This is a genomic window from Pseudomonas sp. H3(2019), assembly GCF_007713465.1.
Lineage (GTDB): Bacteria > Pseudomonadota > Gammaproteobacteria > Pseudomonadales > Pseudomonadaceae > Aquipseudomonas.
Map to the genome: position 1 here is coordinate 1 of NZ_VMSG01000003.1, position 57,671 is coordinate 57,671.

At 59.0% G+C, this 57,671-nt stretch carries 50 protein-coding genes and 2 pseudogenes (1 of these 52 running past the window's edge); 17 read left to right on the top strand and 35 right to left on the bottom strand.

Annotation, left to right across the window (positions count from 1 at the left end):
* Positions 1-423 precede the first annotated feature (423 nt).
* A complete protein-coding gene (locus FPT12_RS04125) occupies positions 424-1,182 on the top strand; it encodes a hypothetical protein (RefSeq protein ID WP_178098605.1) in 759 nt (252 codons plus the stop codon).
* Between the two features lie 78 nt (positions 1,183-1,260).
* On the opposite strand, the gene FPT12_RS28265 is transcribed toward FPT12_RS04125, so the two are convergent.
* Together FPT12_RS28265 and FPT12_RS28270 are read right to left on the bottom strand one after the other, a co-directional pair.
* Positions 1,261-2,142: a methyl-accepting chemotaxis protein gene (locus tag FPT12_RS28265; protein ID WP_371922496.1), complete on the bottom strand. Its 882-nt coding sequence runs from the start codon at positions 2,140-2,142 to the stop codon at positions 1,261-1,263.
* A pseudogene (locus FPT12_RS28270) lies at positions 2,122-3,270 on the bottom strand (HAMP domain-containing protein); the annotation flags it as partial. The pseudogene FPT12_RS28270 and the gene FPT12_RS28265, both read right to left, overlap by 21 nt.
* 27 nt (positions 3,271-3,297) lie before the next feature.
* Between FPT12_RS28270 and FPT12_RS28275 the strand changes: the two are divergent.
* Positions 3,298-3,399: a hypothetical protein gene (locus tag FPT12_RS28275; protein ID WP_371922497.1), complete on the top strand. Its 102-nt coding sequence runs from the start codon at positions 3,298-3,300 to the stop codon at positions 3,397-3,399.
* Here the strand turns inward: FPT12_RS28275 and FPT12_RS04135 are convergent.
* Both FPT12_RS04135 and FPT12_RS04140 read right to left on the bottom strand, forming a co-directional pair.
* Entirely contained in the window at positions 3,360-4,766 is a 1,407-nt protein-coding gene (locus tag FPT12_RS04135; protein ID WP_145014777.1) for a PLP-dependent aminotransferase family protein, read from the bottom strand. The two genes, FPT12_RS28275 and FPT12_RS04135, sit on opposite strands and share 40 nt — an antisense overlap.
* A gap of 123 nt (positions 4,767-4,889) precedes the next feature.
* Positions 4,890-5,651, bottom strand: coding sequence for an SDR family oxidoreductase (locus tag FPT12_RS04140; protein ID WP_145014778.1), 762 nt, complete (start codon positions 5,649-5,651; stop codon positions 4,890-4,892).
* 232 nt (positions 5,652-5,883) lie between these two features.
* Here FPT12_RS04140 and FPT12_RS04145 point away from each other — a divergent pair, with 232 nt between their 5' ends.
* Positions 5,884-6,888 carry an NADP-dependent oxidoreductase gene (locus FPT12_RS04145; RefSeq protein ID WP_145014779.1) on the top strand — a complete coding sequence of 335 codons (1,005 nt, stop codon included), beginning with the start codon at positions 5,884-5,886 and terminating at the stop codon, positions 6,886-6,888.
* A gap of 136 nt (positions 6,889-7,024) precedes the next feature.
* Here the strand turns inward: FPT12_RS04145 and pyrF are convergent, their stop codons facing one another.
* Positions 7,025-7,723 (bottom strand): orotidine-5'-phosphate decarboxylase, encoded by a 699-nt coding sequence (gene pyrF / locus FPT12_RS04150; protein ID WP_162491267.1) that lies wholly within the window; start codon positions 7,721-7,723, stop codon positions 7,025-7,027.
* A gap of 305 nt (positions 7,724-8,028) precedes the next feature.
* Between pyrF and FPT12_RS04155 the strand changes: the two genes are divergently transcribed.
* The 3 genes from FPT12_RS04155 to xopAW all read left to right on the top strand — a co-directional run bounded on the left by FPT12_RS04155 (position 8,029) and on the right by xopAW (position 10,784).
* Positions 8,029-8,793: a response regulator gene (locus tag FPT12_RS04155; RefSeq protein ID WP_145014780.1), complete on the top strand. Its 765-nt coding sequence runs from the start codon at positions 8,029-8,031 to the stop codon at positions 8,791-8,793.
* Positions 8,793-9,833: a HAMP domain-containing sensor histidine kinase gene (locus FPT12_RS04160; protein ID WP_145014781.1), complete on the top strand. Its 1,041-nt coding sequence runs from the start codon at positions 8,793-8,795 to the stop codon at positions 9,831-9,833. Before FPT12_RS04155 ends, FPT12_RS04160 begins: the two co-directional genes overlap by 1 nt.
* A gap of 111 nt (positions 9,834-9,944) precedes the next feature.
* Positions 9,945-10,784, top strand: a complete 840-nt coding sequence (gene xopAW, locus FPT12_RS04165) for a XopAW family type III secretion system calcium-binding effector (RefSeq protein WP_145014782.1) — start codon at positions 9,945-9,947, stop codon at positions 10,782-10,784.
* A gap of 91 nt (positions 10,785-10,875) precedes the next feature.
* Here xopAW and FPT12_RS04170 read toward each other — a convergent pair whose 3' ends face one another.
* The 5 genes from FPT12_RS04170 to FPT12_RS04190 all read right to left on the bottom strand — a co-directional run bounded on the left by FPT12_RS04170 (position 10,876) and on the right by FPT12_RS04190 (position 15,194).
* Positions 10,876-11,928 (bottom strand): AI-2E family transporter, encoded by a 1,053-nt coding sequence (locus FPT12_RS04170; RefSeq protein ID WP_145014783.1) that lies wholly within the window; start codon positions 11,926-11,928, stop codon positions 10,876-10,878.
* Positions 11,929-11,999: 71 nt separating this feature from the next.
* Positions 12,000-12,806, bottom strand: a complete 807-nt coding sequence (locus FPT12_RS04175) for a DUF4892 domain-containing protein (protein WP_145014784.1) — start codon at positions 12,804-12,806, stop codon at positions 12,000-12,002.
* A gap of 23 nt (positions 12,807-12,829) precedes the next feature.
* Positions 12,830-13,489 carry a glutathione S-transferase family protein gene (locus FPT12_RS04180; protein ID WP_145014785.1) on the bottom strand — a complete coding sequence of 220 codons (660 nt, stop codon included), beginning with the start codon at positions 13,487-13,489 and terminating at the stop codon, positions 12,830-12,832.
* 50 nt (positions 13,490-13,539) lie between these two features.
* Positions 13,540-14,391 carry an alpha/beta hydrolase gene (locus FPT12_RS04185; RefSeq protein ID WP_145014786.1) on the bottom strand — a complete coding sequence of 284 codons (852 nt, stop codon included), beginning with the start codon at positions 14,389-14,391 and terminating at the stop codon, positions 13,540-13,542.
* On the bottom strand, positions 14,388-15,194 hold the full coding sequence (locus FPT12_RS04190; RefSeq protein WP_145014787.1) for an alpha/beta fold hydrolase: 807 nt from the start codon (positions 15,192-15,194) through the stop codon (positions 14,388-14,390). Before FPT12_RS04190 ends, FPT12_RS04185 begins: the two co-directional genes overlap by 4 nt.
* A 191-nt stretch (positions 15,195-15,385) precedes the next feature.
* Between FPT12_RS04190 and FPT12_RS04195 the strand changes: the two genes are divergently transcribed.
* Complete coding sequence (locus FPT12_RS04195) at positions 15,386-18,367, top strand: RHS repeat-associated core domain-containing protein (RefSeq protein WP_145014788.1); 2,982 nt, start codon at positions 15,386-15,388, stop codon at positions 18,365-18,367.
* Between the two features lie 30 nt (positions 18,368-18,397).
* Here FPT12_RS04195 and FPT12_RS04200 read toward each other — a convergent pair whose 3' ends face one another.
* From FPT12_RS04200 to FPT12_RS04220, 5 genes and pseudogenes are all read right to left on the bottom strand, one after another.
* Positions 18,398-18,841, bottom strand: coding sequence for a hotdog fold thioesterase (locus FPT12_RS04200; protein WP_145014789.1), 444 nt, complete (start codon positions 18,839-18,841; stop codon positions 18,398-18,400).
* Between the two features lie 133 nt (positions 18,842-18,974).
* A pseudogene (locus FPT12_RS28280) lies at positions 18,975-19,127 on the bottom strand (hypothetical protein); the annotation flags it as partial.
* Positions 19,128-19,182: 55 nt separating this feature from the next.
* Positions 19,183-19,632, bottom strand: coding sequence for a phosphohistidine phosphatase SixA (gene sixA / locus FPT12_RS04210; RefSeq protein ID WP_145014791.1), 450 nt, complete (start codon positions 19,630-19,632; stop codon positions 19,183-19,185).
* The gene (locus FPT12_RS04215; RefSeq protein ID WP_145014792.1) at positions 19,629-19,976 is read right to left on the bottom strand and encodes a DUF4389 domain-containing protein; all 348 of its coding nucleotides are present in this window, start codon (positions 19,974-19,976) and stop codon (positions 19,629-19,631) included. The genes sixA and FPT12_RS04215 overlap by 4 nt, the downstream gene beginning before the upstream one ends.
* 31 nt (positions 19,977-20,007) lie before the next feature.
* The gene (locus tag FPT12_RS04220; RefSeq protein ID WP_145014793.1) at positions 20,008-21,033 is read right to left on the bottom strand and encodes an NAD(P)H-dependent glycerol-3-phosphate dehydrogenase; all 1,026 of its coding nucleotides are present in this window, start codon (positions 21,031-21,033) and stop codon (positions 20,008-20,010) included.
* A 196-nt stretch (positions 21,034-21,229) separates the two neighbouring features.
* On the opposite strand from FPT12_RS04220, the gene FPT12_RS04225 reads away from it, so the two are divergent.
* The 7 genes from FPT12_RS04225 to FPT12_RS04255 all read left to right on the top strand — a co-directional run bounded on the left by FPT12_RS04225 (position 21,230) and on the right by FPT12_RS04255 (position 29,699).
* The gene (locus FPT12_RS04225) at positions 21,230-23,353 is read left to right on the top strand and encodes a TonB-dependent siderophore receptor (RefSeq protein ID WP_145014794.1); all 2,124 of its coding nucleotides are present in this window, start codon (positions 21,230-21,232) and stop codon (positions 23,351-23,353) included.
* 1 nt (position 23,354) lies between these two features.
* Positions 23,355-24,284, top strand: coding sequence for an ABC transporter substrate-binding protein (locus FPT12_RS04230; RefSeq protein WP_145014795.1), 930 nt, complete (start codon positions 23,355-23,357; stop codon positions 24,282-24,284).
* Positions 24,281-26,179, top strand: a complete 1,899-nt coding sequence (locus FPT12_RS04235) for an ATP-binding protein (RefSeq protein WP_145014796.1) — start codon at positions 24,281-24,283, stop codon at positions 26,177-26,179. Before FPT12_RS04230 ends, FPT12_RS04235 begins: the two co-directional genes overlap by 4 nt.
* A gap of 246 nt (positions 26,180-26,425) precedes the next feature.
* The gene (gene fabA, locus FPT12_RS04240; RefSeq protein WP_010211704.1) at positions 26,426-26,941 is read left to right on the top strand and encodes a 3-hydroxyacyl-[acyl-carrier-protein] dehydratase FabA; all 516 of its coding nucleotides are present in this window, start codon (positions 26,426-26,428) and stop codon (positions 26,939-26,941) included.
* Between the two features lie 11 nt (positions 26,942-26,952).
* Positions 26,953-28,173 (top strand): beta-ketoacyl-ACP synthase I, encoded by a 1,221-nt coding sequence (fabB, locus tag FPT12_RS04245; RefSeq protein WP_145014797.1) that lies wholly within the window; start codon positions 26,953-26,955, stop codon positions 28,171-28,173.
* A gap of 159 nt (positions 28,174-28,332) precedes the next feature.
* Entirely contained in the window at positions 28,333-28,749 is a 417-nt protein-coding gene (locus FPT12_RS04250) for an OsmC family protein (RefSeq protein WP_145014798.1), read from the top strand.
* A gap of 62 nt (positions 28,750-28,811) precedes the next feature.
* Entirely contained in the window at positions 28,812-29,699 is an 888-nt protein-coding gene (locus tag FPT12_RS04255; protein WP_145014799.1) for a pirin family protein, read from the top strand.
* Between the two features lie 58 nt (positions 29,700-29,757).
* Here the strand turns inward: FPT12_RS04255 and FPT12_RS04260 are convergent, their stop codons facing one another.
* The 4 genes from FPT12_RS04260 to FPT12_RS04275 all read right to left on the bottom strand — a co-directional run bounded on the left by FPT12_RS04260 (position 29,758) and on the right by FPT12_RS04275 (position 33,472).
* The gene (locus FPT12_RS04260; protein WP_145014800.1) at positions 29,758-30,486 is read right to left on the bottom strand and encodes a dienelactone hydrolase family protein; all 729 of its coding nucleotides are present in this window, start codon (positions 30,484-30,486) and stop codon (positions 29,758-29,760) included.
* Positions 30,487-30,552: 66 nt separating this feature from the next.
* Positions 30,553-32,457, bottom strand: a complete 1,905-nt coding sequence (gene htpG, locus FPT12_RS04265) for a molecular chaperone HtpG (RefSeq protein WP_145014801.1) — start codon at positions 32,455-32,457, stop codon at positions 30,553-30,555.
* Positions 32,458-32,546: 89 nt separating this feature from the next.
* Positions 32,547-32,999 carry a PaaI family thioesterase gene (locus FPT12_RS04270; protein WP_145014802.1) on the bottom strand — a complete coding sequence of 151 codons (453 nt, stop codon included), beginning with the start codon at positions 32,997-32,999 and terminating at the stop codon, positions 32,547-32,549.
* Positions 32,996-33,472, bottom strand: a complete 477-nt coding sequence (locus FPT12_RS04275; protein WP_145014803.1) for a PaaI family thioesterase — start codon at positions 33,470-33,472, stop codon at positions 32,996-32,998. The genes FPT12_RS04270 and FPT12_RS04275 overlap by 4 nt, the downstream gene beginning before the upstream one ends.
* A gap of 160 nt (positions 33,473-33,632) precedes the next feature.
* On the opposite strand from FPT12_RS04275, the gene FPT12_RS04280 reads away from it, so the two are divergent.
* Positions 33,633-33,872: a hypothetical protein gene (locus FPT12_RS04280; protein WP_145015001.1), complete on the top strand. Its 240-nt coding sequence runs from the start codon at positions 33,633-33,635 to the stop codon at positions 33,870-33,872.
* A gap of 67 nt (positions 33,873-33,939) precedes the next feature.
* On the opposite strand, the gene FPT12_RS04285 is transcribed toward FPT12_RS04280, so the two are convergent.
* The 12 genes from FPT12_RS04285 to sdhC form a co-directional block, all read right to left on the bottom strand.
* Positions 33,940-34,341, bottom strand: coding sequence for an MAPEG family protein (locus FPT12_RS04285; RefSeq protein ID WP_145014804.1), 402 nt, complete (start codon positions 34,339-34,341; stop codon positions 33,940-33,942).
* Positions 34,341-35,078, bottom strand: a complete 738-nt coding sequence (locus tag FPT12_RS04290; protein ID WP_145014805.1) for a DUF599 domain-containing protein — start codon at positions 35,076-35,078, stop codon at positions 34,341-34,343. Before FPT12_RS04290 ends, FPT12_RS04285 begins: the two co-directional genes overlap by 1 nt.
* Before the next feature lie 254 nt (positions 35,079-35,332).
* The gene (gene brnQ / locus FPT12_RS04295) at positions 35,333-36,646 is read right to left on the bottom strand and encodes a branched-chain amino acid transport system II carrier protein (RefSeq protein WP_145014806.1); all 1,314 of its coding nucleotides are present in this window, start codon (positions 36,644-36,646) and stop codon (positions 35,333-35,335) included.
* Positions 36,647-37,063: 417 nt separating this feature from the next.
* Positions 37,064-37,945, bottom strand: coding sequence for a succinate--CoA ligase subunit alpha (gene sucD, locus FPT12_RS04300; protein WP_019692317.1), 882 nt, complete (start codon positions 37,943-37,945; stop codon positions 37,064-37,066).
* Positions 37,945-39,111 (bottom strand): ADP-forming succinate--CoA ligase subunit beta, encoded by a 1,167-nt coding sequence (gene sucC / locus FPT12_RS04305; RefSeq protein WP_007919879.1) that lies wholly within the window; start codon positions 39,109-39,111, stop codon positions 37,945-37,947. Before sucC ends, sucD begins: the two co-directional genes overlap by 1 nt.
* Before the next feature lie 196 nt (positions 39,112-39,307).
* Positions 39,308-40,744 carry a dihydrolipoyl dehydrogenase gene (gene lpdA / locus FPT12_RS04310; protein ID WP_145014807.1) on the bottom strand — a complete coding sequence of 479 codons (1,437 nt, stop codon included), beginning with the start codon at positions 40,742-40,744 and terminating at the stop codon, positions 39,308-39,310.
* 111 nt (positions 40,745-40,855) lie between these two features.
* A complete protein-coding gene (odhB, locus tag FPT12_RS04315; RefSeq protein ID WP_123585364.1) occupies positions 40,856-42,073 on the bottom strand; it encodes a 2-oxoglutarate dehydrogenase complex dihydrolipoyllysine-residue succinyltransferase in 1,218 nt (405 codons plus the stop codon).
* A gap of 42 nt (positions 42,074-42,115) precedes the next feature.
* The gene (locus FPT12_RS04320; RefSeq protein ID WP_145014808.1) at positions 42,116-44,947 is read right to left on the bottom strand and encodes a 2-oxoglutarate dehydrogenase E1 component; all 2,832 of its coding nucleotides are present in this window, start codon (positions 44,945-44,947) and stop codon (positions 42,116-42,118) included.
* Positions 44,948-45,209: 262 nt separating this feature from the next.
* Positions 45,210-45,914 carry a succinate dehydrogenase iron-sulfur subunit gene (locus tag FPT12_RS04325; RefSeq protein WP_145014809.1) on the bottom strand — a complete coding sequence of 235 codons (705 nt, stop codon included), beginning with the start codon at positions 45,912-45,914 and terminating at the stop codon, positions 45,210-45,212.
* Positions 45,915-45,925: 11 nt separating this feature from the next.
* Positions 45,926-47,701: a succinate dehydrogenase flavoprotein subunit gene (gene sdhA / locus FPT12_RS04330; protein ID WP_054593425.1), complete on the bottom strand. Its 1,776-nt coding sequence runs from the start codon at positions 47,699-47,701 to the stop codon at positions 45,926-45,928.
* Positions 47,702-47,704: 3 nt separating this feature from the next.
* Positions 47,705-48,073, bottom strand: a complete 369-nt coding sequence (sdhD, locus tag FPT12_RS04335) for a succinate dehydrogenase, hydrophobic membrane anchor protein (RefSeq protein WP_019692323.1) — start codon at positions 48,071-48,073, stop codon at positions 47,705-47,707.
* Positions 48,067-48,441 (bottom strand): succinate dehydrogenase, cytochrome b556 subunit, encoded by a 375-nt coding sequence (sdhC, locus tag FPT12_RS04340; protein ID WP_081013689.1) that lies wholly within the window; start codon positions 48,439-48,441, stop codon positions 48,067-48,069. Before sdhC ends, sdhD begins: the two co-directional genes overlap by 7 nt.
* Positions 48,442-48,804: 363 nt before the next feature.
* Between sdhC and gltA the strand changes: the two genes are divergently transcribed.
* A complete protein-coding gene (gene gltA / locus FPT12_RS04345) occupies positions 48,805-50,094 on the top strand; it encodes a citrate synthase (RefSeq protein WP_145014810.1) in 1,290 nt (429 codons plus the stop codon).
* A 273-nt stretch (positions 50,095-50,367) separates the two neighbouring features.
* Here gltA and FPT12_RS04350 read toward each other — a convergent pair whose 3' ends face one another.
* The 4 genes from FPT12_RS04350 to FPT12_RS04365 all read right to left on the bottom strand — a co-directional run bounded on the left by FPT12_RS04350 (position 50,368) and on the right by FPT12_RS04365 (position 55,793).
* Positions 50,368-52,494 (bottom strand): TonB-dependent siderophore receptor, encoded by a 2,127-nt coding sequence (locus FPT12_RS04350; RefSeq protein WP_145014811.1) that lies wholly within the window; start codon positions 52,492-52,494, stop codon positions 50,368-50,370.
* Between the two features lie 253 nt (positions 52,495-52,747).
* Positions 52,748-54,406 (bottom strand): cation acetate symporter, encoded by a 1,659-nt coding sequence (locus FPT12_RS04355; protein ID WP_145014812.1) that lies wholly within the window; start codon positions 54,404-54,406, stop codon positions 52,748-52,750.
* The gene (locus FPT12_RS04360) at positions 54,403-54,714 is read right to left on the bottom strand and encodes a DUF485 domain-containing protein (RefSeq protein WP_123585369.1); all 312 of its coding nucleotides are present in this window, start codon (positions 54,712-54,714) and stop codon (positions 54,403-54,405) included. Before FPT12_RS04360 ends, FPT12_RS04355 begins: the two co-directional genes overlap by 4 nt.
* A 227-nt stretch (positions 54,715-54,941) precedes the next feature.
* Positions 54,942-55,793 carry a glycine betaine ABC transporter substrate-binding protein gene (locus FPT12_RS04365; protein WP_145014813.1) on the bottom strand — a complete coding sequence of 284 codons (852 nt, stop codon included), beginning with the start codon at positions 55,791-55,793 and terminating at the stop codon, positions 54,942-54,944.
* A 302-nt stretch (positions 55,794-56,095) separates the two neighbouring features.
* On the opposite strand from FPT12_RS04365, the gene FPT12_RS04375 reads away from it, so the two are divergent.
* On the top strand, positions 56,096-57,671 hold the 5' portion of the coding sequence (locus FPT12_RS04375) for a beta (1-6) glucans synthase (protein ID WP_145014814.1). 20 nt of this gene lie beyond the right edge of the window; 1,576 of the gene's 1,596 nt are visible here — the first part of the coding sequence; its start codon is at positions 56,096-56,098; its stop codon lies beyond the right edge, outside the window.

A 57,671-nucleotide genomic window follows, 5' to 3' on the forward strand; every position in this document is an offset into this window, starting at 1 on the left:
CCCCTGTTACCGCCGTGAAAGGGCGGTGTCCTAGGCCACTAGACGAAGGGGACACACGTACAACATTCACTCCCTACCGCGTTTCGCTGTGTGCTTTCCGCTGTAAGTGGCGCGCATTCTATGGATGGATTGAGGGGTCGTCAACCCCCAACTATAAATTTATTTAAATCAATGACTTCGCCCCCCTTTGAGGGGCAATTCCGGGTTTTCGTCCGACCGGGGTTTGACGCCTATATTCTGTCACTCGCCAAGGCGCTATAGTCCTCTCCAGCAGATGATGGCAATGTGCACTCATCCACACATTGCCTATATAGACAGCGCAAAGGCTCGATTCAACTCGTCGCGCCACCCTATGCGCCCCCAAGCTTAGCCACTACACTCGCACGCAAACCCTATAAAGAGGTCTTCACGGTGACACCACTCATGATCACCCTGCTAGTAATAGTCGGGATCGCAATATTGATCGCCATTGGCTACATGAACCATGTGGTGGAAAACAATAAACTGGAAAAGGCCCGCACCAAGGTCGAACTCAATGATCGATTGCGCCGCTGTGGCGAAATCACCGAGACCTTCCCTGGCCAGCTGATGACTCCGGCGCTCAAGCTGCTGCTGACGCGACTGGAACTCAACGTCTGCCAACGCCTGCTCAATCTGGATAAAACCAATTCAAAGGTCAAAGCCCGCATCGAGGAACTGAGTGCACTGGTCGCACGAGGTGAATCGATTCCGGTCAACAACCCGCCGGCACCGATCCAGACTGAAGCCAAGGCCAAGGACGTACGCTTTTTGCTTGAAGCCTTGCATGGCCAGATCACTCGTGCGGCACAGGACGGTTTCCTGCCAGCCAACGAAGCCAAGCGCTGGATTCGTGAAGTTCGCCACATCCTGGTATTGCTGCACATCGAGTTCTTCAACAACCTAGGCCAACATGCACTGCAACAGGAACAACCCGGGCAAGCCCGCCTGGCGTTCGAGCGTGGCGTGCAGTACTTGCGCAAACAGCAAGACCCGCAGGTTTACAGCGAGCAGTTGCAGTACATGGAAAAGCTCCTGGCACGCGCCAACTCCATGGTGCTGACCAACATTGCACCGGTGGAAGGCGAAGTTAACCAGTTGACCGAAGGCCTCAAGGACGTGGAAGCCGAAGCTGACTGGAAGAAGAAGGTTATCTACGACTGATAGGGGTGGTGCGCAACAGGCGCAACACCTGTGGCGAGGGAGCGACTCCCTCGCCACCTATTCTGCGCGATCTCACGCTTACAACCTGAAATGCCCAACCATCCCCTTCAGCTCAGCCCCCAATTGCGCCAGTTCGATACTCGACGTGGCATTGCCTTGCATGGCCACCGAGGATTGATCGGCACTGGCACGGATGCTGGTCACGCTGCGATTGATCTCTTCGGCAACCGAACTCTGTTGTTCGGCCGCTGCAGCGATCTGCTGGTTCATCTGCTGAATCAGCGAGACCGCCGCAGCGATACTGCCCAGCGCACTCTCGGTCTGTAACGCATCACTGACGGCGAGCTTGACCAGCTCACCGCTGCTCTGTATTTGCTGCACCGACGCCTGCGCAGCTGAACGCAAGGCACTCACCAGACGTTCGATTTCTTCTGTGGATTGCTGGGTACGCTTGGCCAGGGCCCGGACTTCATCGGCAACCACGGCAAAGCCCCTGCCCTGCTCACCCGCTCGCGCGGCCTCGATGGCCGCATTGAGTGCCAGCAGGTTGGTCTGCTCGGCGACGCTCTTGATCACGCTGAGGACAGTGCCAATGTTCTGGATTTCCGCACTGAGGCTTTCGATGCTGGAGCTGGCCGACGTCGCCGAGTCAGCCAGTTGCTCGATGCGCTGCATGCTCTGACGCACGACCTGCTGACCGGTTTCGACCTTGCCGTCTGCCGTCTGCGCCGCCAGTGCAGCTTCCTCGGCATTGCGCGCAACGTCATGCACAGTCGCGGTCATCTGATTCATCGCGGTGGCGACTTGCTCGGTTTCTTCCTTCTGGCTGCTGACTTCGAGATTGGTTTGCTCGGTCACCGCCGAGAGCGATTGCGCGGAATTCGCAAGCTGCTCGATACCCGCCTGCAAGCCGCTGACAATACTGCTCAACCCCGCGCCCATTTGCTGCATGGCCTGCATCAACTGGCCGATTTCATCACGCCGTGTCACCTGCACGGTCGCGCTCAGATCGCCCGCCGCAATTTGCTGGGCGACGAGAATCACACTGCGCAGTGGCGCAACGATCAAGCGGGTAATCACCCACGCGGCAATCAGCCCGACCAGCAGCGCAAGCGCCGAGGACGCAATGATCAGCGCCGAATTCTTCTTCAGCTCTTCCTGCATCGACCGGTCCTCGGCCGCGTAAGCCTGGTCGACCCGCTGCACCACTTCGGCGGCGCGCTCATGCAACTGCTGATAGACCTTTTTCTCCTGACTCAGCAGCCCCGTGTACTCGGCAAGTTTTTCGCTGAAACTGGCGATATGCCCGGCCACTTCGTTGAGCACAGTCTGGTAGCCCGCGTCCTTGACCGTGCTCTTCAATGCCTCAGCCTGGGTCAATGCCTGGTCGGCCTGTTCAATCTTGCCTTGCCCGGCGCTTTCGTCGCTGGCCTTGCGGCTTTGATCCAGGCGCACTCGCGCCTCATTCATGGCCTGCAACATCAGCCTCGATACCTGACTGACCTGGTTGGCCTGCTCGATAAACTCCGCGCCCTCCTTGCCTTGCGTATCCTTGAGCGCATAAGCGCCATCGTCGGCGAGGCCAGCCTGCAGCACATCGAGGTTATTGGCCACGCTGGACACCGACCAACTGGCCATTTCCAGCGCCAGTTCCTTGGACTGGGTCAGCTCGACGAATTCATCGAAGGCCTTGCGGTACGCCCCCAGCGACTGCTCGACATCATTCATCACCGGAACGTTAGCCGCCGACTGAGCCTTGAGTTGCGTTGCGAGAGCGACCAACGCGTCAACCCCCTTGTGCAAGGCATCGACGGTTTTCGGATCACTGTGCAAGGCGTATTCCTGCTCAAGCAAACGCACCTTGAGCAGGCCACTGTTGAGCGACGACATCTGCTTGAGCCCGTCGAAGCGCTGGCTGATGGTTTGCAAGGACCAGACGCCGATAGCGGCCACCACGGCCGTCAACATCAGGACCAGAATAAAACCGACACCCAGTTTTTTTGCCATACCGAGGTTGGCAAAACGTCCTTGCACGACCGAAATCATTGCTCGTAACCCCCTTCCCATACTCAATGGCAACACGACCATTTTCTGTTGTTGCAGATTCGCAATGGGGTGCACCCAAGCACAAGTCTTTGGCGCCGCAATAATGGCAAAAAGCTACGCGTGAGTCGTTTTCAGAACGGTCGAAGTCGATCCGGTAATGCGCAGGCCTGAAAAAATGCCTGCGCCCGAGGATCGCTGGCATACGCCACATTGATGCGCAGCCAATCGATGGTTTCGCCGCTGGGGCTGAAGGCCGTTCTGGAGGACAGCACGATACCGAATGAGTGAGCCAGCGTGCGCACCCGTGCCGATTCGTGCTCTCGTGGTCGGGCCCAAATGTACAACCCACCCGCAGGCTTGCCGAACACCTCCCAGTCAGCGTCTTCAAGCACCAGCAATGTCGCCGCCATATCTCGCTTCAAACGCTGACGCTGGCGCTGTACCAGTTTGCGATAAGCGCCATTGGCCAACAGACTGCTCACCACCGACTCGCAAAACCGCGAAGCCCCCAGACTGGTAATCATCTTCATGTCTGCCAGACGCGCAATGATTGCGGCACTGGCCACGACATAACCGACCCGCAGCGAACTGCTGAGGGTTTTCGAAAAGCTGCCGACGTAGACCACATTCTGACCCGCATCCATGGCCGCCAGACGGCTGCCGGCACTGCCCTGAAAGTCAGCGTAGACATCATCCTCGACGATGATTAACTCATGACGCTTGGCCAATTGAAGAATCCGTTGCGCAACGGCGGGTGCCAGGCTACTGCCGGTCGGATTGTGGAACAGGCTATTGATGAACAACGCACGGGGATTGTTCGCGCTCAACAGGGCCTCAAGTACTTCAATGTCCGGGCCACGAGAGGTCCGCGGTACTTCCAGCAATCTGACGCCATGCAGCCTGAGCAGCTTGAACAGATTCGAATACCCCGGACGTTCGACCACCACGCAATCACCCGGCTTGAGCAGCGCCCGTATGATCAGATCAAGCCCGTGAGTGGCCCCCGCCGTGGTGAGAACCTGACTCTCATCGACGGCAATACTCATCTGTTGCAGGCGCTTGAGGATTTGTCGGCGCAAGACCGGCAACCCGTATGAAGGGCTGTAGTTGAACAATCCGGCCATGTCGGTACGCGCAACCTGGCGAATGGCATAACTGAGATCGTCGCTCTCGCGCCAGCTTTCGGGCATACCACCATGCCCCAGCGGCAACATGCCCAACGGGTCGTCGACCACCCCGACACTGGTTGTGTCAGCCGCCGCGGGGCCCGATTGGTCAGCGCAACGATGTGTCGCGCCCAAAGGCCCGGCAACGAAAAACCGCGAACCATGACGCGATGCCAGCACACCTTGGGCGACCATGCGCTCATACGCCTCGATGACACTGGACTGACTGAGCAGGTTTTCCCGGGCCAGCTGTCGAATGGACGGCAAACGCGTTCCAGGTTCGATGGCACTTTGGCGAATCCAGCCAGCGAGGGCGTCAACAATTTGCTGCACGACGGGCACCAGCGCCTGTCGATCAATTCTCAATTCCATGAGAAACCCACTCCAACTGTTTTTATGGCGTCAGTTAAGCACAGGCGCTCCCATGAAGATGTGCGACAACGCCGCTAAAACGCCCTCATCTAACCCCTTGAAACACAATGCCCGAGGCTACCATCAGAACGCCGTCACCCCGCCATCCACCGCCAGCGAATGACCGGTCGTGAACGCTGCCCCATCACTGCACAGATAAAGTACCGCACTGGCAATTTCCTCGACCTTGCCGATCCGCCCTACCGGGTGCATGGCGGCGGCAAAATCGGCTTTTTTCGGATCGGCTTCATAGGCACGGCGGAACATGTCCGTATCGATAACCGCCGGACAGACTGCATTCACGCGGATTTTCTTCTTCGCATATTCAATGGCTGCCGATTTCGTCAGGCCGATGACCGCGTGCTTGGACGCCGCGTAGATGCTCATCTTCGGCGCCGCGCCAAGCCCGGCCACCGAAGCAGTATTGACGATGGCGCCGCCACCTTGCGCCAGCATCAGCGGCAGTTGGTACTTCATGCACAACCAGACGCCTTTGACGTTGACGCCCATGATCGCGTCGAACTCATCGAGTGTGCCTTCGGCGAGCCTGCCCTTTTCGATTTCGATCCCGGCATTGTTGAAGGCGTAGTCGACGCGACCATAAGTGCTCACCGCCTTCGCCATCAGATTCTGTACATCGCTCTCCAGGGTCACGTTGCACCGCACGAAAACCGCTTCGCCACCGGCCGCCCGAATCAGCTCGACGGTGCCTTCGCCGCCGGCCACATCAAGGTCCGCGACCACCACTTTCAACCCTTCGGCGGCAAACGCCTGGGCGGTCGCGCGGCCAATACCGGCCGCAGCCCCTGTCACCAACGCAACCTGGCCGGAAAACGTCATGCTCATTGTTATGTCCTCGAAAGATGTGGGTGATCTCGTTCTCGCAGTCTAGGCACCCTGCCCCGTCACGCGGCAGCACTATCAGAGGACCGGTTGATTACTTATGAGTTGCGGTGATGAAGATCCCCGCCCGACTATCACTCGTTTGGATCGGACTGTATTCGCTGCGTCAGCAAACCTTGCGACAACCGTCATGAAGGTCTATCAATCAGACTTCATTCAACCTTGAGTGCCCGCCATGACTGCCCAGATCAACCGTCAATTCCTGCTCGCCAAACGCCCGGTGGGAGCTGCGAACCGCGAGACCTTCACCTATCAGCAAGTCCCTGTCGGCGAACCGGCGGCGGGCCAGATCCTGGTCAAGAACGAATACCTGTCGCTGGACCCGGCCATGCGTGGCTGGATGAACGAAGGCAAGTCCTACATCCCGCCTGTGGGCATCGGCGAAGTCATGCGCGCACTCGGAGTGGGCAAGGTGATTGCCTCGAACAACCCGGGCTTTGCCGCGGGCGATTACGTCAACGGTGCGCTGGGCGTGCAGGATTATTTCCTTGGGGAGCCACGAGGTTTCTACAAGGTCGATCCGAAACTGGCGCCATTGCCGCGTTATTTGTCAGCGCTGGGTATGACCGGCATGACCGCTTACTTCGCGCTGCTCGACGTCGGCGCACCGAAGGCCGGGGAGACCGTGGTGCTGTCGGGTGCAGCCGGCGCGGTAGGCAGCATTGCCGGGCAGATTGCCAAGATCAAAGGCTGTCGCGTAGTGGGCATCGCCGGCGGCGCAGACAAGTGCAGGTTCCTGATTGACGAACTGGGCTTCGACGGTGCCATCGACTACAAGCACGAAGACGTGGTTGCCGGCCTCAAGCGCGAATGCCCGAAAGGCGTAGACGTGTATTTCGATAACGTCGGCGGGGATATTCTCGACGCCGTGCTCAGCCGCCTGAACATGAAGGCCCGCGTGGTGATCTGCGGCGCTATCAGCCAGTACAACAACAAGGAAGCGGTCAGAGGCCCGGCCAACTATCTATCGCTACTGGTCAACCGTGCGCGGATGGAAGGCTTTGTGGTGATGGATTACGCCGCGCAGTTCGCCGCCGCCGGGCAGGAAATGGCCGGGTGGATGGCCAAGGGGCAGCTCAAGAGCAAGGAAGACATCGTCGAAGGACTGGAGACATTCCCGGAAACGCTGATGAAGCTGTTCAGCGGTGAGAACTTTGGGAAGCTGGTGTTGAAGGTTTAACGAAGTATCTGACTACATCAAAACACTGTGGGAGCGAGCCTGCTCGCGATGCCGGACTTACATTCAACATCAATGCTGACTGTTATGGCCCCATCGCGAGCAGGCTCGCTCCCACATTTGAATCTTCAGTGTTTGATCAGGCCAGTTCGGCCACGACGTCGGCCAAGGCCTTGGCCGGATCGGCCGCCTGGCTGATCGGACGCCCAATCACCAGATAGTCGGATCCGGCATCCAGGGCCTGGCGCGGTGTCAGGATGCGACGCTGATCGTCCTGGGCGCTGCCTGCCGGACGGATCCCCGGGGTCACCAGTTGCAGCGACGGATGCGCCGCTTTCAACGCCGAGGCCTCCAGCGCCGAGCACACCAGGCCATCCATCCCGGCTTTTTCTGCCAGTGCCGCCAGACGCAATACCTGCTCCTGTGGCTCGATATCCAGGCCAATCCCGGCCAGATCCTCACGCTCCATGCTGGTCAGCACGGTCACGCCGATCAACAGTGGTTTTGGACCGCTGCGCTGGTCGAGCACCTCGCGACAGGCCGCCATCATGCGCAGGCCGCCGGAGCAATGCACGTTGACCATCCATACGCCCATTTCCGCAGCCGCCTTGACGGCCATCGCGGTGGTGTTCGGAATGTCATGGAATTTAAGGTCGAGAAACACCTCGAAGCCCTTGTCACGCAAGGTCCCGACGATTTCCGAAGCGCAGCTGGTAAACAGTTCCTTACCGACTTTGACCCGGCACAGTTTCGGGTCCAACTGGTCGGCCAGCTTCAGTGCGGCGTCACGGGTAGGGAAATCCAGGGCGACGATGATAGGAGTCTGGCAGGCGGACATGAGTGGGCTCTCAGGCAAGTCGAAATCGGCGCGCATTGTAGCGGAACGCGAGCCCGTCCGGGACCCGATGATCGGTAAATCATCTTCAATAGTGCCGGTTGCCGGATGATAAACCCCGCACGCCCGGCAATTGTGTCCAATCCGATACACTCACGACACGCCCTCAACACCGCCAAAGGCTACCCTCGCCAACCGCAAGACTTCCTACAGCACTTCCCGCCTCACGGCCGGACGCCTATGCTGAAGCCACAACCTCGCAGCCCATCTTTTGTGGTTGGCAGCCTCTCTGGCAGATGAACGTACGCATGCATAATAGCCCCGCTCCTCTGAACGACGATCAAAAAGCCCCCGCAGCCGGCGAAGACAAACGCTGGAACACCCGCGCGCTGATCGTTGACGATGACGTTCCGATCCGCGAACTGCTGATCGACTACCTGGCCCGCTTCAACATCCACGCCAGCGGCGTTACCGACGGCGCCGCCATGCGCCTGGCGCTGCAAGCGGAGCATTACGACGTGGTGGTGCTGGACCTGATGCTGCCCGGCGAAGACGGTCTGTCGCTGTGCCGCTGGCTGCGCGCCGAATCGGACATCCCGATCCTGATGCTCACCGCCCGCTGCGAACCCACCGACCGCATCATCGGCCTGGAACTGGGGGCCGACGATTACATGGCCAAGCCGTTCGAGCCACGAGAGCTGGTCGCACGGATTCAAACCATCCTGCGCCGCGTGCGCGATGACCGTACCGAACAACGCGCCAACATTCGCTTCGACAACTGGCGCCTCAACAGCGTGCTCCGCCAGTTGATCTCCGTCGACGGCCTGGTGGTTCCGCTGTCGAATGCCGAATTCCGCTTGCTCTGGGTATTCATCGAACGCCCGCGACGGGTGCTCAGCCGCGAGCAATTACTGGACGCCGCCCGTGGACGCTCGATCGAAGCGTTCGATCGCAGTATCGATCTGCTGGTCTCGCGCCTGCGGCAAAAGCTCGGTGACGACCCCAAATCGCCTCAGTTGATCAAAACCGTGCGCGGCGAAGGTTACCTGTTCGACGCCCGAGACATCGGCTGATGCGTGCGCGCTTCGATACGCTGTTCGGCCGCCTGTTTGGCGTGCTGTTGCTGGCGATTATCCTGGCGCACCTTCTGGCGTTCTTCTGGTTCCACCATTACGGCCATCCCCCGCCCCCTCCACCGCCGGAGTTTTCCGCCGGGTTCAACGGACAACCACCGCCGCCCTTCAAACACAGACCACCGCGGCCCTGGTTTGGCGGCCCGATCGTACCGCTGACCTTTCAGCTTATCTCGCTGGTGATTGCCGCCTGGTACGGCGCAAAACTGCTGTCCCGGCCGATTCAACGCTTGAGCGCGGCCGCCGAGAGCCTCAGTGAAAACCTCGACAGTCCACCGCTAGATGAGTCCGGCCCCCGAGAATCACGGCAGGCGGCGCACACCTTCAACCTGATGCAAAAGCGTATCCGTGAGCAGGTGCAGCAGCGCTCGCGGATGCTCGGCGCCGTTTCCCATGACCTGCGTACGCCACTGTCGCGGCTCAAGTTGCGCCTGGAGCAGATCGACGACATCAAGCTGCAAGGGCAGATGCGGCAGGACCTCGACGACATGATTCGCATGCTCGATGCGACCCTCAGCTACCTGCACGAACAACGTACCAGCGAAGCCCTGCAGTGGATGGACGTGCAGGCGCTGATCGAATCGCTCTGCGAAAACGCCCAGGACCAGGGCGCTGACGTGCAGGCCAGTGGGCACTGCGCACCGTTGCAGGTTCAACCGATGGCCCTGCGGTCGTGCATCAACAACTTGCTGGACAATGCCTTGCGGTACGCCGGCCAGGCACTGATCAACCTTGAAGACAGCCGCGAACAGCTGATCATTCGAGTGATCGACCATGGCCCCGGCATCGCCGCCGACAAACGCGAAGCCGTGTTCGAGCCGTTCTTTCGCCTGGAAGGTTCACGCAATCGCAACTCTGGCGGCATTGGACTGGGTATGACCATCGCCCGCGAAGCCGCTCAACGGCTGGGCGGAGCATTAAGCCTGGAAGAAACCCCGGGCGGCGGCCTGACTGCCGTGGTCTGCCTGCCACGGGTCTGAACAGACTCTGTGTGCTGATTCGTACAAATTCCACATACCCACGACAACTGCTCCCCCGAGGCTGCATGGGCCGGTGCCTTCACCGGTTTTATCCATCCAGGGAGTGAGCCCATGATCGGCAGCGTCAGCAGTAACTCCAGCTATACCAGCGCCACCAGCGCGGCCTATGCCGCCCGCCTCCAGCAGCGTCAGAAAGAGTTGTTCGCCAAGCTCGACACCAATGGCGACGGAACCGTTTCCAAGGATGAACTGAACAGCGCCCTGGCGAAGAAAAGCGACAGCCGCGTACTGAACAGCCTGAGCCAGCAATTCAGCAGCCTGGACAGCGATAACAGTGGAGGTCTGAGCAGCCAGGAAATGGCCGCCATGACGCCATCGTCCTGCCAAGCCCATAATGATCAGCCACCCAGCACGGAACTGGCCGACACCATGCTCAGCCTCCTGGACAGCAACGGTGACGGCAGCCTCAGCAGCGATGAGCTGAGCAATGGCCTGACGAAAGCCGGCAGCACCGCCGACAGCAAGAGCCTGTTTGCAGCGCTGGACACGAACAACGACGGGAGCGTGAGCAAGGACGAGCTGGTTGCCGCCCTCACGCCGCCTCAGCCGCCACAACAACTGTCCAGCCAGTCCCTGTTTGGCCAGCTCGACACCAATGGTGATGGCAGCATCAGCAGCAGCGAACTGAGCAGCGCCCTGGCCGCGACCTCGTCCACCAGCAGCACCGACAATGGTGCGGCCCTGCTCAAGATGCTCGACACGGACAACAGCGGCGGTGTCAGCAGCAACGAATTGAAAGCGGCGCTGCAAACGGGCAGCAGCCAGAACAGCGGGACCATCGATCAAGGCGCAGTGGCCGAGGCGCTGAGCAAATTGATCGTCAGCATGAATCAGCAGTACTCGCAGGCAAATACCCTGAGTTCAAGCAAAAACCTGAGCGCGGCAGCCTGATACAAAAAAGATCGCAGCCTGCGGCAGCTCCTGCGGTAAATACGAATACCGCGTAGGAGCTGCCGCAGGCTGCGATCTTTTCACTGGCGACTCAACTCTTGTTGTCAACCCGCGCCTGACTGTTACTCCAGTCGATCAACAGGCTGTACGCCACGGCCAACAAGGTCGGACCGATAAACAAGCCGATAAAGCCAAAGGCGATCAACCCGCCAAACACCCCAAGCAGCACGATCACCAACGGCAAGTTGCCGCCACGGCTGATCAGATAGGGCTTGAGCACGTTGTCGACGCCGCTGATGATGAACGTGCCCCAAATGCCGAGGAACACCGCCAGACCGTACTCGCCCTTCCAGGCCAGCCAGGCAGTCGCCGGAATCCACACCAGTGGCGGCCCCATGGGGATCAGGCTGAGCAGGAACGTGACGATACTCAGCACCAGTGCGCCCGGAATACCGGCAATCAGGAAGCCGATCAACGCCAGGATCGCCTGGGCGGCGGCAGTGCCGATGACGCCGTTGACCACCCGCTGCACCGTTCCGGCGACCAGTTCGATGTAATAACCGGCACGCTCGCCGATCAGCCGTTCCAGCAGACGGTGAGCAAACATCGCCAACCGTGGGCCGTCCCGATAGAAAAAGAACACGAAAACGATGCTCAAGGTCAGCTCGAGAATCCCTCCGCCGATCTGCGCACTGCGCGCCAGCAACCAGTTACCGACCTGTCCCAGATAGGGTTTGACCGCCAACAACAGCGCCGCACCTTGCTGATCAAGGCTGTTCCAGAGCCCAACCAGCCGTTCGCCAACCAGGGGTATCCCGGCCAGCCACACCGGTGCCGCCGGCAAGCCGTCAACCTGAACGTCCTTGAGAAACACCGTGGCATCGCGCACATGATCGGCCAGGTTAAAACCGAGCCACACCAACGGCACCGCCACCAGCACCATCCAGCCGAGCGTCAGTAACGCCGCCGCGAGGGATTCGTGACCATTGAGCCAGCGAGTCAGCAAGCGCATCAGCGGCCAACTGGCGAACGCCAGCACCGCGCCCCAGAACAGCGCCGACCAAAAGGGCGCCATCACCCAGAAGCTGGCACCGAACAACACCAGAAGCAGGATCTGCACCAACAGGCGATCGTTATTGATCATGAAAAATCTCGAGCAAGGTCAATCAACAAAAAGTAGGCGAACGGCCAATGGCACGTTCACCGAGGGAAAAACTATCGCAGGAACTCGATGTGCAGGCCGGTTGCTGGCACGTTGCCGAGTTCCATCCGCGCCGCACGTACGCCCTGCCCGACCAGCGCCTGACGCCAGGCTTCGGCGCTGGCTCCGGAAACACTGACGCGCAAAGTCGTATCGAGGTTCAATCCGCGCGACAGCAACGTCAGCCAAACCGGTTGCGGATCGCCCGTCAACCGCGGCAGGTCCAGCACGCCGGTGTCCTTGAGCTGACGCAGCAGGGTCGCCGAGGTCGGCAACAACTCACCCAATGGCGTAGTGGCGTCGAACTGTTCGACGTGCAGATAGGCTTTTCGATTGCCGCGAGTGATGCCGTAAAGCGCCAACAACGAGTTGTCCTGTGGTGCCGCGAGTCGCAGCAGCAAATAAGCCTGTTGATCGTCGGCGCCATAGAGTTTGGCGTTGCCGAACACTTCATTGGCCCACAGGCTGCTTTCGCCGCAATCGCGGGCCTGGCACCAGAACAACAGTTCGGCGCCCTGCTTCTGCAAGGCTTCGCGAGCGGCGGTGAAGGCCTCGGTGGACGAATGTTCCGGCGGCAACTCGTAGGTCACCGAGGTCGCTTTTCCGCGGGCACTGACCTGGCCATCAAAACGCAGCTGGCCGCTGATTTTGCGGATTGAGCCCATGGGGTAGATCCGTTCAAGCTCGGCAGCCGGGCGATAGTCGACGATCTGCGCATCGGCCAGACGTGGCACCAGCGGCAAATCGTGACTTCCCGGTACATCGGCGGCAAACACCAGCGAACTGAAACACCCCAGCCCCAACAAACAGATCAAGCGCATGCTGTTCAACCTTGAAGGTACTCTCATCGGATCAGCATGGCCTGAGCGCCTTTGACGACATTCGCGTCGTCGTTACGCGGTGGAATCTGCAAGCCACGCTGCACCGCCGGGCGAGCTTCCATCGCCGCCATCCAGCGTTGCAAGGCGGGTAAACCGTCCACCGAAACGCCCGACCATTCATGGCCACGGACCCACGGATAAGTGGCGATGTCAGCAATGCTGTAGTCATCGGCCAGGTACTCGACCGTTTCCAGGCGCGTGTTCAGCACTTCATACAAACGCCGGGTTTCATGCTGATAACGGTCGATGGCGCCCTGAAGCTTTTCCGGGAAGTAACGGAAAAATACGTTGGCCTGGCCCTGCATCGGACCAATGCCGCCCATCTGAAACATCAGCCACTGGATCGCCACCGATCGCCCTTTCGGGTCTTTGGGCAGCAGTTTCCCACTTAGTTCAGCCAAGTAGATGAGAATCGCGCCAGACTCGAACACGGCGAAATCACCGTTGTCCCGATCGACAATCGCCGGAATCCGGCCATTGGGATTGATCTTGAGAAACGCTGGAGCCTTTTGTTCCTTTTTGTCGAAACTCAAGACATGCACCGTGTAGGGCATGCCGAGCTCCTCGAGCACGATAGAGACCTTGTGGCCATTCGGAGTTGCAGCGGTGTAGAGATCTATCATGGTTGTCTCCCATTTCAACCCGCCCAGCCTCGACAGTTGCCCGCTGCAAGTCAAGGAACGGCGAAGAACCGATTGAAACAGTCTGCAACAAGGGCGGCGCCGGGCTCGTCATTCAGATGCAAATGATGGCCGCCGGGCAGCTGTTCACGGCTAAAGGGTAGACGCTCCAGCAATTCCGGATGTTTGGCGAGCATGCCGTCAGCAGCGACCACCAATTGTGCAGGACAACTGATGCGCTGAACGAAGGACATCGCCTGTTCATCGGTCAGGCGCAGTGGCGACGCCAGCGTCAGGCGACTGTCGGTGCGCCAGGTGTAGCCGCCCGGCACGGGCATCAAACCCCGCTGAGCGAGTAATTCGGCGGCTTCACGACTGACCGCGACCAGGCCTTTCATGCGCGCGTCGATGGCTCGATCCAGGGTGTTGTAGACCGGTTTGCGCTTTTCTTGCAGATCCAGTTGCGCTTGCAGGGCCATGCCCATGCGTTCAGCGGCGTTGTCGTGAGCGGCGGTGGGCGGAATCACCCCGTCGATCAGCGCCAGGTGCGTCACGCGCTCGGGCAAGGCACCGGCGAGCACCACCGAAACGATTGCGCCCAAGGAATGGCCGAGCAGCGCAAAACGCTTCCAGCCCATCTGCTGCGCGACTTGCAGCACATCGTGAGCATAATCCCACAGCGCATAACCGGCGCCCAATGGCCGATGCCCGGAATGCCCATGGCCGGCCATGTCCAGCGCGACAATGCGCAGACCTTCAAGCTTCGGCGCCAGTCGCGCAAAGCTGTTGGCGTTATCGAGCCAACCGTGCAAGGCAATCACCGGCAGGCCGTCTTCGGGGCCGAACAGGTGCGCGGCCAACTCGATGTGCGGCAGGCTCAGGCGGACTTCTTCGACGCTGCTCATGCGCAACTCCGCTCGCTACGCCCGTCCCAACGGTTGAACAGGTTTTTCAGCAACATCGCGGTGTCTTGCGGGCGCTCGAGGGGAAACATGTGGCCGCCGGGCATCGTCAGCGACTCGCCTTGCGGCATACGCCCGACGAAGCTTGCGTGATGGCGCATGACCACCCGGCTCTGCCGGCCACGAACCACCGCCAGCGGTACTTTCAACTGGCGAGGACGGCCTGGACTTATGTGCGGAACGCCACGGTAGATGCTGATCTCGGTGGCCGGATCAAAGCGCAGGCGCAGGCGATCACCGACCTGGTGCAGGCCGTGTTGCAAGTACGCATCGAGGCAGTCCGGATCGAAACTGCGAAACAGGGTTTTACCGGCGAAATAGCGGCGCGCCGATTCCAGATCGGCAAATTCCTCGCGACGCCCCAAGGTGCGGCCGGCCGGGGTCAAACGGTCGATAAAGCCAAAACGCTTGGCCGCGCGAATGACCCACTGATCGGGGCGCGTCAACACCGGCGAATCGAGCATCACCACACCGCGATACAGCTCAGGACAACGCAGGGCCGCGTGCAGGTGCAAGACGCCACCAAAGGAATGACCAACGCCCCACACCGGTTCGGCTTGTTGTTCCAGGTGATGGATCAGTTCATCCACCAGGTTGAGCCAGTTATCGTCGGCCGGGAACCGCGGGTCATGGGCGTGCTGCTGCAGGTGCGCAACCTGGTACTCCGGCGCCAGCGCGGCAAACAACTTGCCGTAAGTGCCTGAAGGAAAGCCATTGGCATGGGCGAAAAAAATCTGCTGCGACATAACGGCGCGTCCATAAACGAAATCAGGTGTTGATTGTCCGTAAGACGCAAGCTCACAGCAATGACCGTAACTGCCAGGAATGATGACAGTCAGGCCAAGGCTATGGGCTACCTGTTACTTCTGACAGTTGACAGTGGGCCTGTTCAGGTCGAAAAGGACCTGTCCCCAAACGTCGTTGATCCGGGTAGTCCATGACACACGCCAACACACCGACCCTTGCAGTGATCGACCCTCGCGGGCTAGCAGTGCGGGCGGTGGCCTATCATCGACGCAAGGCGGGCGAAACGGCGGAGTCACACATTACTCAGCAGGTCTACGATACAGCTGGGCGCGCCGTCCACAGCCGTGACCCACGTCTGTTTCAGTTGCTTGAAGGCGGCTCAGGCGAGGCAGTCAACCAGTCCACGGTATTCAGCCTCTCGGGCGCGGCACTGCTGTCCGACAACAGCGACGCCGGATGGCGGCTGGGGTTGCTTGGTGCGGCCGGGCAACGGCTGCAAGGCTGGGACCAAAAACGCAACCACAGCCGCGCGATCCATGACGATTTGCTACGGCCGAGTGCCGTTTTCGAGCAGGCTCTCGGTGAACCGGAACGCTGTACCGGACGTTTTTCCTACGCCGACGCCACAGAAGAAGCCGCCGTCCACAACCGCTGCGGTCGGTTGATCCGCCATGACGATACGACCGGCACCCAACACTTCACGGAATTCAGTCTTGCGGGCGCGCCCCTTGAGCAGTCTCGACAATTCATCGCTGACCCACAGTGGTCGGTGAATTGGCCCGAACTCGAAACCGAACGCGACGCCTTGCTGGAACTCGAACCCGCGACTACTCGTTTGCGCTACAACGCCATTGGCGAACCGTGCGAACAGACCGACGCCGAAGGTAACCGGCAAACTTTCAGTCAGACCCGCGCCGGGGAACTGCGAGAGGTACGTCTGAAACTGGGGAATGCTGCCGAAGAGAAGACGCTGGTCAGTGCCATCCACTACAACGCCTTCGGCCAGATTGAACAGCAACGTGCCGGCAATGGGGTGGTGTCCTGCGCGACCTATTCAGCCGAGGACGGCCGGCTACTCCAGCTCAAGGCGCAGGCCCAGGGAAAAGCAGCGCGGCAGGACCTGACCTACGACTACGATCCCGCGGGCAATATCCGCAGCATCAGCGACGCTAGCCAGTCGATTCGCTACTTCCGCAATCAGCGCGTGGCTGCGATCAATACCTACGAGTACGACAGCCTCTATCGATTGATCTTTGCCTGCGGCCGGCAAATTCGTAATGTTTCGAGCGGCCCGCACTTGCCGGCCTTTCAGTCACCCGCCGACCCCGGCCAGCTTGAAAACTTCCAGCAGACCTACCACTACGACCCCGCAGGCAACCTCGAACTGCTGCAACACACTGCCGACAGTGGCAGCCGCACAGAACACACTGCTGTCGCCGCACTCAACAACCGCAGTCTGCCATACAGCGCTGACGGTAAACGCCCTGGCGAAGACGATATTCGCGCCGCTTACGACCGCAATGGCAATCTGAACACGTTACAACCCGGCCAACCCCTGCTCTGGGACCCGCGCAACCAGTTGCGTCAGGTCGATCAGGTGGTGCGTGACGATGAGCCCAACGATGCCGAATACTACCTTTACGACGACAGCGGCCAACGCCAGCGAAAAATCCGTACGGCTTACACCGGTAAACTGACCCGTACCCACGAAACCCGCTATCTGCCGGGGCTGGAAATTCGTACAACCCCCGAGGAAACCCTGCACGTCATCACGGTGCAGGCCGGACGCTGCTCGGTGCAGGTGCTGCACTGGAAAAACGGCCAGCGCGCGGACATTCCCGAGAATCAGCATCGCTACACGTTCAGCGATCACCTGGGCTCCAGCACACTGGAGCTCGATGAGCAGGCCGAACTCATCAGCCAGGAATGTTATTACCCCTATGGCGCAACGTGCTGGTGGGCCGGACGGGACAAGGTCGAAGCGAGCTACAAGACCCTTCGCTACTCAGGCAAGGAGCGGGATGCAACGGGGTTGTATTACTACGGCCACCGGTACTACCTAGCTTGGCGTCAGCGCTGGTTGAGCGCCGACCCGGCGGGGCCAACGGATGGGTTGAATCTGTATGCAATGGTTCACGGAAATCCGGTGGGTCATGTGGACATAGCCGGGCTGGCAGATGATCACGCACAAGCCGTACGAACCGGACAACTTCGCGATGCGTCTTCATCAGCCTTTGTCCGTGACTTCATTTCCAGAGGTATGGGGGGGCTGGCGCAAATGTCGACCGTTGCAGCACTCAACACCTTGAGGCCCAGTCATGCCAGCAACACTGCGCTGGAAATAACCGCCGGTGCGCTTGAGGGAATTGCCGTCGGGATTGTCGGGGGAGGCTTGGCTGCCCGACTTCATCGTCATGCTGTGGCAGTCGGCGCCGTAGCTGGATTGCTGATAGGTGTTTCACCAGCAGCATGGAGTCATGACGGTGGATCAACGGACGAATCAGAAATAGAACTTAACCAGGTTGCTATCAACCGAATAGGCGCGGCAGTCGGTGCAATCACTCGAGAAATTTCACAGCAAATACTCAGGGGGCATGGTGCAAACTTTCCCTGGGGGAGCGTCAGTTTGCGGCAACGGCTGCCGACCTTCCATCGCACGGCAGCAGCCTATGCAATAACCAATGTGCTCAACGGAGCATTCGGTCGACTCGTACCGGAATCAATCCGCAGCTGGATCAGCCCTTTGATGGAGGGGACAGACGGGTTTGTCGGTACATGGCTACGGGGGCGTCATCCAGAAACAACGTACGCTGCGGGCACCACCGCGCTGCAGACACCGCCATTCGTCGATACCGCGTTTGGAGCGGCTGGCAGGATTACCTCCAGCCAGTTCGCTTTCGGCGTGATTACGGCGGTTGAAGCCGTGACTGCCCACATCACCGGTTTACCCGTCTCAGAACGCGGGGAGTCGGTGAACATGATAAGTGGCGCCATCAGCGGCGGCTTCTTGTCGCTCACGGACTATCGCGCTGGCGTCATGCAAGTCGCTCAAGATGGCTATCGTGGATTTCGGCCGCAAGTCGTAGACAGCATGAATTCGGATGTGCAGACAACGACGGCCAGATTCCCCGGCAGACAGATCCAGCGACGCCATAGCTACACAAATGCTTGAATCCAACGACGGAGGAACCGTCCAATACGATTATTTGCTTGGCGGCGTTTCACCCAGCGGCACCACCGCCATGGTCAACCGTGACACACAGCTGGCCTTGCCTTCATCGCTGCTCAAGCGAATATCCCAGACGTGCGTGGTGCGGCCGATGTGGATCGGTTTGGCCACCGCCGTTACCCGGCCGCTACGCAGGCCGCGCAAGTGGTTGGCGTTGATTTCCAGGCCCACGCAATAGAATTTGCTGGTGTCGATGCACAGGAAGCTGGCCATGGAGCCGACGGTTTCGGCCAGTACCACCGAGGCGCCGCCATGCAGTAAACCGTAGGGCTGATGGGTGCGATGGTCGACGACCATGCTGGCGGTCAACGACTCGTCATCAAACGCCTCGAAGCGTATATCCAGCACTTCGCCGATGGTGTTTTTCTGAATCGAGTTCAACTGTTCAATGTTGGGAGCGGTACGCCACAGAGTCATCACTGCATCCTTCGTTGGTTTTATTTCAGGTCAATCCTGCCACAGCACGGCTTCGCTGCGCGCACTCCATTCCACTCCATTCTTCAAACCGCGCGCCATACACGGCCTCGATCACATTGCGCTTGATCTTAAGGTGAGCGGCGCACCGCGCCTGATGGCCGACGTCGGCCCAGGTCAGCGTCTCGACCTGACCACCGCCCATCGGCTGGATCAGAAAACGCTGACGAGGATGGCGAGCTTCACGCTCGTAGAACACTTGCAACGGCAAACGAAAAGCGGCGGACATGCGAGGCGCTCCTTTTTGTTCGATGTGGCGGCAAGCTCCTACAAAAGCGATAGGCCTAGGGGTTCTTGACGCTATTGAGCGTCATGCCCCCGGCCAACGGCAAATCAGCTTCAAGCTCGGCCAGGCTGGCAGTGCTCATTGGCTGCGGCGCGCGCAAATGGCCGTGTTGCAAGTAGCCGATCAAGCTCCCCACCAGCGGGTTATGACTGACCAGCAGGATGTTTTCCGCCGAGTCGAGCTGATCGGCGACGGTCAGTGGATTACTTTCCGGCCTCAGCCATGCCTCGGTGCGGATTTCCGGCTCAAAACCCAGCACCTCACGCACCAGCTGCGCGGTTTGCTGCGCCCGTACATACGGGCTGGCGATGATCGCCTGAATCGGCTGGCCGATCAGTTGCGCGGCACTGCGCAGCACTTCTTCGCGGCCATGTGCAGTCAACTCCCGCTCAGCATCGCTACGGGCGTGAGACTCGGCTTCACCGTGACGCAACACCCAGAGTTTCATAGTTTTGGCTCCTCATCACGGGCCGGATGCGGCGCTGGCTGTACAGCGTGCGGGGCCTCGCCTTCCGGTGCACGCGGGGCTGGCCAATCGGCGAATGGCCAAGGTTTCTGGTCGCTGTGAAAACTGCCGAAGCGACCGATCTGCGCCAGGAACTGGCTGAGGCTGTCACCGAAGTTCATCAGGCCGGCGTTCGGTGCCCCGTAGATCAACCGATAGATGAGTTGCACCAGCACCACGGCGCCGAGGATAAGTTGCGCGACTTGCCAGACCAGCACATACACCAGCATCCACAGCACGCGCAGCAGGATGGATTCGTACCTGGCTGCTACTTTTGGATCGTTCATGTCTCGCTCCCTGCCCCTGTAAATTGAGTTCTCAGTTGAAACCGCTGGTGGAGATGAAATCGACATCGGTTTTCGGCTCGCCGCGCATCAACAGCTCAATAACCTGATTAAGCGTGCGCCCTTCAAACAGGATCGCATGCAAACCGGCGACCAACGGCATATAAACCCCGACGTCCTGGGCCTTGGCCTTGAGTACCTTGAGGGTGTTGACGCCTTCGGCGACTTCACCAAGGCTGGTCACCGCCTCTTCCAGACTCATGCCCTGGCCAAGGGCAAAACCCACCTGATAGTTGCGGCTTTTCGGTGACGAACAGGTAACGATCAGATCGCCCACCCCGGCCAGCCCCAGGAACGTCATCGGGTTGGCCCCCTGATTCACCGCAAAGCGGGTCATTTCCGCCAATGCCCGGGTGATCAGCATGCTCTTGGTGTTTTCGCCCATGCCCAACGCCACCGCCATGCCGGCGATGATCGCGTAGACGTTTTTCAGTGCCCCGCCCAGTTCCACACCATAACGGTCGGCACTGGCGTACACGCGAAAGGTCCGACCGTGCAATGCCGCCTGAACCCGCTGACAGAGCTCTTCATCTTCACTGGCGACCACTGTGGCGGTCAGCGCGTGTTCGGCCACTTCACGGGCCAGGTTTGGCCCGGACAGCACGCCGATGCGCGCTTGTGGGGCGATTTCCTGAAGAATTTCGCTCATCAGCTTGAAGGTCTGGGCCTCGATGCCTTTGGTCAGGCTCACCAGCAACTTGCCGCTCAGGCGCTCGGCATAGGGTGCGAGCACCGAACGCAGGGCGTTGGAAGGCAGTGCGACGAAACACAGGTCGCACTCATTGAGGGTAGCAAGCAAATCGGTGACCGGCTCCACCGCAGGGTGAACCTTGATGCCCTTGAGGTAGCGTGGATTCTCGCGGTTGACCCGAATGGCCTCGGCCTGTTCAGGGTCGCGCATCCACTGCCGGACCTGATGACCGTTCTCGGCCAACAAATTAGCCACGGCGGTACCAAAACTTCCGCCTCCCAGGACCGCAATCGGGCGCTGTTCAGTCATATGCAATCCGTTAATCCATACCAGTGGCAATAGCCGCATTATACGGGTCGGTCCAGCGTCGGCCAGCCCCTCTGTCAATTAGCGGCACTTGTAGGAAGCAGACCTGCAAAACCTGGGAAAATGCCGGCATCGTGACTGGAAAACTCGAACAGCTCGGTTAACATGCGCGGCAATCAACTGCGATCAAGGCTGTACCGTGTCTGCTGGCCCTCCTCACCTTCGCTCCTCGCTGGTTCTGGCGCTGATGCTCAGCGACCCGTTATTGGCTGATGACCTGTTTCTCGACAGCACCGCGCTGCCCCAGGTATTGACCGCCACCCGACTCAAACAGTCGCCGGCCGCCGTCCCCGGGAGCATGACGGTAATCGACAGCGAACTGATCAAGGCCAGCGGCGCCCGCGACATCAGCGAATTGCTGCGGCTGGTGCCGGGGATGATGGTCGGTAACGTCAGCGGCAACCAGGCCGCGGTGAACTATCACGGCACCAACGCCAGCGAAGCACGACGCATGCAAGTGTTGATCGACGGCCGCTCGGTGTACCGCGCCGGTCTGGCGACCGTGGACTGGAGTGACATTCCGGTAGCCATGGAAGACATCGAGCGCATCGAGGTGTTCCGTGGCCCGAACACTGTCAGCTATGGCGCCAACGCGCTGATGGCGGTCGTCAACATCATCACCCGCGCACCGGCCAACAGCCACGGCACGCGGCTGAAAGTCACTCGCGGTGAACGTGGGATAAACGACTGGTACGCCAGCCAGGGCACCGGTTGGGAGACCGGCGACCTGCGCCTGTCGCTGTCCGGCCAGGAAGACCACGGTTTCGACTCGAACCGCCTGGGAGCGGACTACCGCGACAGTCGCCGCTTGAACCGTGTCAACCTGGCCGTCAGCCAGACGCTCAACGAGCAGCAAAGCATCGATTGGCAACTGAATGCCAAAGACGGTACCAACCAACGACCTTATACCTACCGCCCGGTGTTTTCCGGGATTACCTCGGCTGGCGACAACTCTGACGTGATCGCCAAGGATTACGCCGGTTCGTTGCGCTGGAACCTGGAGATCAACCCGGATCACAGCCTCTACGTCCAGGGTTCGGCGCAGTACTGGGATCGTCAGCAGGTCTGGCGCGCCTGCGACGCCGAAGTGTCGTTCAGCCCGCAACTCTCCCAACTCTGGCAGCTCAACCCCAACTACGCCGAGCGCCTGGCGCGGCACATGGAAAGCTATACCGGCACCGGTGCACCGCAGGGCACGCCGGCCGAGCAGGCACTGGCCAACCAGGTGCTCGATCAATGGAAAGGTGGCGCCAAACGCACCGTCTGCGGTGACATCGACCAGAGCGCCCGCGAGTCGCGCTACGACCTTGAACTGCAGGACACCCTGAGTCTCTCCGACAGCCTGCGACTGGTCAGCGGCATGAACTATCGATACGACCGGGCCGACTCCGAAACGTACTTCAATGGCACTATCGACGATTCTATCTGGCGATTGTTCGGCCAACTGGAGTGGCGTGCCAGCGAGCACTGGCTGTTGCAAGGCGGTGCGATGTACGAAAAAACCGAATTGGTCGGCGACTCGCTCACCCCGCGCGTGGCAATCAACTACCTGATCAACCCGCGCCACGGCCTGCGTGCGGTGTATTCGGAAGCCATTCGCTCACCCGACATGTTCGAGAACAACGTCAACTGGAGCTATCAGGTGACCAATCTCAGCCCCGGTGCCTACGGTCAGTCCAGTGCCCGTTACGTCGTCAAGACCCGAGGTCCCGGCAATCTCGCTCAAGAGCACATGCGCTCGCGCGAACTGGGGTATAACGGCTTCTTCGCCGACGTCGGGTTGAACGTCGACGTGAAACTGTTCTACGACGAAATCACTGACATGATCAGCGAGCCGCTGCGCAACAACCAGTACATTGCCAGCAACAGCAATGCCTCGCGCTTCAGCGGCACTGAAACCCAGCTTGACTGGCGAGTCAGCGCCGCCGACCGGCTGCGCCTGACCTACGCCTATGTCGATGCCACGGCCAGTAACCCCCTGGACGAACAATTCAGCGCACGCAACAGTGGTTCCGCCGGTTGGCTGCACGACTGGGGCAATGGCTGGAACAGCGCACTCTTCTACTATGGCGACGACGCACTGAATGGCTACCGCTTCGAACGTGTCGACACACGCATCGCCAAACGCATCGCGCTGGGCAAGGCCAACCTCGAACTGGCCGGCATCCTGCAACAACGCCTCGACAACCAGCCGACCACCTTCGTCGACAACAACTATGACTCGCGCCATGTGCTCTACTTCAGCGCCGAGTTAGAGTTCTGACATGGGCCTCATCCAGACACGTACCCGCGCCCCCCGAAGCCGCCGGCCTTGGGTTTGGGGACTGTTGCTTGTCTGCCTGGGCAGTCTGCCCGTGCGCGCTGCCGACGTGTTGCTGACCGGCGCCGAAGACAGCCCCGGCGTGCAGGCCTTTACCCGCGCCCTGGCCGAGCAGCGCCCTGAAGACACGGTGCGCTTCGCACGCCTTGCCGACCTCCCCGCGCCGTCCCGGCTGCCCGACGCGACCCGACTGATCCTGCTTGACCTGCCGAGCCTCGACTGGCGCCTGCAAGACAGCGAGGGGCCGGCAACGTTGGTGCTGCGCATCAGCCGCCTGCAAGCCAATCAGCGCTTGGGTAATGCCCTGCCCCTGCACCTGAGCCTGCTGTGGAGTGATCCACCGCTAAGCCGCCAGCTTCGCCTGATCCAGGCCCTGTTGCCGCAAGTCCGACAGATTGGCGTGCTGTACGGGATGAACAGCGAATTTCTGCTCAAGGAACTGCACCACGCCGCTCACCGGCTAGGGCTGGAGATCGTCGCCGAACGCTGGGACAACACCAATGACAGCCGGCCTTTGCAGGCGCTGCTGAAGAACAGTGACGTACTGCTGGGACTCGACGACCCTGACGTGTACAACCCCAAAACCGCCAAGAATCTGCTGCTCAGCAGCTATGCCCGACAGCTTGCGTTGATCGGCCCCAACGCGGGGTTCGTCAAGGCCGGCAGCCTGGCCAGCACCTACAGCGATCAGGGCGATTGGCTGGCCATTCTCGATAACTTGCTTGACCGTCCACCGGCCAGTTGGCCGCGCACCCTCTATCCGCAGCGCTTCAAGGTATTAAGTAACCCGCAAGTCGCTCGTTCCTTAGGCATCGAACAGATTGACCCCACGGCTGTTGCAACACAGTTGGCCGAAGGAGAAAACCGCCCATGAACCTGCGCCGCCAGTGGGGCATCAATACCCGCACCCAGATCATCAGCCTCGGCCCGGCGCTGCTGCTGACGTTGCTGCTGATCAGTTTCTTTACCGTCGTGCGAATTCAGGATTTACGCCAGGAGCTCAATCACACCGGCCAACTGATCGCCAATCAACTGGCCCCGGCCACCGAATACGGAGTGATCTCCGGCAACAATGAGGTGCTCGAAAGCCTGATGAAAGCCTCGCTGACAACGCCGCATGTGCGTTTCCTGGAGGTGCAGGACAACGCCAACAAGGTGTTGGTGCACGTCGAGCAGCCCTCGGAAAACCGCCAACGCTCGCAACAGGTCGAAGTGTTTCAGGCACCGGTGCGCTTGCAACGGATCAAGCTCAACGACGATTTCCTGCAGGGGCCACCACCGGCCATCGGCCCTTCCGAAGACTATCTGGGGCGCGTCGTCGTCGGCATGTCCAACGACGCCTTCAGCCAGCGGCAACAGGAGATCCTGCTCAAGGCCGCGATCCTCGCACTGTTCGCCCTGCTCTTTACCTTCCTGCTGGCCCGGCGCCTGGCCGCCAGCCTGTCGGAGCCCATCAGCGCCATGGGCAATGCGGTCAAGGCGATTCAGCAAGGCGACTACAAAACACCGCTGCCGATCGTCGACGATGCCGAACTGGGCGACCTGTCGCGCCACATCAACAACCTCGCCGATGGCCTTGAGCTCGCCAGCCGCGAGCAGCATCAGGCCATGGCACAACTGATCCAGACCCGCGAAGAAGCGGAAAAGGCCAACAGCGCCAAGTCCGACTTCCTGGCGATGATGAGCCATGAATTGCGCACGCCGATGAATGGCGTGCTGGGCATGCTGCAATTGCTTGAAACCACCGACATGACCGAGGAGCAGATCGAGTACGCCGCGCTGGCGTCGGAGTCTACCGAGCACTTGCTCAAGGTCATCAACGACATTCTCGACTTCTCGCGCATCGAACGCTCGGCCCTGGAGCTGGAGCACATCCCGTTCAACCTCGCCGAGCTGATCAACAGCTGCGCCCAGGCTTTCCAGCACAGCGCGGTGCAACGCGGCCTGAGCCTGGAGCTGCAGATTCCGGACGACATGCAGGCCTTGCAGGTACAGGGTGACCCGACCCGGATCCGGCAGATCCTGGTCAACCTGATCGGCAATGCCTTGAAGTTCACCGAGAAAGGCCGGGTAACGATTGAGCCGCAATGGCAATCGCTGGACCACGAACTACTGTGGTTCACCTGCACCGTGCGCGATAGCGGGATTGGCATTTCGGCCGAAAGCCTGGAGCTGATGTTCAACGCCTTCCAGCAAGCCGACAGCTCGATCTCCCGGCGCTACGGCGGCACCGGCCTGGGTCTGCCAATTGCGCGCACGCTGGCCGAGCGGATGGGCGGCACACTGCGTGCTCGGAGCGAGGAAGGCCGAGGCTCGGTATTCACCCTGGAAATTCCGCTGGCGCTGTCCAGGCAGACACTACCGGCCCTGACGTCACGCACACCTCTCGGCGGCGACCACGGCGAGGGGCGCAATGTGCTGTTGGTGGAGGACAATCCGGTGAATCGGACCGTCATCGAAGCAATGCTGCGCAGTCTGGGCTTTACTGTCAGCGTCGCCACCGACGGGGCGCAGGCGGTACGCAGTGCCGAGAGTCTGATTTTCGAGGCGATTTTGATGGATTGCCGGCTGCCTGTCATAGATGGTTACGAAGCCACCCGGCAGATCCGTCAACTGCCCGGCTGCACCGACCTGCCCATCATCGCCCTGACCGCCAACGCGTTGCAGGGTGACCGCGAGACCTGCCTGTCGGCGGGGATGAACGATTATCTGGCCAAACCTTTCAAACGCATTGATCTGCAGCAAATTCTGCAACGTTGGCTACGGTAGTGGAGAGCGGTCGACCATCTGCGACTGGCGTGAAAGGCGAAAGTGCGGCAGTCTTAGGCACCTTGACAGCTCGGAATCGGGCTTGAAAAATAATTTCAGTGCACAAGTGTACATTCATGTCCCTTGTGCTGTGACTTTCACCACAACGCAATAGTCTATGAGTAGGCTGCCAATTCGAAGCATGAATGCTTCGATCGGCCGGGAAGATTTGCCCCACCTGCCGCATGGGATTATTGAGGAGCTCGCATGACCAAACAAAACGCCTTTACCCGGGAAGACCTGCTGCGCTGCAGTCGCGGTGAGCTGTTCGGCCCTGGTAACGCGCAACTGCCCGCCCCGAACATGCTGATGGTGGATCGCATCACTCATATCAGCGAAGAAGGTGGCAAGTACGGCAAAGGTGAATTGGTCGCCGAGCTGGATATCACTCCGGACCTGTGGTTCTTCGCCTGCCACTTCGAAGGTGACCCGGTGATGCCAGGCTGCCTGGGCCTCGACGCCATGTGGCAGCTGGTCGGTTTCTTCCTCGGTTGGCAAGGCCTGCCGGGCCGCGGCCGCGCCCTGGGATCGGGCGAAGTGAAATTCTTTGGCCAGGTTCTGCCGACCGCCAAAAAAGTTACTTATAACATCCAGATCAAACGCGTCCTGAAGGGCAAGCTGAACCTGGCCATCGCCGATGGTTCGGTCAGCGTCGACGGCCGCGAGATCTACACCGCCGAAGGCCTTCGGGTCGGCGTATTCACATCCACTGACAACTTCTAAGGGTTATCCGCATGCGCCGCGTCGTTATCACTGGTCTGGGCATCGTTTCGTGCCTGGGCAATGACAAAGAGACCGTCTCCGCTAACCTGCGTGCAAGCCGCCCTGGCATCCGGTTCAACCCGGAATATGCCGAAATGGGTCTGCGTAGCCAGGTTTCCGGCTCCATTGACCTGCCACTCGAAGAGTTGATCGATCGCAAGATCTATCGCTTCGTCGGCCACGCGGCGGCTTACGCCTACCTGGCCATGAAAGACGCCATCACTGACTCCGGCCTGACCGAAGAGCAGGTTTCCAACCCGCGCACCGGCCTGATCGCCGGTTCCGGTGGCGCATCGACCCTGAACCAGATGGAAGCGCTGGACATCCTGCGCGAAAAAGGCGTCAAGCGCGTCGGCCCATACCGCGTTACGCGGACCATGAGCAGCACGGTTTCCGCTTGCCTGGCCACACCATTCAAGATCAAGGGCCTGAACTACTCCATCGCTTCTGCCTGCGCCACCAGTGCTCACTGCATCGGTACTGCCATGGAACAGATCCAGATGGGCAAGCAGGACATCGTGTTCGCCGGCGGCGGTGAAGAAGAACATTGGAGCCAATCGTTCCTGTTCGACGCCATGGGCGCACTGTCCAGCCAGTACAACGAGACACCGGAAAAAGCTTCCCGTGCCTACGACGCCAAGCGTGACGGTTTTGTCATCGCCGGCGGTGGCGGCATGGTCGTGGTCGAAGAGCTGGAACACGCTCTGGCCCGTGGCGCGAAGATCTACGCGGAAATCGTCGGCTACGGCGCGACCTCCGACGGCTACGACATGGTCGCTCCAAGCGGCGAAGGCGCCATCCGCTGCATGCAGATGGCCATGTCCACCGTCGACACACCGATCGACTACCTGAACACCCACGGCACTTCGACTCCGGTCGGCGACGTCGCGGAAATGAAAGGCGTGCGTGAAGTCTTCGGTGACAAGGCTCCGGCCATCAGCTCCACCAAGAGCCTGTCGGGTCACTCCCTGGGCGCCGCCGGCGTTCACGAAGCGATCTACTGCATGCTGATGATGGAAGGCAACTTCATGGCAGGTTCTGCCAACATCGAAGAACTGGATCCGGAAGTGGCTGATATGCCAATCCTGACCAAGACTCGCGAAGACGCCACCATCAACACCGTGATGAGCAACAGCTTCGGCTTCGGCGGCACCAACGCCACTCTGGTCCTGAAGCGCTGGCAGGGCAAATAACGCCCCGCTGCTTCGCTGCACATGAAAACGCCCCGACTGGTTCGGGGCGTTTTTTTTGGGTGATCGATAAACCAGTGGAACGCCTGCATCGCCAGATGCTCTATAACTGCAAGGTCTATTTCTGACGCACACTCTTTCTTACTGCCCATGAGGTTTGTCATGACCATTACCGTCAATACCGAATCCAGCGAAGGTTTTCGTCACAGCATCCAGATCGACGACCATCAACTCTTCGCCGATGTGCCCAAAACCTCCGGCGGCGAAGGTTCCGCACCAGAGCCCCACGATTACTTCGACGCAGCGCTGGGCGCCTGCAAGGCACTGACCCTCAAGCTCTACGCACAGAAGAAGGAAATCCCGCTGACCGGCGTCACGGTCGAGGTCAAACGCGACAACAGCCAGGAGCAGAAAGGCAAATACGCCCTGCACGTCAAACTGACCCTTAAAGGCGTACTCACCGACGCCCAGCGTGAAGAGCTGCATCGCGTGGCCGACCGCTGCCCGGTGCACAAGCTGATGACCACCAGCGAAGTGACCATCGAGACTCACCTGTCTGAAGGCGCTTTCAGCCAATAGCGGCAAACACAGGCTGTGCGGGTTATGCTCAGCGGCATCACTCGTACAGCCTGGAATGCACCATGATCAGTCCGCTCGTGATCCGCCCACGCACCGAAGATGTCGAAGGCCAACCGATCCTGCGCCCGCTACCGTCGGCCCAATGCCGCAGTGTCGGGCCTTTCGTGTTTTTCGATCACATGCTTGAAACCCGCTACCCGGCTGGCAAGGGCATGAACATCCGCCAGCATCCGCACATCGGTCTGTCCACCCTCACCTACCTGTTCGCAGGCGAGCTCCAGCACAAGGACAGCCTGGGCTCTGACCAGATCGTGAAACCGGGCGACGTCAGCTGGATGACCGCAGGCAGTGCGATTGCACACGTGGAGCGCACACCGAAAGCGCTGTGGGATACCGATTTCAAGATGCATGGCCTGCAAATCTGGCTGGCCTCCCCCAAAGCGCACGAACAAGGCCCCGGCCATTACAGCCATCACCCGGCCGCCAGCCTGCCGGTCAGCGATAACCTCGGGGTGAAGATCAGGATGATTGCCGGCAAAGGCTTTTGCCTGGAGTCACCGGTGCCGGTGCTTTCCCCTACGTTGTACGCAGAGCTTGAGCTGAAAACGGCGACGACCTTGCTGATCCCCGTCGAGCATGAAGAACGTGCCCTTTATGTGCTGGACGGTGATGCCCAACTCAATGGCGAGCCGATTGAACCGCACTCGCTGGTGGTGCTGCCTGCCGGGGAAGAAATGGACCTGTTCGCCGAAAGCGATTGCCACGCCATGCTGTTTGGCGGCGCGCCCATGGACGGACCGCGACGGATCAACTGGAACTTCGTTGCCAGCGATCCAGCGGTGATCGATGAGGCCCGCCGGCGCTGGGCGGCCAGGGACTGGCCGACTGTGCCGGGCGAGAGTGAGCGGATCGAACTCCCAACAAAACCAGCTGCACCGACACCTCTGTAACTGATCGTTCCCACGGCATGCATTCCCACGCCGGAGCGTGGGAACGATCACTGGGGCGTTAGCCGTTGAACACTTCATCCAGCAAGTTGTGCATTGACACAAAGGCCCGCTTGGCGGTCTTGGCGTCGTACATCATCATGCCCGGCACATTGGCGTGCGGATCGGTAAAGGAATGCACCGCGCCGCCGTAGCTGAGCAATTGCCAATCCACGCCCGCAGCATTCATTTCAGCTTCGAAGGCCGGCAGCTGCTCTTTTGCAACCAATGGATCGGATGCACCGTGCAGCACCAGCACCGAGCCTTTGATATTTTTCGCATCGGCGGGATTCGGTGTGTCCAACGTGCCATGGAACGACACCGCGGCCTTCAGTGGCGCACCGGTACGGGCCAGTTCCAGAGCGCAGCAACCGCCGAAGCAGAAACCGAACGTCGCCAGCTTCGAGGTATCGACTGCAGCCTCGCCCTGGCTCTGCAAGGCAGCGAATGCCGCCTGCATACGCGTGCGCAACAACGCACGATCATTCTTCAGCGGCATCATCGCCGCGCCCGCCTCGTCGCCATTCTGTGGACGAATCGCCTGCCCATACAGGTCGGCAATCAACACCACATAACCTTTGGCGGCGACCTCCTGGGCAATCTTCTCGGCCCCGGCGCTGACACCCATCCAGTTCGGCGCCATCAGCAAGCCCGGACGCGGGCCTGTGTGGCCGGCGTCGAACGCCAGACGACCTTCGTAAGACTGACCATCAATCTGATAGACCACGGAACGCACAGTAACTTGACTCATGACTCACTCCCGTAAAGAAACGCCAGAATGAAAAAACCCGCCGAAGCGGGTTTTTCTTTTACGCGGTTAAACCGACAGTTCAACCAACAGCTTGTTCAGACGGCGCACATAGGCGGCCGGGTCTTTCAAGCTGTCGCCGGCAGCCAGGGCCGCCTGATCGAAGAGGATGTGCGACAAGTCGCCAAAACGCTCTTCGCTCTGCTCACCGTCGAGTTTTTCGATCAGCGGGTGAGCCGGGTTGAATTCGAAGATCGGCTTGGAATCCGGAACCTTCTGACCGCTGGCTTCGAGGATCTGACGCATTTGCAGGCCAAGGTCCTGCTCACCGATGGCCAGAATCGCCGGGGAATCGGTCAGACGGTGGGAAACCCGTACTTCGCTGACGGTTTCACCCAGAGCAGTCTTGATCCGCTCAACCAGGCCTTCCTTGCTCTTGGCGACTTCTTCTGCGGCTTTCTTGTCCTCTTCCGAGTCCAGGTTGCCCAGGTCCAGGTCACCGCGTGCCACGTCGACAAAGCTCTTGCCGTCGAAATCGCTGAGATAGCTCATCAGCCACTCGTCGATACGGTCGGTCAGCAGCAGCACTTCGATGCCTTTCTTGTGGAAGACTTCCAGGTGCGGGCTGTTCTTGACCTGCGCGTAGGTTTCGCCGGTCAGGTAGTAGATCTTGTCCTGACCTTCTTTGGCGCGAGCCAGGTATTCGGCCAGCGAGACCACTTGCTCGCCCTCTTCACCCTGGGTGGAGGCGAAACGCAGCAGACCAGCGATTTTCTCTTTGTTGGCGAAATCTTCAGCCGGGCCTTCTTTCATGACCTGACCGAAGTTTTTCCAGAAGCCCTTGTATTGCTCAGGCTCGTTCTTCGCCAGTTTTTCCAGCATATCCAGAACGCGCTTGGTCAACGCCGACTTCATCGAGTCGATGATCGGGTCTTTCTGCAGGATTTCACGCGAGACATTCAGCGACAGGTCGTTGGAATCGACCACGCCTTTGATGAAGCGCAGGTACAGCGGCAGGAACGACTCAGCCTGGTCCATGACGAACACACGCTGCACGTACAGTTTCAGACCGCGCGGTGCTTCACGCTGATACAGGTCGAACGGAGCACGGGCCGGCACGTAAAGCAGCGAGTTGTACTCCAGCTTGCCTTCGACCTTGTTGTGGCTCCAGCTCAGCGGGTTCTCGAAATCGTGAGCGATGTGTTTGTAGAACTCCTGGTATTCCTCGTCCTTGACTTCGGTACGCGGACGAGTCCATAGAGCGCTGGCGCGGTTGACGGTTTCCCATTCAACGGCTGGTTTCTCTTCGTCTTCGGCGGCTGTCACTTCTTTCGGCAGCTCGATCGGCAAAGCGATGTGATCGGAGTACTTCTTGATGATGTTGCGCAGACGCCAGCCATCGGCGAACTCGTCTTCAGCGGACTTCAGGTGCAGGACGATGCGCGTACCGCGGTCTTCCTTGTCGATGGTGGCGACGTCGAATTCGCCCTCGCCTTTGGACGACCAGTGCACGCCTTCGCTGGCAGCGAGGCCGGCACGGCGGCTGAACACGTCGACTTTATCGGCAACGATGAACGCGGAGTAGAAACCTACGCCGAACTGACCGATCAGGTGCGAGTCTTTCTTCTGATCGCCGGACAGGTGTTTCATGAAATCGGCAGTGCCGGATTTGGCGATGGTGCCCAGGTGGGTCACGACATCGTCACGGCTCATGCCGATACCGTTGTCTTCGAGGGTGACGGTTTTCGCGTCCTTGTCGAAGCTCACACGGATTTTCAGTTCGGCGCCACCTTCCAGCAATTCAGGCTTGGAAAGAGCTTCGAAACGTAATTTGTCGACAGCGTCAGAGGCGTTGGAGATCAGTTCGCGAAGGAAAATTTCCTTGTTGGAATACAGCGAATGGATCATCAGGTGCAGCAGTTGCTTCACCTCGGTCTGGAAGCCCAGGGTTTCCTTTTGAGTTTCCACGCTCATGGTCATCAAACTCCGATTGGATGGCAGTGGCCGCACCCTGAAGGGGTAACGGCGGGATGTCATCAGAGTTGGGGGCTATGCCGAGGATTTCAAGGGCTTGGCGTTTCTTCAATTTTGAAATGCGCACGCGCCGTGGCAATCGGCTCGGCTTGAGTGCTCTGCCACGCGGTTATCGCGACGTTGGCGACCCGTCGTCCCTGACGGCACACCTGGCATTTGGCATAGGTGTCACGAAACTGCCCGGCGCGCAGGTAGTCGAGGGAGAAGTCGATAATCTTCGGCACGCCCGGGGAACCGGTGAAGATCAGCAAATGCAGGGCTGCCGCCAGTTCCATAAAGCCTGCAATCACCCCGCCATGAATCGCCGGCAGCAAAGGGTTGCCAATATTGTCCTTGTTCGCCGGCAAACGAAAAAGCAGCTCATCGCCCAGACGCGAGCACTCGACGCCAATCAGCTTGGCGTAGGGGATCAGATGCAGCAGCGAGGCGTAATCCCCACGCTCGTGAGCCTGCTGCAGTTGCTCTTTGAAATTATCAGTCATTTCGTCCCCCCACTGATGACACCACCAAAACCTTTGGTGCCTTTGACACCTTTGCCCATGCGCATGAAGGTCCCGACGACATGGGCGATCGGCTTTTGCGGATCCTCCTGGTAAGCAAATCCACGTGTGAAGATCACATCAGTCGTCACCCGATAGCACTGGGCAAAACCATGCACCTCTTTATGCGGCTCGGCCGGATGCATGTAGTCGATACGCAGATCCAGGGTCGGGCAAACCTCGAACTCCGGCAAAACGCAGAGCGTGGCCATGCCGCACGCGGTGTCCATCAGCGAGGTAATGGCACCGCCATGAATCACACCGGTTTGCGGATTACCGACGATCTGCGGGCTGTACGGCAACGTGATTGTCAGCCCGTCATTACTTGCGCTGTGCACACGCAACCCGAGCACCTGGCAATGCCTCAGCGCCGATAAAAACCGTATCGCACGCTCGTAAATAGGGGTGTCGATCATTCGATAAAAGCTCTTTTTAGTGGTGTTGCATAGCAGCATAGGGACTAAGAAAAAGTTCCCTCCAAGATAAATCTTATATATCTGTAGGAAACATGGAACTTAACCTGTGGTACTGCGTTCGAAAGGGCAAGTAGATACTTTCCACCAGGAGAAACACCCCATGCGTAAGACTTTAGCTATTGCCTTGATGTTGACCGCTTCCCTCGGCATCGCTGCCTGCGGTAAAAAACCCGAGGACAAAGCTCAAGAAGCCACCCAACCGGCTGCACAAGCCCAGCAAAAAATGAGTGAATCTCAGGATAAAGTGAACGACGCTGCGAAAGAAGCCGCCGATGCTGCCAAAGCTCAGGTCGATACGAGCAAAGCAGCCACTGAAGAAGCCGCGCCTAAAACCAACTAATCCGGTTTTAGCGCAGCAAAAATAAAGCCCGCCAAGTGCGGGCTTTATTGTGTTCGTCACTAAAATGTTAGAGCAACACCGTGCGAAAGGTCGGACTAATCATCAGCAGCAACGAACAGACTAAGCCGACAAACCACACCAGGCTTCGTTGCCAGGCCAGGTCTGCCCAGTAGCACAGCAAGTAGATCACTCGGGCAATCACAAAGATGATTGCCAACCCATCAACCAGCCACCCCGCCGTTTGCGTGGTGTGCGCCATCAACACCCCGACCGCAAACAACAGGAAGGCCTCGAAACTGTTCTGATGCGCGGCCAGTGCGCGAGCGCCGAAGCCTGTGAGCTGTACTTGTTGCGCGCGCGGCAGGTGATTGTTGTAACCACCCTGCTCTTTCATGGCCTTGGCCACCGGTATGCGGGCGATGAAAATCAGCAAGGCACTGATAAACACGCACCAGAACGGGACACTCATCAGGCCACCTCTTTGATCACCTCAGGCAATGGCGCCTCTGTAGGGGTATAGACCATTACGTCGAGCACGTCGGAGTGAAACTCCCGGCGATACAACACCAGCACCACCCCCGCGCTCATCAGCATGAACAGCCACGGGCTGACGAACCAGGCGAGCATGGTCATGCCGAAGTAATAAGAACGCAGGCCGAAGTTGAACTGGTTGGCCGCCATCGAGATCACCCGCGCAGCGCGCGAAGCGAAAGCCTTGCGCTCCTGCTCGGACACGTGGCGCTCACCGATCATCGGCGCCGAACCAATCAGGATCGCCGCGAAGTTGTATTGACGCATGCACCAACTGAAGGTGAAGAAGGCGTAGACGAACACCAGCGCCAGGCACAGCAGCTTGATCTCCGACATGCCCTGGGAAGCCTGTTGAACCATCGGAATGTCCGCCAGCAACGACAGCGCCCGCTCGGAGGAGCCCAGCACCGTGAGAATACCGGCAAGGATGATCAAGGTGCTCGAGGCGAAGAACGAGGCATTACGCTCCAGGTTGCCCACCACACTGGCGTCAGCGATACGGTTGTCGCGCAGCAGCATGCGGCGCATCCAGTCTTCGCGGTAAAGATGCAGCACACTGGCCAGGCACGCGGTGTCGCGGCCCTTCCAGATAGCGTAACGGGTATAACCCCCCCAGCAGATAACAAACCAGAGCGCGGCAAGAATGTGGATCAGGTTGGTGTGGATGAACGACATGCGTATCCCTGTTAGGCGTTGACAAGGTTGAAACCTGTAGGAGCAAGGCTTGCCCGCGATGAGGGCATAACATCCGACGGATGTTGTCGACTGACACACTGCCATCGCGGGCAAGCTTTGCTCCTACAGGTAGTGCTTCGACGTTAGCGCAAAGAAAAAGACACCGCCGCTCGCCCATAAAAAATGCCCCGTATCGATAGATACGGGGCATTTCTGTTGTTGCTCAAGGCCTGTTTGTGACGGACCTTGAAGCGTTAAGCCAAAGCTTCGCTGCGCTTGCCCAGCAAACGGTCGCAGGCAAATGCAACCACCAGGGTAAAGACGCACGGCACCAGCCACGCCAGACCTTGTTCGGCCAGCGGCAAGTGTGCCAATTGAGTCGGCATCCAGTCCGCCAGACCCGCGCCCTTGAGCGCGTCGATCATGCCGAACAGGAACGACACCAGCATCACCGGGCCAACGATGCGACCTTGCTCCAGCCAGAAATCCTTGCAGAAGCTCAGCGCCACCAAGACGATGCAAGGCGGGTAAATCGCGGTCAGTACCGGGATCGAGAACGCGATCAGCTTGGTCAGGCCCAGGTTGGACACCAGCAGCGAGAACGCCGCCAGGATGATCACCAGTGTCTTGTAGGACAGTGGCAGCAAGCGACTGAAGTATTCGGCACACGCACAGGTCAGACCGACTGCCGTCACCAGGCAGGCCAGGGAAATCAGCACCGCGAGGAAGCCGCTGCCCAGGGAACCGAAGGTGTGTTGCACATACGCGTGCAATACCGCTGCGCCATTGGTAGCGCCGACGGCCACTTCATGGCTGCCCGAACCCAGGCGGAACAGGCTCACGTACACCAGCGCCAGACCAACGCCGGCAATCAGCCCGGCGATGATCGCGTAACGCGTGATCAGGGCTGGAGACTCGACGCCGCGAGAACGAATGGCGTTAACGATCACGATACCGAACACCAGTGCGCCGAGGGTATCCATGGTCAGGTAGCCATTGATGAACCCTTGGGAGAACGGTGCCGCGACGTACTCAGGCGTTGCAGTACCAATGTCGCCCGCCGGCAAGGCGAACGCGGCAATACCGAGTACGGCCAGCGCGATGATCTTCAGTGGCGCGAGGAAGCGGCCCACGGTGTCCAGCAGACGGCCCGGGTACAGCGAGATGAAGAACACCAACAGGAAGTAAACCGAGCTGTAGAGCAGCAGCGCCAGCGGGCTTTCGCCGGTCAGCGGCGCCAGGCCCACTTCGAAGGACACGGTCGCGGTCCGCGGGGTGGCGAACAGCGGGCCCACCGCGAGGTAGCACGCAGCCGCCAGCACGCCACCGGCGATTTTGCCGATCGGGCTGCTCAAGGTGTCCATGGCGCCACCGACTTTGGCCAGCGCGACAACGGTGATCACCGGCAGACCGACGGCGGTGATCAGAAAGCCGAGTGCCGCCATCCAGACATTAGGCCCGGACTGCAAACCGACGATAGGCGGGAAGATGATGTTGCCAGCCCCGACGAACAGGGCAAACGTCATGAAGCCGAGTGCCAGGATGTCCTGGCCTTTCAACACTTTCATTAAGGAAATACCACACTACTGAATCGGAATTTAGAGAGGGATTTCCCTTATGGGTGAGGGAAATGCTGTCGGTCCGTATAGGACTGACCCGTTTAGCGCGCAGCGTCCTTGTGGGCAGCAAACGCAAAATGGCGGCTAGCGTAACTAATTTGTCTGACAAACGCACTATTACAGGGCGAACTATCCGATACACGACATTCTCATGTCGTGTTTCCATATCTAAATTTCCCGCCCGAACAGATCGTTCCCATGCTCTGCGTGGGAATGCCGCCATGGACGCTCTGCGTCTGCTCTTGGTGTGACGCGGAGCGTCACGGGATGCATTCCCACGCGGAGCGTGGGAACGATCACCCCGGAAACGACAAAGGCCACCCGAAGGTGGCCTTTGTTTGGTGGAGCGTCAGCTAAGCGCGAGGCTTACTTGACAGCCCAGCCAGTCAGCTCGGCCAGGGCCTTGCCGATGTCTGCCAGAGAACGCACGGTTTTAACGCCTGCGTCTTGCAGAGCAGCGAATTTCTCGTCTGCAGTGCCTTTGCCGCCAGAGATGATTGCGCCAGCATGGCCCATGCGCTTGCCCGCAGGAGCAGTCACACCAGCGATGTAGGAAACAACCGGCTTGGTCACGTGTGCCTTGATGTAGGCAGCCGCTTCTTCTTCAGCCGAACCGCCGATCTCACCGATCATTACGATCGCTTCGGTCTTCGGGTCTTCCTGGAACAGTTTCAGGATGTCGATGAAGTTCGAACCCGGGATCGGGTCACCACCGATGCCGACGCAAGTCGACTGACCGAAACCGGCGTCAGTAGTCTGCTTCACAGCTTCGTAGGTCAGGGTGCCGGAACGCGAAACGATACCGACCTTGCCTGGCAAGTGAATGTGACCTGGCATGATACCGATCTTGCATTCGCCTGGAGTGATCACGCCTGGGCAGTTAGGGCCGATCAGGATCACGCCCAGTTCGTCGCACTTGACCTTGGCATCCAGCATGTCCAGGGTAGGAATGCCTTCAGTGATGCAAACGATCAGCTTGATGCCGCCGAATGCTGCTTCCAGGATCGAGTCCTTGCAGAAAGGGGCTGGAACGTAGATCACGCTGGCGGTGGCGCCAGTGGCTGCTACAGCGTCTTTCACAGTGTTGAACACGGGCAGACCCAGGTGCTCGGTGCCGCCTTTGCCTGGAGTTACGCCGCCAACCATCTTGGTGCCGTATTCGATGGCTTGCTGGGTGTGGAAACTACCTTGCGAACCGGTAATACCCTGGCAGATAACTTTGGTGTCTTTATTGATCAGGACGCTCATTATTTGCCCTCCGCAGCTTTAACGACTTGTTGAGCAGCGTCGGTCAGGCTGGTAGCAGCGATGATGTTCAAACCGCTTTCTGCCAGTACTTTAGCGCCCAGCTCAGCGTTGTTGCCTTCAAGGCGAACAACAACCGGGATTTTCACGCCGACTTCTTTCACAGCGCCGATGATGCCTTCGGCAATCATGTCGCAGCGAACGATGCCGCCGAAGATGTTGACCAATACTGCAGCGACGTTAGTGTCGGACAGGATGATCTTGAACGCTTCGGTAACGCGTTCTTTGGTAGCACCGCCGCCCACGTCGAGGAAGTTGGCTGGTTTGCCGCCATGCAGGTTGACGATGTCCATGGTACCCATGGCCAGGCCAGCACCGTTGACCATGCAACCGATGTTGCCTTCCAGCGCTACGTAGTTCAGTTCGAACTTGGCAGCGTGCGCTTCGCGCGGATCGTCTTGCGACGGATCGTGGAAAGTCTTCAGCTTAGGCTGACGGTACATGGCGTTGGCGTCGATGTTGATCTTCGCGTCCAGGCAGTGCAGATCGCCGTCAGCCTTGATCACCAGCGGGTTCACTTCCAGCAGCGCCAGGTCGTGATCCTTGAACAGCTTGGCCAGACCTACGAAGATCTTGGCGAACTGAGCAACTTGCTTGCCTTCCAGACCCAGCTGGAATGCCAGCTCGCGACCCTGGAATGGCTGAGCGCCAACCAGTGGATCGATAGTGGCCTTGAGGATTTTCTCAGGGGTGTCGTGAGCGATTTTCTCGATGTCCACGCCACCTTCGGTGGAAGCCATGAACACGATGCGACGGCTCGAACGGTCAACGACAGCGCCCAGGTACAGCTCTTTAGCGATATCAGTGCACGATTCAACCAGGATTTTGGTGACTGGCTGACCATTGGCATCAGTCTGGTAAGTCACCAGACGCTTGCCCAACCACTGTTGAGCGAATGCTTTAGCGTCTTCTTTGCTGCGAACCAGCTTGACGCCGCCCGCTTTACCGCGACCACCGGCGTGAACCTGGGCTTTGACAACCCACTCGCTGCCGCCGATTTTGTCGCAAGCTTCTGCTGCTGCTTCCGGGGTGTCTACCGCGTAACCGGTCGATACTGGCAGGCCGTACTCAGCGAACAGCTGCTTACCCTGATACTCGTGAAGATTCATGCTTATTACCGTCTTCGTTAGGTACTGCGCATTCGGTGCTGCACTCATTCAAGTGCCGCACCACCTGTGACTGCTGCTTGCGTAGCCTTTCCGGATACCCGGTACAGCTACGCAAGACTGCGTCCAGCGGATATTCCGCGGTGAGTCTTGCAGGCAAGGCTCACGACGGGCCATTCCGCCGTGGTTTCTTATTGTCTTAACGCTTCTTGCGGTTGGCGATGTGAATGGCACCGCCATTCACTGCCAAAGCTGCTTCGTGCAAGGCTTCGGACAGGGTCGGATGGGAGAAAACCATCATGCCCAGGTCTTCGGCGCTAGTGCCGAATTCCATGCCGATTGCGCCCTGCTGGACCAGTTCTGCTGCGCTCGGGCCAATCACGTGGACGCCCAATACGCGGTCAGTCTTGGCGTCGGCGATAACTTTGACGAAACCACCGGTATCGTTGGCTGCCATGGCACGGCCAGAGGCTGCGAACGGGAAAGTGCCGACGTTAACTTCAACGCCTTCAGCTTTCAAGGCCTGCTCGGTTTTACCAACCCATGCAATTTCCGGGTGAGTATAAATAACCGAAGGGATCAGGTCATAGTTCATCTGGGCTTTGTGGCCCTTGATGCGCTCGACAACCATGATGCCCTCTTCCGAGGCCTTGTGTGCCAGCATCATGCCGCGAACCACGTCACCGATGGCGTAAACGCCCGGTACGGTGGTGGCGCAGTGATCGTCAACGTGCACGAAACCGCGCTCGTCGAGGGTCACGCCGCAATCGGCGGACAGCAGATCAGTGGTCACTGGACGGCGACCAACGGCTACGATCAGCTTGTCAAAAGTGATGTTCTGTTCGCCGTTGGCATCGGTGTAGTTCACAACGACTTCGTTGCCGTTCACTTTGGAACCGGTAACGCGAGCGCCCAGCTTGATGTCCAGACCCTGTTTGGTCAGGGTTTTCAGCGCTTCCTTGGAAACAGCAGTGTCAGCCGCCATCAGGAAGGTGTCCAGCGCTTCAAGAACGGTAACTTCTGCGCCCAGACGGGACCAGACCGAACCCAACTCCAGACCAATCACGCCAGCGCCGATTACGCCCAGACGCTTGGGTACGGACTGGAATTCCAGAGCGCCGGTCGAATCGACGATCACGTTCTGGTCAACCGGAGCCGGTGGAATGTCGATCGGACGCGAACCTGGAGCCAGGATCACGTTCTCGGCTTCGATGATTTCGACGCTGCCGTCAGGCTTGGTCAGTTCGACTTTCTTGCCGGCCAGCAGTTTGCCGTGGCCTTGCAGGGAGGTCACGCCATTGGCTTTGAACAGGGTGGCAACGCCAGAGGTCAGGCCTTTGACGATGTTGGCCTTGCGGCCGACCATTGCTGGCACGTCCATGGTCACGCCAGCGTGGTTGATACCGTGGATCGCGAAGCCGTCTTGAGCTTCGTGAAACTTCCAGGAGCTGTCCAGCAGCGCCTTGGACGGAATGCAGCCGACGTTCAGGCAAGTACCGCCGAGGGCCAGCTTGCCCTCCTTGTCGGTGTATTTCTCGATGCAGGCAGTCGAAAGGCCAAGTTGCGCCGCTTTAATGGCAGCTACGTAGCCGCCAGGGCCGGCGCCAATCACTACCACGTCGAATTTCTGAGTCATGTGTCATTCCTTCTCGAATCAAACCGGACGATCCCGTTCAGGGGACCGTCGTGGGACGAAGCTGGTCATTACAGATGGGCCGCTCATCGCTGAGCGGCCCGTGCAACGAAATCAGATATCCAGCAGCAGACGAGCCGGGTCTTCCAGCAGGTTCTTGATGGTAACCAGGAAGGTCACAGCTTCTTTGCCGTCGATCAAACGGTGATCGTAGGACAGAGCCAGGTACATCATCGGACGGATAACAACCTGACCGTTGATCGCCATCGGGCGCTGCAAAATGTTGTGCATGCCCAGGATAGCCGCTTGCGGCGGGTTGACGATCGGGGTCGACATCATCGAGCCGAATGTACCACCGTTGGTGATAGTGAACGTACCACCGGTCATTTCGTCGATGGTCAGCTTGCCGTCGCGAGCCTTCTTGCCGAAGTTGGCAATGCCGCCTTCGATTTCAGCCAGGCTCATCAGTTCGGCGTTACGCAGAACCGGCACCACCAGGCCACGGTCGCTGGATACGGCAACGCCGACGTCAGCGTAGCCGTGGTACACGATGTCGCCGCCGTCGATGGAAGCGTTGACAGCCGGGAAGCGTTTCAGCGCTTCGGTAGCCGCTTTCACGAAGAACGACATGAAGCCCAGGCGCACGCCATTGTGGGACTTCTCGAACAGGTCCTTGTACTTCGAACGCAGGGCCATGACTTCAGTCATGTCGACTTCGTTGAAAGTAGTCAGCATCGCCATGTTCGACTGGGCTTCAACCAGGCGCTTGGCCACGGTGGCACGCACGCGGGTCATCGGTACGCGCTTCTCGGTGCGGTCGCCAGCGGCGAACACAGGAGCAGCGGCAGCCGGGGCAGCAGCCTTGGCAGGCGCGGCAGCCGGAGCGGCTTTCTTGGCAGCAACTGCTGCAACCACGTCTTCCTTGGTCACACGACCGCCTTTGCCAGTACCGGCAACGGAAGCGATGTTGATGCCGTTTTCTTCAGCCAGCTTGCGAGCAGCCGGTGCAGCAACAGGATCATCTTCGCCAACAGCGGCCGAAGCAGCAGCCTGTGCAGGTGCAGCAGCGGCAGCCGGAGCGGCGGCTACAGCACCGCCCTCCCCGATGGAGCCCAGGACTTCGTCGGACAGAACGGTGTCGCCTTCGTTCTTGACGATAGCGCCCAGTACGCCATCAGCGGTAGCCAACACTTCCAGTACGACTTTATCGGTTTCGATGTCGACGATCAGTTCGTCGCGCTTGACCGCGTCGCCCGGTTTTTTGTGCCAGGTGGCAACGGTGCCATCGGCAACCGATTCCGGGAAAGTGGGGGCTTTGATCTCGATAGCCATTGTCTGTGGTTCCTTAAATTCGGTTTCAGGTGCGCGAAGGCGTTAAACAGTAAAGGCGTCTTGCAGCAGTTTTTCCTGCTGTTCGGCGTGCATCGATGCATAACCACAAGCAGGTGCAGCAGAAGCGTCACGGCCCGCGTACTCGAGTACGAGAGACTTGTTGTGACCGCCAACGATGCGACGCATGTGATGCTGGCTGCAGTACCAGGCACCCTGGTTCATCGGCTCTTCCTGACACCAAACGATGTGTTTGAGGTTGGAATAAGGAGCCAGGACTTCAATCAAGTCGTCCTCAGGGAATGGGTACAGCTGCTCAAGACGCACGATGGCGATGTCGTCACGACCTTCGGCACGGCGTTTTTCCAGCAGGTCGTAGTAGACCTTGCCGCTACACAGCACGAGACGAGTGACCTTTTTCGGATCATGCGCATCGATTTCCGGAATAACGGTCTGGAACGAACCTTCGGCCAGATCTTCCAGAGTCGAGATCGCCAGCTTGTGACGCAGCAGCGACTTCGGAGTCAGGACCACCAGTGGTTTGCGCAGAGGACGAATCACCTGGCGACGCAGCAAGTGGTAGATCTGGGCCGGCGTAGTCGGCATGCACACCTGAATGTTGTGCTCGGCGCACAGCTGCAGGTAACGCTCCAGACGAGCCGAAGAGTGCTCCGGACCCTGACCTTCATAACCGTGTGGCAGCAACATGGTCAGACCGCACAGACGGCCCCACTTGTGCTCACCGCTGGTGATGAACTGGTCGATAACCACCTGGGCACCGTTGGCGAAGTCGCCGAACTGGGCTTCCCAGATCACCAGCGCGTCAGGCGTGGTGGTGGAGTAGCCGTATTCGAACGCCAGTACGGCTTCTTCGGACAGGAACGAATCGTACAGGTCGAAACGTGGCTGGCCTTCGTACAGGTGTTGCAACGGGATGTAGGTGCCCGCGTCTTTCTGGTTGTGCAATACCGCATGACGGTGCGAGAACGTACCGCGGCCGATGTCCTGGCCGGTCATGCGAATCGGGTGACCTTCGAACGCCAGGGTCGCGTACGCCATGGTTTCGGCGTAACCCCAGTTGATCGGCAGGCCGCCGGCTTGCATTTTCTGACGGTCTTCGTAGATCTTCGCAACCTGGCGCTGAACCACGAAACCTTCCGGGATTTCCAGCAGCTTGGCGGACAGCTCTTGCAGGGTCTTCAGATCGAACGTGGTGTCGTGACGCGCAGTCCAGGCGTGGCCCAGGTACGGACGCCAGTCGACGAACAGCTCTTTGTTCGGCTCCTTGACCAGGCTTTTCACTACGTGCAGACCGTTGTCCAGCGCGTTGCGGTATTCGTCGACTTTCGTCTGAACACGCGCAGCGTCAAGCACACCGCTCTGGGTCAGACGATCGGCATACAGCTCACGCGTGGTGCGCTGCTTGGTGATCTGCTGATACATCAGAGGCTGGGTGCCGCTTGGCTCGTCCGCTTCGTTGTGACCACGACGACGGTAGCAGACCAGGTCGATCACCACGTCACGCTTGAACTGCATGCGGTAGTCAATGGCCAGCTGGGTCACGAACAATACGGCCTCCGGATCATCACCATTCACATGGAGGATCGGCGCCTGGATCATTTTCGCAACGTCGGTGGCGTACTCGGTGGAACGCGAGTCTTCCGGGTTGCTGATGGTGAAGCCAACCTGGTTGTTGATCACGATGTGAACCGTACCGCCAGTCCGGAAGCCGCGGGTCTGCGACATCTGGAAGGTTTCCATGACCACGCCCTGACCGGCGAATGCCGCGTCACCGTGGATGGAAATCGGCAGGACCTTTTCACCGGTAGGGTCGTTGCGACGATCCTGACGGGCACGCACCGAACCCTCGACCACTGGCGAAACGATTTCCAGGTGGGACGGGTTGAAGGCCATGGCCAGGTGGACTTCGCCGCCTGCGGTCATCACGTTGGAAGAGAAGCCCTGGTGGTATTTAACGTCACCGGAACCCAGCTCGACCTTCTTCTTGCCTTCGAACTCGTCGAACAGCTCGCGCGGGTTCTTGCCGAAGGTGTTGACCAGCACGTTCAGACGGCCACGGTGGGCCATGCCGATAACGATTTCCTTGGTGCCGTAGGAACCGGAGCGCTGGATCAGCTCGTCCAGCATCGGAATCAGACTTTCGCCGCCTTCCAGGCCGAAACGCTTGGTGCCCGGGTATTTGGTACCCAGGTATTTTTCCAGACCTTCACCTGCGGTGACGCGCTCAAGCAGATGGCTCTTGATGTCGGCCGAATACACCGGACGACCACGCACGCCTTCCAGGCGCTGCTGGAACCACTGGCGCTGCTCGGAGTCGACGATGTGAGTAAATTCAGCGCCGATGGTGCGGCAATATGTCTGCTGCAACGCTTCGTGAATTTCGCGTAGGCTCGCTTCCTCTTTGCCGATGAACAGGTCGCCGGCACGGAAGGTCGTATCAAGATCGGCATTGGTCAAGCCGTAATGATTGATCGACAGGTCTGCAGGTGCAGGACGCTGCCACAGCCCCAGCGGGTCAAGCTGGGCTGCTTGGTGGCCACGCATACGGTAGGCCTGGATCAGTCGCAGTACTTCAACTTGCTTCTTCTCGTGCTCACTGCTCACGCTGCCGGCGGAAACCGGTTGGGCGCGGCGCTGGTTCTTTGCCAGCAGCACGAAATGATCGCGAATCGTCGAGTGCGATACATCGGTGGCAGCGTTGCCGTCAGCGGGCAACGTCTGAAATTTGGTGCGCCACTCTTCTGGCACAGCGTTAGGGTCGTGCAGGTAGAGCTCATAAAGCTCTTCCACATAGGCAGCGTTACCACCTGAAAGATAGCCGCTGTTCCACATGCGCTGCATCACGCTTTCTTGCATGCTTGGTCACCCTCGGTTAGGGGAACACCATCGGCGAAGACACCGAGCAAGCTTGCAGAAGTCCGAATGCAGCGACCAAAACAAGCCACTTAGGATCACGCTGATAGTCCGGGTACCAGCCCGGATGCCCCTGCTTGTCTCATTTCTTCAAAATAAGAGCCGCAGCCTTGTGGGCTGCCACTCTGGTTATAGCCAAGACGCGGGTTGAAGCCCGCGCCTTAGCCTCTACGGGTACAGCAGTTCTACGGGTACAACAGCTGAATCACACGCCGCTTTGCAGCAGCATGTTACGTATGTGACCGATGGCCTTAGTCGGGTTCAGGCCTTTCGGACATACGTTGACGCAGTTCATGATCCCGCGGCAGCGGAATACGCTGAACGGGTCATCCAGCGAAGCCAGACGCTCGGAAGTCTTGGTGTCACGGCTGTCTGCCAGGAAGCGGTAGGCTTGCAGCAGAGCAGCTGGACCCAGGAACTTGTCCGGGTTCCACCAGAAGGACGGGCAAGAGGTCGAGCAGCAAGCGCACAAGATGCACTCGTACAGACCGTCGAGTTTTTCACGCTCTTCAGGAGTCTGCAGACGCTCGATGGCCGGAGCCGGCGTGTCGTTCTGCAGGAAAGGCTTAACCTTTTCGTATTGCTTGTAGAAGATGCTCATATCGACGACCAGGTCACGGATAACCGGCAAACCTGGCAGAGGACGAACGATCAACTTGTTACCTTTGACGACAGCAGACAGCGGCGTGACGCAGGCCAGGCCGTTTTTGCCGTTGATGTTCATGCCGTCGGAACCGCAAACGCCTTCACGGCAAGAGCGACGATAGGAGAAACCCTCGTCCTGCTCTTTGATCAGGGCCAGCACGTCCAGCACCATCAGGTCTTTACCACCGGTGTCGACCTGGAATTCCTGCATGAACGGCGCGGCGTCCTGATCAGGGTTGTAGCGATAAACACTGACTTTCAACATGGCGGCCACCCTTAATAAGTCCGAATCTTAGGTTCAAAAGTCGGAACAGTCTTCGGCGAGAAGTTCACGGCACGCTTGGTAACGCGCTTGTCACCCGGGAAGTACAGGGTGTGGCACAGCCAGTTTTCGTCGTCGCGGTCTTCGTAGTCTTCACGGGCGTGAGCGCCGCGGGACTCTTTGCGGATCTCTGCAGCGATGGCAGTAGCTTCGGCCACTTCCAGCAGGTTTTGCAGTTCCAGCGCTTCGATACGAGCAGTATTGAACGCCTGGCTCTTATCGTTGATCTTGACGTTGGCGATACGGCCACGCAGATCAGCGAGCTGGGCGATACCCTTCTGCATGTATTCGCCGGTACGGAATACACCGAAGTAGTTCTGCATGCAGCTTTGCAGCTCTTTACGCAGAGTAGCGACGTCTTCACCTTCGGTACGCGAGTTCAGGCCATCGAGACGCGCCAGGGCTGCGTCGATGTCGGACTGGCGAGGGCGAGCGTAGTCGACGCCTTCTTTCAGGGTCTGCTCCAGGAACAGGCCGGCGGCACGGCCGAATACCACCAGGTCGAGCAGCGAGTTGCCGCCCAGACGGTTGGCACCGTGAACCGATACGCACGCCACTTCACCTACCGCGAACAGACCAGGAATGATCTGGTCCTTGCCGTCGGCGTCCTGAGTGATTGCCTGGCCATGAATGTTGGTGGCAACGCCGCCCATCATATAGTGGCAGGTTGGAACAACCGGGATCGGCGCTACGGCTGGATCGACGTGAGCGAAGGTCTTGGACAGCTCCATGATGCCTGGCAGACGGCTGTGCAGAACTTCTTCACCGAGGTGATCGAGTTTCAGCATTACGTGGTCGCCATCCGGACCGCAACCGTTGCCGGCGATGATTTCTTTAACCATCGAGCGGGCAACCACGTCACGACCGGCAAGGTCTTTGGCGTTCGGAGCATAACGCTCCATGAAACGCTCGCCGTGCTTGTTGATCAGGTAACCGCCTTCACCGCGGCACCCTTCGGTAACCAGTACACCGGCGCCGGCGATGCCGGTCGGGTGGAACTGCCACATTTCGATGTCTTGTACCGGCACGCCAGCACGCAGAGCCATGCCGACGCCGTCACCGGTGTTGATCAGGGCGTTGGTGGTGGACGAGTAGATACGACCTGCACCGCCAGTCGCCAGAACGGTGGCGTTAGCGCGGACGTAGGAGGTTTCGCCGGTTTCGATGCAGATGACGATCATGCCGACAAAGGCACCATCTTCGTTCTTCACCAGGTCGACGCCATAGTATTCGTTGAGGAATACGGTGCCGGCCTTCAGGTTGGCCTGGTACAGAGTGTGCAGCAGAGCGTGACCGGTACGGTCGGCAGCGGCGCACGTACGCGCAGCCTGGCCACCTTTACCGAAGTCTTTCGACTGACCGCCGAACGGACGCTGATAGATGCGACCCTGTTCGGTACGGGAGAACGGCAAGCCCATGTGCTCGAGTTCGAAGACCGCTTCCGGGCCTACGGAACACATGTATTCGATAGCGTCCTGGTCACCGATGTAGTCGGAACCCTTGACGGTATCGTACATGTGCCAGCGCCAGTCATCGTTCGGATCAGCGGACGCGATGGCGCAGGTGATGCCACCCTGTGCGGATACGGTGTGCGAGCGAGTCGGGAAAACCTTGGTAACTACGGCAGTCTTGTGACCGCCCTGTGCAAGTTGCAGCGCAGCGCGCATGCCGGCACCGCCGCCGCCAATGATGATGGCGTCGAACGAAAGCGTATTTACTGAGTTAGACATGAATCAGATACCCCAGAGAATCTGCACACCCCAGACGAAGTAAGCGAACATCGCAACGCCGCATACTGCCTGGAAAAGGAAACGTACTGCAGTCGCGGACTTGCCCAGCGCCATTGGCGTCAGGTAGTCGGTCGCGATGGTCCACATGCCGACCCAGGCGTGAGCGCCAAGGGCAACCAGGGCCAGTAGACTGAAGATGCGCATCCAGTTGTTTGCGAACAGCAAGTGCCATTGGGCGTAGCCAAGGCCAGGGTGCGCAACAAGGTATCCGATCAGGAAAATGAAATAAGCCGCGAGAACGACCGCAGACACACGCTGCGCCATCCAGTCATAGAGGCCCGAACGCGATAGGTTCGTAACGCTGGTTACCATATCCAAACTCCCGCCAGAACGATCAACACCACGGAAATGGCGATGATAATTTTCGAGCCCAGCTTGCCGCCTTCCAGCGTCTCACCGATGCCCATGTCCATGATCAGATGGCGTACACCGGCCACCATGTGATACAGCAAGGCGGACAGCAGGCCCCATGCTACGAACTTGGCCAGCGGACTGGTCAAGCATGCCTTCACCTCGGCAAAACCTTCCTCGGAACCCAGGGATTTGCTCAATGCATACAGCATGATGCCAAGGCCCAGGAAGAGGATGATGCCGGAAACACGGTGAAGAAACGACGTAACGCCGGTGATGGGGAGTTTGATGGTCCTTAGGTCTAGGTTTACAGGTCGTTGGCTTTTCACGGCTTTTTTTTCACACTGAAGAGCCCCTAACAATCAGGGCAAAGTTGTTGGGGAGTGCACTGGTCAGGTAACCACTACCCAGGGATGCGACCCCCAATAAAGCAGGCCCAAAAGCCCCTGGCGGTCGGTGGCCGAGTATAGACAGTTAGGCTACTAATGACAACGCGTTCACCTTCCCCTAATAGCTCATTGCACAAGCGGGATAAAAGGCGTAAACGGCAGGTAATTTCGAGGAAAAAGTCCGGTTAAAGCCTTCTGGAGCAAGACTTTAGGCAAATTGACATTCGAATTTATCTCACTATAGTGGTGCGGGCCCTGCGTGGGGGGTCTGTCTGATGATTTCAAGCATAAATAGGAGGCCACATGGCTGACAAAAAAGCGCAGTTGATCATCGAGGGCGCAGCCCCCGTCGAGCTGCCCATTTTAACCGGCACCGTTGGTCCCGATGTAATCGACGTTCGGGGCCTGACGGCCACGGGCCGTTTCACTTTTGACCCGGGTTTCATGTCGACCGCCTCTTGCGAGTCGAAGATTACCTATATCGACGGCGACAACGGCATTTTGTTGCACCGCGGCTACCCGATCGAGCAACTCGCCGAGAAGTCGGACTATCTGGAAACCTGCTACCTGCTGCTCAACGGCGAATTGCCGACCGCAGAACAGAAGGCCCAGTTCGTCAGCACCGTCAAGAACCACACCATGGTTCATGAGCAACTGAAGACCTTCTTCAACGGCTTCCGTCGCGACGCCCACCCGATGGCCGTCATGTGCGGTGTAGTCGGCGCCCTTTCGGCCTTCTACCACGACTCCCTGGACATCAATAACCCGCAGCATCGCGAAATTTCCGCGATCCGCCTGGTTGCCAAGATGCCAACCCTGGCCGCGATGGTTTACAAGTACTCCATGGGTCAACCCATGATGTACCCGCGCAACGACCTGTCGTATGCGGAAAACTTCCTGCACATGATGTTCAACACCCCGTGCGAGATCAAACCGATCAGCCCGGTACTCGCCAAGGCCATGGACCGGATCTTCATCCTCCACGCCGACCACGAGCAGAACGCATCGACCTCCACCGTACGCCTGGCTGGCTCCTCGGGTGCCAACCCGTTCGCCTGTATCGCCGCCGGTATCGCTGCACTGTGGGGCCCTGCCCACGGCGGCGCGAACGAAGCTGTTCTGACCATGCTTGACGAAATTGGCGATGTTTCGAACATTGACAAGTACATCGCCAAGGCCAAGGACAAGAACGATCCGTTCAAACTGATGGGCTTCGGTCACCGGGTTTACAAAAACCGCGACCCACGCGCTACCGTCATGAAAAAGACCTGCGACGAAGTGCTCAAGGAACTGGGTATCCAGAACGATCCGCAACTCGAACTGGCCATGCGCCTGGAAGAGATCGCCCTGACCGACCCGTACTTCATCGAACGCTCGCTGTACCCGAACGTCGACTTCTACTCGGGGATCATCCTCAAGGCGATCGGCATTCCAACCAGCATGTTCACCGTGATCTTCGCCCTGGCGCGGACCGTCGGCTGGATCTCCCACTGGAAAGAAATGCTCTCCAGCCCGTACAAGATTGGCCGTCCGCGCCAGCTGTACACCGGCTACGAGTCGCGTGACATCACCCGGCTTGAAGACCGCAAGTAAGACCTGTCTTGCGATAACGTCTTGGTTTCACCGGAAACGGCCTCTATAAATAGAGGCCGTTTTTGTATGTGTGCTTTGAAAGTCTTTCGGTCGTGTACACATCCGTTTCTGCGGTAACAGCGGCTACCCGTCCCGGTCTTACAGCGGGTCACGCTGGTTACTGACAGAGCCGCACAATTGTTCAGCGACGCGTCGGCTGCTCAGCGCTCCACTGCTGACTCGAGCTAGCAATAGAGGACGCCCTTAAGCTGATTGTGATAACAGCCAGATGGTCTAGAGAGTGTAAGAAATACCGACCTGAACTGTTCTCGGCTCACCAGGGTAGGTGTAGACATTGCCGAAGGCACCTTCTTCATAGTCACGGTCGAACAAGTTCTTCACATCGAGATCAAGCCTGACCTTGTCATTGACCTTGTAGAAGCTGAGCAGATCGACGACTGTGTAGCTGCCCATCGAAAACGCCGTGTTAGCGGTCTGGCCCGCACGTTCATCGACGTATTTGCCACCCACCCCCAAGCCTAGCCCTTTGAAAGCGCCATCCTGGAACTCGTAGACGTTGAGCAGGCTGAAGCTGTTCTGCGGAATGTTCATCAGCCGGGTTCCCGACTGGATCACATTGTCCTTGGTGACCTCGGCATCGACATAGGCATAGCCGCCAATCACCCGCCATTCTGGAGTCAAATTGCCTGCCACGTTCAGATCAAAGCCACGACTGCGTACTTCGCCAGCCGCTACGCTGAATGTGGAGTCCACGGGATCGGTGGTAAGGACGTTGCGTTTTTCAATCTGGTAAATCGCCGCATCTACACTCAGCTGGTGATCCAGAGCCTCCCATTTGATACCCATCTCATAGGACTTGCCTTTTTCCGGCTCAAAGCCGCCACCTTGTCGGCTGGCCCCAGTATTCGGTTTGAATGAGCGTGCTGTATCGGCATAAACCGCCACGGTATCGGTAAGGTCATAAATCACCCCAAGACGAGGCGTCACCGCATTGGCGCTCTCTTCCCAGCTTCGACCACCCGCTACAAAGGTCTCGTAGCCATGCTCAAAGCGCTCGAAACGGGCGCCCGCCAAGACCTTCAAACGCTCAGTCAACGCCACCTGATCCTGAACGAAGGCCGCGTATGTCTTGAGGTTTTCCTTGTCGTTGGTCGGCGTCCGGGTCAAGGCTGGACGCGGCTGACCATACACCGGGTTGAAGATATCAATCGGGTAGGCGCTGACCGCTCCGCTGGAGCGCTGAATGATGGACTTGTAGTCGTAATCCTCGTACTCGACACCGGTCAACAATGTGTGATTGAAGCCCCCGGCAGCGAAGTGCCCGGTGAGATTGAGTTGGGTGTCTTTGTCCGTCCACTCCAGCTTGCGGTAATTGAAGTTGCGTCCCAGCGTGCGCCCGTCGGCGGCAACGCCGTTTGCTTCAATTGCATTACCTTGCAAGGTGCCATCAAGCCACTGAAAACCACCGCCCAATGTCCAGTTGTCATTCAGGAAGTGTTCGAAACGCAGCTGCGCCATGTTGTTGTCGTTGTGCAACTTGCCGACGTCTTTTTCACCAAAGAACGTGTCACGAGACGCGGTGCCAATCTGATTCGGATAACGCGTCACACCACGATCCAGCGGGTGATTGTTGCGCATGAAATCGCCTTCGAAGATCACCTTGGTGTCGTCGGTGGCCTGCCAGGAAATAACCGGCGTCACGCCGTAACGCTCGGTTTCAACATGATCGCGGAAGGTATCACCGCCCTCACCCACCACGTTTAAGCGATAGGCCAGGCGCCCCTCTTCGTCGAGCGGGCCGGAGGCATCCAGCGTGCCACGCTTCATGCCCTGATCGTCGAGTTGGCTACCCAGCGTCACAGCACGTTCAGCCAAGGGCTGCTTGGAGACGACGTTGAACGTGCCACCAGGATCACCCCGGCCATAAAGCATGGTCGCGGGGCCTCGCAGGACTTCCAGTCGCTCGATGGTGTTCGCATCAGGCATGTTCGGATAACCACGATTGATCGGAAAACCGTTGCGATAGAACTCTCCGGTGGTAAATCCACGCACAGTGAAGGTAGTCAGCCCCTGGCCACCAAAGTTGTTAGCCCGGCCCACCCCGCCGGCATAGTCGAGCGCATCCTGAAGGCGAGTAGCCCCGATGTCCTCTACAACATCTTTGGTCACTACGCTAATGGACTGCGGTGTTTCGTGAATCGAAGTGTCGGTTCGCGTCGCGCTGGCAGAACGCGTTGCACGGTAGCCCTTCACCGGCCCTAGAGCCGTTTCATACTCCGCCGTACCGACGATGTCGGTCGCTTGCAACTCCAGACTGGTTTTATCGGTTGTAGCTTGCTCAGCCCAGGAGGAAGCGGAAAACACCTGAAGGACACAAATGGAGACCAGAGTACGACGCATCTAGGAAACCTTGAGAAAATAGCCAAATGGGACGGCATACGTGCCAATAGTTCGCGGCGCATGTTATATCACATCATTAGTATTTGATACGTATTCGCGTTTACACCTCTTAAACGTTGCCTGCGCTTTTAGAAATCGCTAATAAAGCAATCCCGGAACACAACGCTGTTCAAACCACGGGCATAAAAAAATGCCCCAATCTCTCGACCGGGGCATTCCTGTTTAAAACAACTTACACAACAAACCTTAACCCTTAGTGCGGAACCGCCCCACTCGCCCCCAACCCGGTCTGCGAACGCACAAACTGCGGGAAGAACAGCGCCCGCTCATTGTCAGCCGCCGCGGACTTGTCAGTGATAGAGAAGAACCAGATCCCGACAAAGGCAATGGCCATCGAGAACAGCGCCGGGTACTCATACGGGAAGATCGCCTTCTCATGCCCCATGATCTGCACCCAAATGGTTGGGCCCAGCACCATCAGGCCCACTGCACTGACCAGCCCCAGCCAGCCACCGACCATCGCACCGCGCGTGGTGAGCTTCTTCCAGTACATGGAAAGCAGCAGCACCGGGAAGTTGCAGCTGGCAGCGATCGAGAATGCCAGGCCCACCATGAACGCGATGTTCTGGCTTTCGAACAGGATGCCCAGAACAATCGCCAACACGCCCAAGGCAATGGTGGTGATCTTCGAAACACGGATCTCATCCTTCTCGTTAGCCTTGCCCTTCTTGATCACACTGGCGTAGAGGTCGTGAGACACCGCCGTGGCCCCGGCCAGGGTCAGACCGGCAACCACTGCCAGAATGGTGGCGAAGGCTACTGCCGAGATGAAGCCGAGGAAGATACTGCCGCCCACCGCATTGGCCAGGTGCACCGCCGCCATGTTGTTGCCGCCCAACAGCGCCCCCGTAGCGTCCTTGAAGGCCGGGTTGGTGCTGACCAGCAGGATTGCGCCAAAGCCAATGATGAACGTCAGGATGTAGAAGTAACCGATGAAGCCGGTGGCATACAGCACGCTTTTGCGCGCTTCTTTAGCGTCACTCACGGTGAAGAAGCGCATCAGGATATGCGGCAGGCCAGCAGTACCGAACATCAACGCCAGGCCGAGGGAAAACGCCGAGACCGGGTCTTTCACCAGACCGCCCGGGCTCATGATCGCTTCACCTTTGGGGTGAACCTTGATCGCCTCGGAGAACAGCGTATTGAAGTCGAAGTTGACGTGCTTCATCACCATCAGCGCCATGAACGACGCGCCGGACAACAACAGCACAGCCTTGATGATCTGCACCCAGGTGGTCGCCAGCATGCCGCCGAACAACACATAGAGGCACATCAGGATCCCCACCAGAATCACCGCGACATGGTAATCGAGGCCAAACAGCAGCTGGATCAGCTTGCCGGCACCGACCATTTGCGCGATCAGGTAGAACGCCACCACCACCAGCGAACCGCAGGCGGACAAGGTGCGAATCTGGGTTTGCCCGAGGCGGTAGGACGCCACGTCGGCAAAAGTGTACTTGCCCAGGTTGCGCAGACGCTCGGCGATCAGGAACAGAATGATCGGCCAGCCCACCAGGAAGCCGATCGAGTAGATCAGGCCATCGTAGCCCGACGCGAACACCAGCGCGGAAATTCCCAGGAAGGACGCCGCCGACATGTAGTCACCGGCAATCGCCAGACCGTTCTGCAAACCGGTGATCCTGCCACCCGCCGCGTAGTAGTCAGCGGCCGACTTGTTGCGCTTGGACGCCCAGTAGGTGATGCACAGCGTTGCACCGACGAACACCACAAACATCAGGATCGCCGAAACGTTGAGCGGTTGTTTGTGCACTTCGCCGGTAAGCGCCTCGGCCGCCCAAACGGCCGGTGCGAAGGCGGCAATGCCTAAAGCTGCCAATAGACGCCGGATCATTGCTGAGCCTCCTTGAGAATCGCATTGTTCAGGTCGTCGAATTCGCCATTGGCGCGTCGTACGTAGATGGCCGTCAGGACGAAGGCCGACACAATCAGCCCCACCCCAATCGGTATGCCCCAGGTAATCGATGACTCAGGGCTGATCTTCGCCCCCAGCACATGCGGTCCATAAGCAATCAATAAGATGAAGCCCGAGTAAAGCCCAAGCATGATCGCCGAGAGAATCCAGGCGAACCGCTCTCGTTTACGAACCAGCTCCTTGAAGCGCGGGCTGTTTTGAATCGAGAGGTAAATGCTGTCGTTCATTGTTTTTATCCTCGCAGCACGGATTATTGTTGGAACATATCCACTCTATGCGGCTGCGGAACGGGTTCCAGACGACCTTAGTATTAGAACGACCTGACCATTTCGCCAATTTTGAGCCGATAAAAAAACAACTGTCATACACCGTTAACCTGCCTGAAACACAAAGGGCCGCTTGGCATGAATGCCAAGCGGCCCTGGAAAGTACTGACTAGACGCGTTAGATCAAATTACTTGGTCCACTCGGCGACGCGCTCCGGGTGTTTGGCCACCCAGTCCTTGGCTGCCACTTCAGGTTTGGCACCATCCTGAATAGCCAACATGACCTCGCCGATTTCGTCTTTCGACGCCCATTGGAAGTTCTTCAGGAACTTCGCAACTTCCGGCGCTTTGGTTGCCAGTTCTTTGCTGCCGATGCTGTTCACGGTTTCAGCCGCACCATAAACGCCTTTCGGGTCTTCCAGGAAGCGCAGTTTCCACTTGGCGAACATCCAGTGCGGCACCCAACCGGTGACCGCGATGGATTCGTTTTTCTTCTCGGCACGGGTCAGCTCGGCAATCATGCCGGCACCGGAACTGGCCTTGAGGGTGTAGTTACTCAGGCCGTAGTCCTTGATCGCCTGATCGGTCTTGAGCATCACGCCTGAACCAGCGTCAATGCCGACGATACGACCTTTGAAGCTATCGTCGGTTTTAAGATCCTCAATGCTCTTGGCCTTGACGTACTCCGGCACGATCAGACCGATTTTCGCATCCTTGAAGTTCGGGCCGTAATCGACGACCTGATCCTTGTTCTTCGCCCAGTATTCGCCATGGGTTACTGGCAGCCAGGCTGACAGCATTGCATCGAGTTTGCCGGTGGCCACACCCTGCCACATGATCCCGGTGGCCACGGCTTGCAGTTTCACGTCGTAGCCGAGCTTTTGCTTGATCACCTCAGCAGCCACGTTGGTCGTGGCGACGCTGTCCGACCAGCCGTCAACATAACCGATAGTCACTGCCTTGCCTTCGGCGCTGGCCACAGTAGAACTGATCGCCAGCACCAAAGCCGCACCTGCGCCCAAGAGTCGTCGCATCTTCATCGTTACTTCCCCGAAAGTGCTGCGCTCGACGGATGCCGAGCAACGTCAACGTATTGTTATGGTGCACAGCGCCCCCATCACGCCTCACCGCAAACTCGTTCGATCATCAGCGCGATGTATCAATGAGAACACTGACGCCTCGATAATCAACCTCGCGCTCAAGACGACCTGCTCTGGCTGCGACCTCAAGGCATCGAGAAACGACATCAGAACGCCAGTAATCGCGTCCTGCAATAATGCCCCTGCGCTTCCCGCCCGAACTTTGCATGTCAAAACCATGCAGGTCACCAAGCACGGGGCAAATGCAGGTAAGATGCGCGGCTTTGTTCCCAGACGGCCTGACCATGCCCGCCACCTCGCGCTTCCCCTTCTTCGCTTATCTATTTGCCTGCCTGCTTGGCCTGTTTGCCCTTGGTGGTTACTGGTACGGGCTCGGTCAACCGGTGGTGCTGCCAGACGTGGCCAGCGCCACGCACAAATTGCAGTGCGCCTCGTACACACCGTTCGACAAGGACCAATCGCCGTTCGATCAGCCGTTCAAACTGCGCCCTGAACGCATGGACGCCGACCTCGCGTTGCTGGCAACCCGCTTCGAGTGCATTCGCACCTATTCGATGACCGGTCTCGAAGCGCTGCCGGACCTGGCGCGCAAACATGGCCTGAAGCTGATGATCGGCGCCTGGGTCAACAGCAATCCGGTGGACACGGCCAAGGAAGTCGAACTGCTGATCGCCGAGGCCAACGCCAACCCGGACGTGGTCAGCGCGGTGATCGTCGGCAACGAAACCCTGCTGCGCAAGGAAGTGACCGGCGCGCAATTGGCCAAGCTGATCAACCACGTCAAGAGCCACGTCAAACAGCCGGTGACCTACGCCGACGTCTGGGAGTTCTGGCTCAAGCATCCTGAAGTCGCCCCGGCGGTGGACTTCCTGACCATCCATTTGCTGCCGTACTGGGAAGATGATCCGTCCAACATCGACGCCGCCCTCCAGCACGTCGCCGAGGTTCGGCAAATCTTCGGCAGCCGCTTCGCGCCCAAGGACGTGCTGATTGGCGAAACCGGCTGGCCGAGTGAAGGTCGCCAACGGGAAACCGCCGTACCGAGCCGAGTCAATGAAGCCAAGTTCATTCGTGGTTTTGTGGCGATGGCCGAGCAGCAAGGCTGGCACTACAACCTGATCGAAGCCTTTGACCAGCCATGGAAACGCGCCAGTGAAGGTGCGGTCGGCGGTTACTGGGGGCTGTTCGATGCAAACCGTCAGGACAAGGGTGTACTGGCAGGCCCCGTCACCAACCTGCCGTTCTGGCCGCAATGGCTGGCCGTCGGTGGTCTGATCTTCCTCGGCACGCTGATGCTTGGCGGGCGTGTGCGCAGCACCCGCGCGGCGTTGGTATTGCCACTGCTCGGCGCAGTCGCTGCGTGCTCCATTGGCACCTGGGGTGAGCTGGCTCGCGCTACCAGCCGCTTTGCCGATGAGTGGATCTGGGCTGCGTTGCTGACCGGCCTGAACTTTTTGGTGCTGGCCCATGCGGCGTTGTTCCTCAGCGCCAGAACCGGTTGGCGTGAACGCGCCTTCAATGCGCTGGAACGTCGTGCTGGCTGGCTGCTGGCTGCGGCCGGATTCGCTGGCGCAGTGATGATGCTGGCGCTGGTGTTCGAACCGCGCTATCGCAGCTTCCCAAGCGCCGCCCTGCTGCTGCCAGCGCTGGTCTATCTGATTCGCCCGGTCAGCGCACCACGCCGGGAAATCGCACTGCTGACCTTCATCATCGGCGCCAGCATTGCCCCGCAGCTGTATCGTGAAGGCCTGTTCAACCAGCAAGCCTGGGGCTGGGCGCTGGTTTGCCTGCTGATGGTTGCCGCGCTGTGGCGCAGCT

Coding starts and splice junctions, on each gene's coding strand:
- FPT12_RS04185 (WP_145014786.1), bottom strand. CDS start 14,391: ATGAGCAGCGTCGAAGAAGTCCGCCTGAGCCTGCCGCACATCGAGTTG.
- gltA (WP_145014810.1), top strand. CDS start 48,805: ATGGCTGACAAAAAAGCGCAGTTGATCATCGAGGGCGCAGCCCCCGTC.
- htpG (WP_145014801.1), bottom strand. CDS start 32,457: ATGAGCGTGGAAACTCAAAAGGAAACCCTGGGCTTCCAGACCGAGGTG.
- odhB (WP_123585364.1), bottom strand. CDS start 42,073: ATGGCTATCGAGATCAAAGCCCCCACTTTCCCGGAATCGGTTGCCGAT.
- xopAW (WP_145014782.1), top strand. CDS start 9,945: ATGATCGGCAGCGTCAGCAGTAACTCCAGCTATACCAGCGCCACCAGC.
- FPT12_RS04280 (WP_145015001.1), top strand. CDS start 33,633: ATGCGTAAGACTTTAGCTATTGCCTTGATGTTGACCGCTTCCCTCGGC.
- FPT12_RS04350 (WP_145014811.1), bottom strand. CDS start 52,494: ATGCGTCGTACTCTGGTCTCCATTTGTGTCCTTCAGGTGTTTTCCGCT.
- sucC (WP_007919879.1), bottom strand. CDS start 39,111: ATGAATCTTCACGAGTATCAGGGTAAGCAGCTGTTCGCTGAGTACGGC.
- fabA (WP_010211704.1), top strand. CDS start 26,426: ATGACCAAACAAAACGCCTTTACCCGGGAAGACCTGCTGCGCTGCAGT.
- FPT12_RS04230 (WP_145014795.1), top strand. CDS start 23,355: ATGGGCCTCATCCAGACACGTACCCGCGCCCCCCGAAGCCGCCGGCCT.
- sixA (WP_145014791.1), bottom strand. CDS start 19,632: ATGAAACTCTGGGTGTTGCGTCACGGTGAAGCCGAGTCTCACGCCCGT.
- FPT12_RS04250 (WP_145014798.1), top strand. CDS start 28,333: ATGACCATTACCGTCAATACCGAATCCAGCGAAGGTTTTCGTCACAGC.
- FPT12_RS04190 (WP_145014787.1), bottom strand. CDS start 15,194: ATGTCGCAGCAGATTTTTTTCGCCCATGCCAATGGCTTTCCTTCAGGC.
- brnQ (WP_145014806.1), bottom strand. CDS start 36,646: ATGAAAGTGTTGAAAGGCCAGGACATCCTGGCACTCGGCTTCATGACG.
- FPT12_RS04365 (WP_145014813.1), bottom strand. CDS start 55,793: ATGAAGATGCGACGACTCTTGGGCGCAGGTGCGGCTTTGGTGCTGGCG.
- FPT12_RS04195 (WP_145014788.1), top strand. CDS start 15,386: ATGACACACGCCAACACACCGACCCTTGCAGTGATCGACCCTCGCGGG.
- FPT12_RS04355 (WP_145014812.1), bottom strand. CDS start 54,406: ATGATCCGGCGTCTATTGGCAGCTTTAGGCATTGCCGCCTTCGCACCG.
- FPT12_RS04320 (WP_145014808.1), bottom strand. CDS start 44,947: ATGCAAGAAAGCGTGATGCAGCGCATGTGGAACAGCGGCTATCTTTCA.
- FPT12_RS04235 (WP_145014796.1), top strand. CDS start 24,281: ATGAACCTGCGCCGCCAGTGGGGCATCAATACCCGCACCCAGATCATC.
- FPT12_RS04360 (WP_123585369.1), bottom strand. CDS start 54,714: ATGAACGACAGCATTTACCTCTCGATTCAAAACAGCCCGCGCTTCAAG.
- FPT12_RS04170 (WP_145014783.1), bottom strand. CDS start 11,928: ATGATCAATAACGATCGCCTGTTGGTGCAGATCCTGCTTCTGGTGTTG.
- lpdA (WP_145014807.1), bottom strand. CDS start 40,744: ATGACTCAGAAATTCGACGTGGTAGTGATTGGCGCCGGCCCTGGCGGC.
- FPT12_RS04260 (WP_145014800.1), bottom strand. CDS start 30,486: ATGAGTCAAGTTACTGTGCGTTCCGTGGTCTATCAGATTGATGGTCAG.
- sdhD (WP_019692323.1), bottom strand. CDS start 48,073: ATGGTAACCAGCGTTACGAACCTATCGCGTTCGGGCCTCTATGACTGG.
- FPT12_RS04215 (WP_145014792.1), bottom strand. CDS start 19,976: ATGAACGATCCAAAAGTAGCAGCCAGGTACGAATCCATCCTGCTGCGC.
- FPT12_RS04180 (WP_145014785.1), bottom strand. CDS start 13,489: ATGATAGATCTCTACACCGCTGCAACTCCGAATGGCCACAAGGTCTCT.
- pyrF (WP_162491267.1), bottom strand. CDS start 7,723: ATGTCCGCCTGCCAGACTCCTATCATCGTCGCCCTGGATTTCCCTACC.
- sdhA (WP_054593425.1), bottom strand. CDS start 47,701: ATGTCTAACTCAGTAAATACGCTTTCGTTCGACGCCATCATCATTGGC.
- FPT12_RS04220 (WP_145014793.1), bottom strand. CDS start 21,033: ATGACTGAACAGCGCCCGATTGCGGTCCTGGGAGGCGGAAGTTTTGGT.
- FPT12_RS28265 (WP_371922496.1), bottom strand. CDS start 2,142: ATGCAGGCCATGCAGCAAATGGGCGCGGGGTTGAGCAGTATTGTCAGC.
- FPT12_RS04290 (WP_145014805.1), bottom strand. CDS start 35,078: ATGTCGTTCATCCACACCAACCTGATCCACATTCTTGCCGCGCTCTGG.
- sucD (WP_019692317.1), bottom strand. CDS start 37,945: ATGAGCGTCCTGATCAATAAAGACACCAAAGTTATCTGCCAGGGTATT.
- FPT12_RS04255 (WP_145014799.1), top strand. CDS start 28,812: ATGATCAGTCCGCTCGTGATCCGCCCACGCACCGAAGATGTCGAAGGC.
- FPT12_RS04160 (WP_145014781.1), top strand. CDS start 8,793: ATGCGTGCGCGCTTCGATACGCTGTTCGGCCGCCTGTTTGGCGTGCTG.
- FPT12_RS04200 (WP_145014789.1), bottom strand. CDS start 18,841: ATGACTCTGTGGCGTACCGCTCCCAACATTGAACAGTTGAACTCGATT.
- FPT12_RS04325 (WP_145014809.1), bottom strand. CDS start 45,914: ATGTTGAAAGTCAGTGTTTATCGCTACAACCCTGATCAGGACGCCGCG.
- FPT12_RS04275 (WP_145014803.1), bottom strand. CDS start 33,472: ATGATCGACACCCCTATTTACGAGCGTGCGATACGGTTTTTATCGGCG.
- FPT12_RS04125 (WP_178098605.1), top strand. CDS start 424: ATGATCACCCTGCTAGTAATAGTCGGGATCGCAATATTGATCGCCATT.
- FPT12_RS04145 (WP_145014779.1), top strand. CDS start 5,884: ATGACTGCCCAGATCAACCGTCAATTCCTGCTCGCCAAACGCCCGGTG.
- FPT12_RS04135 (WP_145014777.1), bottom strand. CDS start 4,766: ATGGAATTGAGAATTGATCGACAGGCGCTGGTGCCCGTCGTGCAGCAA.
- FPT12_RS04155 (WP_145014780.1), top strand. CDS start 8,029: ATGCATAATAGCCCCGCTCCTCTGAACGACGATCAAAAAGCCCCCGCA.
- FPT12_RS04175 (WP_145014784.1), bottom strand. CDS start 12,806: ATGCGCTTGATCTGTTTGTTGGGGCTGGGGTGTTTCAGTTCGCTGGTG.
- FPT12_RS04270 (WP_145014802.1), bottom strand. CDS start 32,999: ATGACTGATAATTTCAAAGAGCAACTGCAGCAGGCTCACGAGCGTGGG.
- FPT12_RS04285 (WP_145014804.1), bottom strand. CDS start 34,341: ATGAGTGTCCCGTTCTGGTGCGTGTTTATCAGTGCCTTGCTGATTTTC.
- FPT12_RS04140 (WP_145014778.1), bottom strand. CDS start 5,651: ATGAGCATGACGTTTTCCGGCCAGGTTGCGTTGGTGACAGGGGCTGCG.
- fabB (WP_145014797.1), top strand. CDS start 26,953: ATGCGCCGCGTCGTTATCACTGGTCTGGGCATCGTTTCGTGCCTGGGC.